The sequence below is a fragment of the Bacillus sp. SIMBA_074 genome, assembly GCF_046534555.1.
Classification (GTDB): domain Bacteria; phylum Bacillota; class Bacilli; order Bacillales; family Bacillaceae_G; genus Bacillus_A; species Bacillus_A mycoides.
In genome coordinates, this window is record NZ_JAWRYM010000005.1 from 1 (window position 1) to 57,671 (window position 57,671).

Annotated in this window: 61 protein-coding genes, 4 pseudogenes and 1 other annotated feature (1 of these 66 running past the window's edge); of the genes and pseudogenes, 37 read left to right on the forward strand and 28 right to left on the reverse strand. The window is 32.9% G+C overall.

The features are described 5' to 3' along the window. The 10 genes and pseudogenes from SB773_RS08195 to SB773_RS08240 all read left to right on the forward strand — a co-directional run. A partial coding sequence (locus SB773_RS08195; RefSeq protein WP_163056894.1) for an IS3 family transposase occupies positions 1-106 on the forward strand: 106 nt, incomplete at its 5' end. A 259-nt stretch (positions 107-365) separates the two neighbouring features. Continuing rightward, on the forward strand, positions 366-2,504 hold the full coding sequence (locus tag SB773_RS08200) for a penicillin-binding protein (protein WP_410589413.1): 2,139 nt from the start codon (positions 366-368) through the stop codon (positions 2,502-2,504). Between the two features lie 190 nt (positions 2,505-2,694). Next, positions 2,695-2,952 (forward strand) — a binding site (T-box leader). 65 nt (positions 2,953-3,017) lie between these two features. Then, on the forward strand, positions 3,018-4,256 hold the full coding sequence (locus tag SB773_RS08205) for an MFS transporter (RefSeq protein ID WP_410589415.1): 1,239 nt from the start codon (positions 3,018-3,020) through the stop codon (positions 4,254-4,256). Between the two features lie 111 nt (positions 4,257-4,367). Beyond that, positions 4,368-5,393, forward strand: coding sequence for a serine hydrolase domain-containing protein (locus SB773_RS08210; RefSeq protein WP_410589418.1), 1,026 nt, complete (start codon positions 4,368-4,370; stop codon positions 5,391-5,393). Positions 5,394-5,457: 64 nt separating this feature from the next. Then, positions 5,458-5,583 (forward strand): annotated as a pseudogene (locus SB773_RS08215) (GNAT family acetyltransferase); the annotation flags it as partial. A gap of 143 nt (positions 5,584-5,726) precedes the next feature. After that, positions 5,727-6,194: a CcdC protein domain-containing protein gene (locus tag SB773_RS08220; RefSeq protein ID WP_060751188.1), complete on the forward strand. Its 468-nt coding sequence runs from the start codon at positions 5,727-5,729 to the stop codon at positions 6,192-6,194. A 79-nt stretch (positions 6,195-6,273) separates the two neighbouring features. After that, positions 6,274-6,780, forward strand: coding sequence for a DUF3189 family protein (locus SB773_RS08225; RefSeq protein ID WP_044443053.1), 507 nt, complete (start codon positions 6,274-6,276; stop codon positions 6,778-6,780). A 197-nt stretch (positions 6,781-6,977) separates the two neighbouring features. Then, a complete protein-coding gene (locus tag SB773_RS08230) occupies positions 6,978-7,784 on the forward strand; it encodes a DegV family protein (protein WP_002141971.1) in 807 nt (268 codons plus the stop codon). A gap of 152 nt (positions 7,785-7,936) precedes the next feature. Further along, a complete protein-coding gene (locus SB773_RS08235; RefSeq protein WP_410589422.1) occupies positions 7,937-9,160 on the forward strand; it encodes a methyltransferase domain-containing protein in 1,224 nt (407 codons plus the stop codon). 112 nt (positions 9,161-9,272) lie between these two features. Next, positions 9,273-10,577: an MFS transporter gene (locus SB773_RS08240; RefSeq protein ID WP_060751186.1), complete on the forward strand. Its 1,305-nt coding sequence runs from the start codon at positions 9,273-9,275 to the stop codon at positions 10,575-10,577. Positions 10,578-10,784: 207 nt separating this feature from the next. On the opposite strand, the gene SB773_RS08245 is transcribed toward SB773_RS08240, so the two are convergent. Then, positions 10,785-11,408 carry an NmrA family NAD(P)-binding protein gene (locus SB773_RS08245; protein WP_410589424.1) on the reverse strand — a complete coding sequence of 208 codons (624 nt, stop codon included), beginning with the start codon at positions 11,406-11,408 and terminating at the stop codon, positions 10,785-10,787. Between the two features lie 143 nt (positions 11,409-11,551). Between SB773_RS08245 and SB773_RS08250 the strand changes: the two genes are divergently transcribed. Next, positions 11,552-11,935 (forward strand): winged helix-turn-helix transcriptional regulator, encoded by a 384-nt coding sequence (locus SB773_RS08250; protein WP_410589426.1) that lies wholly within the window; start codon positions 11,552-11,554, stop codon positions 11,933-11,935. Positions 11,936-12,026: 91 nt separating this feature from the next. Here SB773_RS08250 and SB773_RS08255 read toward each other — a convergent pair whose 3' ends face one another. Then, positions 12,027-12,725 (reverse strand): hypothetical protein, encoded by a 699-nt coding sequence (locus tag SB773_RS08255; protein ID WP_410589428.1) that lies wholly within the window; start codon positions 12,723-12,725, stop codon positions 12,027-12,029. 516 nt (positions 12,726-13,241) lie between these two features. On the opposite strand from SB773_RS08255, the gene SB773_RS08260 reads away from it, so the two are divergent. Both SB773_RS08260 and SB773_RS08265 read left to right on the forward strand, forming a co-directional pair. Continuing rightward, positions 13,242-14,042, forward strand: a complete 801-nt coding sequence (locus tag SB773_RS08260) for a GNAT family N-acetyltransferase (RefSeq protein ID WP_410589430.1) — start codon at positions 13,242-13,244, stop codon at positions 14,040-14,042. 46 nt (positions 14,043-14,088) lie between these two features. Then, the gene (locus SB773_RS08265) at positions 14,089-14,964 is read left to right on the forward strand and encodes a glycerophosphodiester phosphodiesterase (protein WP_060751182.1); all 876 of its coding nucleotides are present in this window, start codon (positions 14,089-14,091) and stop codon (positions 14,962-14,964) included. A 133-nt stretch (positions 14,965-15,097) separates the two neighbouring features. Here SB773_RS08265 and SB773_RS08270 read toward each other — a convergent pair whose 3' ends face one another. After that, positions 15,098-15,511 carry a magnetosome magnetite crystal formation protein family gene (locus tag SB773_RS08270; RefSeq protein WP_088291851.1) on the reverse strand — a complete coding sequence of 138 codons (414 nt, stop codon included), beginning with the start codon at positions 15,509-15,511 and terminating at the stop codon, positions 15,098-15,100. Positions 15,512-15,643: 132 nt separating this feature from the next. Further along, entirely contained in the window at positions 15,644-16,111 is a 468-nt protein-coding gene (locus SB773_RS08275; RefSeq protein ID WP_410589433.1) for a DUF2306 domain-containing protein, read from the reverse strand. Between the two features lie 175 nt (positions 16,112-16,286). Between SB773_RS08275 and SB773_RS08280 the strand changes: the two genes are divergently transcribed. Continuing rightward, positions 16,287-16,817 carry a DUF4269 domain-containing protein gene (locus SB773_RS08280; protein WP_044441603.1) on the forward strand — a complete coding sequence of 177 codons (531 nt, stop codon included), beginning with the start codon at positions 16,287-16,289 and terminating at the stop codon, positions 16,815-16,817. 45 nt (positions 16,818-16,862) lie between these two features. On the opposite strand, the gene pdxR is transcribed toward SB773_RS08280, so the two are convergent. Continuing rightward, positions 16,863-18,296 (reverse strand): MocR-like pyridoxine biosynthesis transcription factor PdxR, encoded by a 1,434-nt coding sequence (pdxR, locus tag SB773_RS08285; RefSeq protein ID WP_241875578.1) that lies wholly within the window; start codon positions 18,294-18,296, stop codon positions 16,863-16,865. A gap of 152 nt (positions 18,297-18,448) precedes the next feature. Here pdxR and SB773_RS08290 point away from each other — a divergent pair, with 152 nt between their 5' ends. The 14 genes from SB773_RS08290 (at position 18,449) to SB773_RS08355 (ending at position 29,173) form a co-directional block, all read left to right on the forward strand. Beyond that, entirely contained in the window at positions 18,449-19,360 is a 912-nt protein-coding gene (locus SB773_RS08290) for a DMT family transporter (protein WP_410589436.1), read from the forward strand. Positions 19,361-19,642: 282 nt separating this feature from the next. Then, entirely contained in the window at positions 19,643-20,566 is a 924-nt protein-coding gene (locus tag SB773_RS08295) for a nucleoside hydrolase (RefSeq protein ID WP_410589438.1), read from the forward strand. A 77-nt stretch (positions 20,567-20,643) separates the two neighbouring features. Continuing rightward, positions 20,644-21,108 (forward strand): GNAT family N-acetyltransferase, encoded by a 465-nt coding sequence (locus SB773_RS08300; protein ID WP_002032392.1) that lies wholly within the window; start codon positions 20,644-20,646, stop codon positions 21,106-21,108. A gap of 191 nt (positions 21,109-21,299) precedes the next feature. Further along, entirely contained in the window at positions 21,300-21,869 is a 570-nt protein-coding gene (locus SB773_RS08305; RefSeq protein ID WP_410589440.1) for a DUF4256 domain-containing protein, read from the forward strand. 372 nt (positions 21,870-22,241) lie between these two features. Then, a complete protein-coding gene (locus tag SB773_RS08310) occupies positions 22,242-22,688 on the forward strand; it encodes an NUDIX domain-containing protein (RefSeq protein WP_410589442.1) in 447 nt (148 codons plus the stop codon). A gap of 199 nt (positions 22,689-22,887) precedes the next feature. Continuing rightward, positions 22,888-23,163, forward strand: coding sequence for a heterocycloanthracin/sonorensin family bacteriocin (locus SB773_RS08315; RefSeq protein WP_001001869.1), 276 nt, complete (start codon positions 22,888-22,890; stop codon positions 23,161-23,163). A 113-nt stretch (positions 23,164-23,276) separates the two neighbouring features. Beyond that, positions 23,277-24,305 (forward strand): serine hydrolase domain-containing protein, encoded by a 1,029-nt coding sequence (locus SB773_RS08320; protein WP_410589445.1) that lies wholly within the window; start codon positions 23,277-23,279, stop codon positions 24,303-24,305. 31 nt (positions 24,306-24,336) lie between these two features. Beyond that, the gene (locus SB773_RS08325; RefSeq protein ID WP_410589447.1) at positions 24,337-24,480 is read left to right on the forward strand and encodes a hypothetical protein; all 144 of its coding nucleotides are present in this window, start codon (positions 24,337-24,339) and stop codon (positions 24,478-24,480) included. A gap of 278 nt (positions 24,481-24,758) precedes the next feature. Beyond that, the gene (locus tag SB773_RS08330) at positions 24,759-25,967 is read left to right on the forward strand and encodes an L-lactate MFS transporter (protein WP_002032385.1); all 1,209 of its coding nucleotides are present in this window, start codon (positions 24,759-24,761) and stop codon (positions 25,965-25,967) included. Between the two features lie 180 nt (positions 25,968-26,147). Next, complete coding sequence (locus tag SB773_RS08335; RefSeq protein WP_410589649.1) at positions 26,148-26,564, forward strand: GNAT family N-acetyltransferase; 417 nt, start codon at positions 26,148-26,150, stop codon at positions 26,562-26,564. A 184-nt stretch (positions 26,565-26,748) separates the two neighbouring features. Next, the gene (locus SB773_RS08340; protein WP_002085308.1) at positions 26,749-27,192 is read left to right on the forward strand and encodes an NUDIX hydrolase; all 444 of its coding nucleotides are present in this window, start codon (positions 26,749-26,751) and stop codon (positions 27,190-27,192) included. A gap of 30 nt (positions 27,193-27,222) precedes the next feature. After that, the gene (gene dnaN, locus SB773_RS08345) at positions 27,223-28,353 is read left to right on the forward strand and encodes a DNA polymerase III subunit beta (protein WP_410589450.1); all 1,131 of its coding nucleotides are present in this window, start codon (positions 27,223-27,225) and stop codon (positions 28,351-28,353) included. 64 nt (positions 28,354-28,417) lie between these two features. Further along, positions 28,418-28,873, forward strand: coding sequence for an NUDIX hydrolase (locus SB773_RS08350; protein ID WP_410589651.1), 456 nt, complete (start codon positions 28,418-28,420; stop codon positions 28,871-28,873). 39 nt (positions 28,874-28,912) lie between these two features. Continuing rightward, complete coding sequence (locus SB773_RS08355) at positions 28,913-29,173, forward strand: hypothetical protein (RefSeq protein ID WP_410589452.1); 261 nt, start codon at positions 28,913-28,915, stop codon at positions 29,171-29,173. Between the two features lie 43 nt (positions 29,174-29,216). Here SB773_RS08355 and SB773_RS08360 read toward each other — a convergent pair whose 3' ends face one another. Continuing rightward, positions 29,217-30,179: an MBL fold metallo-hydrolase gene (locus SB773_RS08360; RefSeq protein ID WP_410589454.1), complete on the reverse strand. Its 963-nt coding sequence runs from the start codon at positions 30,177-30,179 to the stop codon at positions 29,217-29,219. A gap of 296 nt (positions 30,180-30,475) precedes the next feature. Here SB773_RS08360 and SB773_RS08365 point away from each other — a divergent pair, with 296 nt between their 5' ends. From SB773_RS08365 to SB773_RS08380, 4 genes and pseudogenes are all read left to right on the forward strand, one after another. Continuing rightward, complete coding sequence (locus tag SB773_RS08365; protein ID WP_410589456.1) at positions 30,476-31,477, forward strand: LAGLIDADG family homing endonuclease; 1,002 nt, start codon at positions 30,476-30,478, stop codon at positions 31,475-31,477. 147 nt (positions 31,478-31,624) lie between these two features. Next, positions 31,625-32,536 (forward strand): annotated as a pseudogene (locus SB773_RS08370) (hypothetical protein). 47 nt (positions 32,537-32,583) lie between these two features. Further along, positions 32,584-32,974: pseudogene (locus tag SB773_RS08375) on the forward strand (histidine phosphatase family protein); the annotation flags it as partial. Further along, complete coding sequence (locus tag SB773_RS08380; RefSeq protein WP_410589458.1) at positions 32,974-33,339, forward strand: RidA family protein; 366 nt, start codon at positions 32,974-32,976, stop codon at positions 33,337-33,339. The pseudogene SB773_RS08375 and the gene SB773_RS08380, both read left to right, overlap by 1 nt. A 710-nt stretch (positions 33,340-34,049) precedes the next feature. On the opposite strand, the gene SB773_RS08385 is transcribed toward SB773_RS08380, so the two are convergent. From SB773_RS08385 to SB773_RS08410, 6 genes are all read right to left on the reverse strand, one after another. After that, on the reverse strand, positions 34,050-34,865 hold the full coding sequence (locus SB773_RS08385) for a YwqG family protein (RefSeq protein WP_410589460.1): 816 nt from the start codon (positions 34,863-34,865) through the stop codon (positions 34,050-34,052). Between the two features lie 78 nt (positions 34,866-34,943). Continuing rightward, positions 34,944-35,351, reverse strand: coding sequence for a DnaJ family domain-containing protein (locus tag SB773_RS08390; protein WP_002136558.1), 408 nt, complete (start codon positions 35,349-35,351; stop codon positions 34,944-34,946). Positions 35,352-35,372: 21 nt separating this feature from the next. After that, complete coding sequence (locus SB773_RS08395; protein WP_410589463.1) at positions 35,373-36,569, reverse strand: alpha/beta hydrolase-fold protein; 1,197 nt, start codon at positions 36,567-36,569, stop codon at positions 35,373-35,375. Between the two features lie 87 nt (positions 36,570-36,656). After that, positions 36,657-37,019, reverse strand: coding sequence for a hypothetical protein (locus tag SB773_RS08400; RefSeq protein WP_410589465.1), 363 nt, complete (start codon positions 37,017-37,019; stop codon positions 36,657-36,659). Between the two features lie 270 nt (positions 37,020-37,289). Beyond that, positions 37,290-37,661 (reverse strand): YxiJ-like family protein, encoded by a 372-nt coding sequence (locus tag SB773_RS08405; RefSeq protein ID WP_060751167.1) that lies wholly within the window; start codon positions 37,659-37,661, stop codon positions 37,290-37,292. Positions 37,662-37,673: 12 nt separating this feature from the next. Next, positions 37,674-38,525, reverse strand: coding sequence for a patatin-like phospholipase family protein (locus SB773_RS08410; protein WP_305927584.1), 852 nt, complete (start codon positions 38,523-38,525; stop codon positions 37,674-37,676). Positions 38,526-38,704: 179 nt separating this feature from the next. On the opposite strand from SB773_RS08410, the gene SB773_RS08415 reads away from it, so the two are divergent. After that, entirely contained in the window at positions 38,705-39,082 is a 378-nt protein-coding gene (locus tag SB773_RS08415; protein ID WP_002065713.1) for a PH domain-containing protein, read from the forward strand. A 121-nt stretch (positions 39,083-39,203) separates the two neighbouring features. Here the strand turns inward: SB773_RS08415 and SB773_RS08420 are convergent, their stop codons facing one another. From SB773_RS08420 to SB773_RS08440, 5 genes are all read right to left on the reverse strand, one after another. Further along, positions 39,204-39,728 carry a GNAT family N-acetyltransferase gene (locus SB773_RS08420; protein WP_002085328.1) on the reverse strand — a complete coding sequence of 175 codons (525 nt, stop codon included), beginning with the start codon at positions 39,726-39,728 and terminating at the stop codon, positions 39,204-39,206. Beyond that, positions 39,668-40,189 (reverse strand): YfiT family bacillithiol transferase, encoded by a 522-nt coding sequence (locus SB773_RS08425; RefSeq protein ID WP_088033757.1) that lies wholly within the window; start codon positions 40,187-40,189, stop codon positions 39,668-39,670. The genes SB773_RS08420 and SB773_RS08425 overlap by 61 nt, the downstream gene beginning before the upstream one ends. 23 nt (positions 40,190-40,212) lie before the next feature. After that, a complete protein-coding gene (locus SB773_RS08430) occupies positions 40,213-40,734 on the reverse strand; it encodes a GNAT family N-acetyltransferase (RefSeq protein WP_113734981.1) in 522 nt (173 codons plus the stop codon). Between the two features lie 63 nt (positions 40,735-40,797). After that, positions 40,798-42,120: an FAD-dependent monooxygenase gene (locus SB773_RS08435; protein WP_410589471.1), complete on the reverse strand. Its 1,323-nt coding sequence runs from the start codon at positions 42,118-42,120 to the stop codon at positions 40,798-40,800. A gap of 71 nt (positions 42,121-42,191) precedes the next feature. Continuing rightward, complete coding sequence (locus SB773_RS08440; RefSeq protein WP_002085334.1) at positions 42,192-42,971, reverse strand: undecaprenyl-diphosphate phosphatase; 780 nt, start codon at positions 42,969-42,971, stop codon at positions 42,192-42,194. Between the two features lie 132 nt (positions 42,972-43,103). On the opposite strand from SB773_RS08440, the gene SB773_RS08445 reads away from it, so the two are divergent. Next, positions 43,104-43,310: a hypothetical protein gene (locus SB773_RS08445; protein ID WP_002141925.1), complete on the forward strand. Its 207-nt coding sequence runs from the start codon at positions 43,104-43,106 to the stop codon at positions 43,308-43,310. A gap of 49 nt (positions 43,311-43,359) precedes the next feature. On the opposite strand, the gene SB773_RS08450 is transcribed toward SB773_RS08445, so the two are convergent. The 8 genes and pseudogenes from SB773_RS08450 to SB773_RS08485 all read right to left on the reverse strand — a co-directional run. Next, the gene (locus SB773_RS08450; protein WP_001048946.1) at positions 43,360-43,740 is read right to left on the reverse strand and encodes a nucleotide excision repair endonuclease; all 381 of its coding nucleotides are present in this window, start codon (positions 43,738-43,740) and stop codon (positions 43,360-43,362) included. A 77-nt stretch (positions 43,741-43,817) separates the two neighbouring features. After that, on the reverse strand, positions 43,818-44,381 hold the full coding sequence (locus SB773_RS08455) for a GNAT family N-acetyltransferase (protein WP_002141923.1): 564 nt from the start codon (positions 44,379-44,381) through the stop codon (positions 43,818-43,820). 68 nt (positions 44,382-44,449) lie between these two features. Continuing rightward, entirely contained in the window at positions 44,450-45,022 is a 573-nt protein-coding gene (locus SB773_RS08460) for a YybS family protein (protein WP_410589474.1), read from the reverse strand. Between the two features lie 198 nt (positions 45,023-45,220). Beyond that, positions 45,221-46,651, reverse strand: a complete 1,431-nt coding sequence (locus SB773_RS08465; RefSeq protein WP_410589476.1) for a PQQ-dependent sugar dehydrogenase — start codon at positions 46,649-46,651, stop codon at positions 45,221-45,223. Positions 46,652-46,742: 91 nt separating this feature from the next. Then, positions 46,743-48,461, reverse strand: coding sequence for an alpha-keto acid decarboxylase family protein (locus tag SB773_RS08470; RefSeq protein WP_215577125.1), 1,719 nt, complete (start codon positions 48,459-48,461; stop codon positions 46,743-46,745). A 379-nt stretch (positions 48,462-48,840) separates the two neighbouring features. Then, complete coding sequence (locus SB773_RS08475) at positions 48,841-50,709, reverse strand: ABC transporter ATP-binding protein (protein WP_410589479.1); 1,869 nt, start codon at positions 50,707-50,709, stop codon at positions 48,841-48,843. After that, entirely contained in the window at positions 50,706-52,952 is a 2,247-nt protein-coding gene (locus SB773_RS08480; RefSeq protein WP_410589481.1) for an ABC transporter ATP-binding protein, read from the reverse strand. The genes SB773_RS08475 and SB773_RS08480 overlap by 4 nt, the downstream gene beginning before the upstream one ends. 162 nt (positions 52,953-53,114) lie before the next feature. Next, positions 53,115-53,219 (reverse strand): annotated as a pseudogene (locus SB773_RS08485) (IS6 family transposase); the annotation flags it as partial. Positions 53,220-53,756: 537 nt separating this feature from the next. Between SB773_RS08485 and pssA the strand changes: the two are divergent. Both pssA and SB773_RS08495 read left to right on the forward strand, forming a co-directional pair. Continuing rightward, a complete protein-coding gene (pssA, locus tag SB773_RS08490; RefSeq protein ID WP_002085344.1) occupies positions 53,757-54,248 on the forward strand; it encodes a CDP-diacylglycerol--serine O-phosphatidyltransferase in 492 nt (163 codons plus the stop codon). Between the two features lie 32 nt (positions 54,249-54,280). Beyond that, positions 54,281-54,403, forward strand: a complete 123-nt coding sequence (locus SB773_RS08495) for a hypothetical protein (protein ID WP_002032342.1) — start codon at positions 54,281-54,283, stop codon at positions 54,401-54,403. A gap of 291 nt (positions 54,404-54,694) precedes the next feature. On the opposite strand, the gene SB773_RS08500 is transcribed toward SB773_RS08495, so the two are convergent. Together SB773_RS08500 and SB773_RS08505 are read right to left on the reverse strand one after the other, a co-directional pair. Next, positions 54,695-55,810: an NAD(P)/FAD-dependent oxidoreductase gene (locus SB773_RS08500; RefSeq protein ID WP_088033777.1), complete on the reverse strand. Its 1,116-nt coding sequence runs from the start codon at positions 55,808-55,810 to the stop codon at positions 54,695-54,697. A gap of 126 nt (positions 55,811-55,936) precedes the next feature. After that, entirely contained in the window at positions 55,937-56,590 is a 654-nt protein-coding gene (locus SB773_RS08505; RefSeq protein WP_215577124.1) for a YdeI/OmpD-associated family protein, read from the reverse strand. Between the two features lie 143 nt (positions 56,591-56,733). On the opposite strand from SB773_RS08505, the gene SB773_RS08510 reads away from it, so the two are divergent. Continuing rightward, positions 56,734-56,916: a hypothetical protein gene (locus SB773_RS08510; protein WP_002013279.1), complete on the forward strand. Its 183-nt coding sequence runs from the start codon at positions 56,734-56,736 to the stop codon at positions 56,914-56,916. 19 nt (positions 56,917-56,935) lie between these two features. On the opposite strand, the gene SB773_RS08515 is transcribed toward SB773_RS08510, so the two are convergent. Beyond that, positions 56,936-57,671, reverse strand: the 3' portion of a protein-coding gene (locus SB773_RS08515) for an arylamine N-acetyltransferase family protein (protein ID WP_060751159.1). The gene runs 32 nt beyond the window's last position; the window shows 736 of its 768 coding nt (coding positions 33-768); the start codon falls outside the window, past its right edge; the stop codon is at positions 56,936-56,938.

Here is a 57,671-nt window from a genome sequence, read left to right on the forward strand (position 1 = left end):
AGAGATTAAGAAATATATGACGTACTATAATCACTATAGATATCAATGGAATTTAAAAAAGATGACTCCTGTTGGATACAGAAATCATCTCCTTGATGTTGCCTAACTTTTTTCAAAATGTCCTTTACAAAGGGTACAGATTAAAAAGTAGGTTCTTTTTATTTGAAAATTCTTAAATTTCACTTACCGTATTTTATGTTAAAAAACATAGAATTAATAAAAAACAAATAGCAACAGAACTGGTTTTCTTATTGTTATAGAGGAATTAGTAAAAAAACTTCGAAAAATATAGTATCTACTATATTAAAGAACATATTTAGTAGCGCATCTTCGCATTAATGCATTGTAAAGGAAAGGAGATTAGTATGCATAAACTTCAAACGAATAAAGGCGCACGATATATGATGATTGCTTTTATTGTTTTGTTTCTTACTATGCTTTTACGTATATTTTATATTCAAGCAGTAGGAGTCGTGCATAATGTTAATGTAAAGGATCTTGCGAAGGAACAACAAAACAAAAATGGAGTTTTAGAGGCAAATCGCGGGACAATTTATGATCAAAACGGTAAAGTATTAGTCCAAGACTCAACGACATATCGCATCGTTGTAAACTTAAAAGGAAAAGATAAATTAAAAGATAAAGAAGATACTGCACAACGTTTAGCAGATGCGCTTGAAGTTGATAAAGAGGAGATCATGAAAAATTTTCATGAAGGACGTACGCAAGTTGAAATTGGTAAAATTGGACGTAACTTATCTAGAGAAGCGAAGGAAGAACTTAAAAATTTGAAAATACCAGGTGTATCGTTTACAACAGAAAAAGCCAGAGTATACCCAAATGAAGACTTCGCCTCGTATATACTTGGTTTTGCAAGACCAGATGATAAAGGTAATGCGGAGGGCAAGTTTGGGCTTGAAGAAAGTTTGGATAAATATTTACGCTCTACAAACGGAAATGTAAAATATGTAGGTTCACGAAATGGTATCCCACTTACAAATGATATAGGAAAAATAGAACCTGCTAAAAATGGAAATAACGTATACCTTACGCTTGATAAACAAATTAATAGTTTTTTAGAAGATGCAATGAACAAAGCGGAGCAACACTATGCCCCTTCTATGTTAGTAGGAATTATTGCAGATCCAAAAACAGGTAAGATTTTAGCAATGTCTAGTAAGCCTAGTTATAATCCTAACAAGGGAGACATTGAATATTTTTTAAACGATCCAATTGCGAATGCATTCGAACCAGGGTCTACAATGAAAGTTTTTACATTAGCTGCTGCAATTAATGAAGGTGTATATAACGGGAAAGAATATTTCCAATCAGGAAAATACGCAGTTGGTTCAGCAGAGATTAAAGATCATAATGGCGGCTATGGATGGGGTTCAATTACATTTGATGAAGGGTTTGAACGGTCATCGAACGTTGCTTTTTCTATTTTAGAAGATCAGTTACTGAAACCAAATAAATTCAAGCAATATATGAATAAATTTGGTTTCAATCAAAAAACAGGTATAGATTTGCCTGGAGAAAGTAAAAATACATTATTGCTAAATACTCAAATCCAACAAGTTACTACTTCTTTCGGTCAAGGCTCTACTGTAACCCCTATTCAAATCGTACAAGCGGCCACAGCTATAGCAAATGACGGGGAAATGATGCAACCTTATATTGTTGATAAGGTTGTAAATCCAACAAATAAACAAGTTATTATGGAAAATCAACCTAAAGAAATAGGGAATCCGATTAAAAAAGAAACTGCAGAAGAGGTAAGGAACTTAATGGAGCGAGTTATTACTTCATCAAAAGGAACGGGAACGATGTATAAAATTGATGGTTATCCGATTGGTGGTAAAACAGGGACAGCGCAAATTCCGAATCCTGAAAATGGAAGATATATGGAAGGGAAAGATAATTATATTTTTTCATTCTTAGGAATGGCTCCAATTGATGATCCGCAATTAGTCGTATATTTAGCCATTAAGCAACCTAAATTAAAGGGGAATGAATACGGTGCTCAGCCTCTTGCTGAAATTTTTAAACCAGTTATGAAAAATAGTCTAGAATATTTAAAAGTGAAACCATATACAGAAAAGAAAATGGCAGATGCAACAAAGCAATCTGAAATAAAAGTACAAAATTATGTAAATCAAACAATGGATACTGTAAAAAATATTGCAGAAAAAGAGAAACTTCAGCCGGTATTATTAGGAGAAGGAAAGATAATAAAACAATATCCAGAGACTGGCGAAGTAATGAGTGAAGGAGATCGCATACTTCTAGTAGGAAGTAATGTGAAAATGCCTAACCTAAAAGGTTGGTCAATGCGTGATGTTATGTATTTCTCCAAGCTATTAAAATTAGATTTAAAAACTTCAGGTATGGGCTATGTAACTAGTCAAAGTATTGAAAAAGGACAAGATTTACAAGAGGGTGATACTTTAAAACTAGATTTGGAACCGCCTCTAGAACCATTAGCAGAAGCGAGTACAAATTAATATCGAATTTTGTAAGAGTCTATAGTATAATAGGCTCTTTTTGTTAGAGTTACAAGCAATTTCACGCACCGTATTTTTTAATAAATAAAAAATCAAGTTACAAAATTATAAAGGATGCTCACTTTTAAAAAAACTGATTATTCTTTTTAATTATTTACAATATAAAACCTATGTGATAATATGGAAAAAACCAAATGCAGTGAAGAGAAGAGTAAATAAAATGAATTTTTCACAGAGAGCTCTATTTAGCTGAAAAGGAGCAAAAATTCTTTATTGAACCAAGCCTCTGAGCAGCACATCGGAACCTTTTAAAAGTGGATGGTGTGACGGGAGCTCCCGTTATAGAGATAAGGTATAAGCATGAAAATAGTGCAGTACCTGATAAGGTTAATATGGCGACATATTAACAAACTAGGGTGGCACCGCGATGATAAATCTCGTCCCTAAGACTAAAAGTCTTGGGGGTGGGATTTTTTTATTGTTTTAAAACAATTTAGAAAGCGGGTGCCTAAAGTGAAAAAATTACTTGAAGATTGGAAATATCCTTTATTACTATTGTCCGGAGTTGGTATTGCGAATTTAGGTGCATGGATTTATTTAATCGCACTGAATGTACTTGTCTATAATATGGGTGGCTCAGCCTTAGCTGTCGCTACTTTATATGTGATAAAACCATTAGCCACTTTATTTACAAACGCTTGGTCAGGAAGTATGATAGATCGTTTAAATAAACGAAAGTTAATGATTCACCTCGATATATATCGAGCAGTATTTATCGCTATTTTACCCTTGGTTCCATCCCTTTGGATTGTCTATCTCTTAGTATTTTTTATAAGCATGGCCAGTGCGATTTATGAACCAACTGCTATGACATATATGACGAAATTAATTCCAGTAGAGCAAAGACAACGTTTCAACTCACTACGTAGTTTAATAGGATCTGGTGCATTTTTAATTGGTCCAGCAGTGGCGGGGATATTATTAATAACTGGTACACCAGAGTTTGCTATATATATGAATGCTATAGCATTTCTGTTATCAGGGTTAATTACATTACTTTTAACTGATCTTGATAAAAAATACGATTCTAATACATCAAGTGATAAGTTATCTCTAACTGTACTAAAAAAAGATTGGAACATAGTTTTAAATTTCAGCAAAAAATCTGTGTATATAGTATGTGTTTATTTCCTATTCCAAGGAATGATGGTTTTAGCTACCGCTATAGATTCACTTGAACTATCGTTTGCAAAAGAAGTTTTATTGTTAACAGATAGTGAGTATGGCTTCCTAGTTAGTATCGCTGGAGCGGGTTTTATTTTAGGAGCCATAACAAATACAATTTTATCAAAAAAATTAGCACCTTCATTTCTAATTGGGATAGGATCATTATTCATTGCAATCGGATATTTGATTTATGCTTTTTCAAGTGAGTTTTTAATAGCTGCTATCGGATTCTTTGTTTTATCTTTCTCTATGGCATATGCAAATACGGGATTTTACACATTTTATCAAACTAACGTTCCGGTTCATATGATGGGACGAATCGGGAGTATATACGGGCTCGTTATAGCTGTTTTTACAATTTTTATAACGATTCTGTTCGGCGTTGCAACTCAATTCACTTCTATACAACTTGTAGTCATTGTAGGAGTATTGGTAATGCTACTTATTACTATCATATTGTGCGTGTTTACTTTATTACCATCGCGGTCTAAGGTATATTCCGCTGAATCAATAAATTCGAAATAGTTCCCTTGGTTTTTATTTGAAAATTAGGGGGTTGAATAGGAGGTTTCTTTCCCCTATATATGGAAAAGTAATAAGGGGAAAGAACAATACCAATAAACAAGGGTGGTTATTATGATAAAAACAAAAGATCAAATAGAGAAAATTGTAAAAGAAATACATCGGAATATAGATTTTTCTGGGGTAGTCTTAATAAAAAAAGATGATGATATTATTTATGAAAATTCATTTGGATATGCTAACCGAAGTGAATGTATAAACAATACACTACAAACAAGATTTGGAATTGCCTCAGGATGCAAATTATTTACTGCTATCAGTATCTGTCAACTTGTTGAAAGAGGTGTAATTACTTTTCATACAAAGTTAAAAGATTGTCTACGTATTAAATTCCCAAACTTTAATGAAGATATTACAGTACATCAACTTTTAACGCATAGTTCGGGTATTCCAGATTATTTTGATGAAAGTATCATGGATAACTTTGAAGACCTTTGGAAACAAACTCCTATGTATCTTTTAAAAAGTTTAAAAGACTTTTTACCATTATTCCAAAACAGTAATATGATGTTTACACCAGGAAGTAAGTTTTACTATAATAATGCAGGTTTTATTATACTTGGATTAATTATAGAACAGCAGACAGGACTTGAATTTACGGAATATATAGAAAGAAACATATTTGTTCCAGTTGGTATGAATGATTCAGGCTATTTCTCTTTAGATAATTTACCAAAACATACAGCTCTCGGATATATAAAGGATGTAAATAGTCAAAAATGGAGAACAAATGCATACTCTATACCCATAAAAGGAGGTTCTGATGGCGGTGCTTACATTACTGCACCAGACATGGTGAAATTTTGGGAAGCTCTATTTAACAACGAAATATTAAGCCGCGAATATACGAAGTTACTTTTAACTCCTCATATTTTGGTGAATAATAGCCAGTCTTACGGCTATGGAATATGGATTGAGAAAAGACAAGAAAATATTTTTAAATATCATGTAATGGGATATGATCCAGGCGTGAGTTTTCGCTCGGCCGTATACCCGGAATTAGGAATTACATTAGTTATTCCATCAAATAAAGGGGCAGGACCTGAAAAACTAATGGTGGAAATAGAAGGAGCTTTTTAATTACATGGATATAAAAATTAGAGCATATAAAAAAGAAAACGAAATAGGCTAGGTACGTTGCCGTGTGTTATCTTTTTTAGATACAGCATATTATGACAATGTACTTAAAGGGAAAGAAAAATATGAAAATCCCGCAATTGAACTAGTTACTATACATGAAGAACAAGTAGTAGGAGACGTACGAGTAAAAAGTACGTCTTTTTACTTTTATAAATAATGCTTAAGGCTGATGGGAAATCACATTCCATATTATACAAATTAAAGTAGCTATCGTATTTCAAACAGAGACGAATATAATTTTCAAAGGTAAACAAGTATATAGGAGGACTCTAAATGGATATTCTATTTGTTATTCTACTTGTTATTCTTATAATTGTATTAATGCAAGGTAAGGAATACAAAGTGAATATTAATCGTATTTGGCTCATCCCGGCTTTGCTGTACTTTGTAACAATCCAGTCCATTATTCATATGGGACAATTAAATATATTGCACGTACTGCTATTCGTTGCAATGTTTGGAATTGGATTGGCACTTGGAATTATTAGGGGGAAAGCTTTAACATTTCGGTTAGATAGTGAAACGGGTCATGTATTACGAAAAGGAAATTGGTTAAGTACAATTATTCTCCTTGTTATTTTAGGTGTGAAAATCGTGATTAAGCAAAGTATGTTTCCTGGCAGTACTCACCACACATTAATGGTTGTAACGAATGCCTTTTTATGTATCACATTAGGTACCGTAATTAGTAGACGCTATTATATTTGGAAAAAATATAATGAATTAACACAAAAAGCGTAAATACATTCGTCCCTTGTTTAACAACGCTGTGAACGGTAATACTAAATAATATTGAACTTTTACAAAAAGGGATGATAATATGATATTCATTTACACAGATTTCGGTGGAACGCATTCAACTGCACTCGCTGCAGCTTATCATTTAAATAAATTACCAACAGATCGTAAGTTAACGAAAGAAGAAATATTAAATGTAGATTACTTTAATAAATTGAAAACAGAAGATATGGGAAAGATTATTTTTCATGGACAAGATGAATATGGGAATCCTGTATATACAATTGGGTGCGGGGCATCCAAAATCGTTGTACCTGCGATGAAGCATTTAGGAGAGATTCTGCAAAAACATTATCAAAGCCATGAAAAGATTATTTTTTCTAATACATCACCAACAGTTCCTTTACCAATGACTTTCGGTGGTCTGTTTTCTAGAAGGTTCCACATCGACTTTATCGGCGTACCATTACTCGTATGGGGAGCAAAACTTAGCTGTGATAACATACAAAGGCTTGTGAATTATACGAAAGAAGCTGGCCGATTGACGAATGATTATGTTGTAATTTTAGATAACGAAACATTTAAGTAATGTAATGTTAAAAGAAGGCCGGAAAATTTTGTGGTTTTCTTTTTTTTTGATAAATAGACAAAAAACATTCACATTTATTATACATCTACTATAGCCAAAATAATAAAGTCCTGTTACTATTACAGGGGATATTCTCTTTTCGTAAGATAAATATATAGAAAAGTCAGAAAAGAGGAACAGAATAAGGGAGGAACAACATGAAGCGTGTTGCTTGGTTTACTGATAGTACAACTGCGAGTTTTACAACAGATGGTGATAACTTTGTTATCCCAATTGAAGTTATTATTGATGGAGTGTCTTATAAGGATTGTGAAGAAGGAGTTCATAAACGTCTTTATGAAGCGTTAAATGATGGAAGAACAGTTACTACTTCGCAACCTAACATAGGGGAAATGGTAGAATTATTTACTAAATGCAAAGAAGAATATGAAGAAGGCTTTGCAGTTGCTATTAGCGGAAAAGTAAGTGGGACCTATCAAAATATGAAGCTAGCTGCTGATATGGCAGGTTTCCCTTTAACTGTATTAGATAGTGAAACGACAAGTTATCCAATGGATGAACTTTTGAGAAAAGCTAAAACGTTATACAATGATGGTATGACTTTACAAGATATACATAAAACATTAGTAGATGAAAAAAGAAGGCCTTTTTATGTATTTCCAAAAAGCTTAAAAGGTTTATATGCAAGTGGTCGAGTAAAGGGAGTTCAATTTTTACTTGGAAGTTTATTAAGTGTCAACTTAATCTTAGAAGTAAAAGGCGGAGAACTTTTACTTGAAAAGAAAGTGCGTAAAATCCAAAAATGTAGAGAATACATTAAAAATGAGCTTGAAAAAGAATTACCAAAAGTACTTCATATGTTCTATGCTAACGATAAAGATGGAGCTGAAGAATGGATTTTAGATATTAAACAAGCATTCCCTGAAATGGATTTCAAGCTTTATCCATTGCCGATTTCATTTGCTGTTCATGCAGGTGAAGGAACAATAGCAATTAGTTATTAAGAGGAAAACCCGTGAATAATTCGCGGGTTTTTTTATTATATAAAAGCTTCATTACATCATTCCCGTATCACAAATAATAATGTATAGATAAAAGGATTTTCTACTAAAAAAAAGAAGTATGTATAAACAAATATTATAATGGTAGTGATATTATGAAAATCGGAAAGTTTGGAGAAAAAAATAATATAAGCATAGATACAATTAGACATTATATGGATCTCGGACTAATTATTCCTGAAAAGAAGGGTAGCCATTATTTTTTTGATGAGTATTGTCAAAAAGATATAGAGCTTATATTAGAGTACAAATGGCTAGGTTTTAGTTTGAATGAAATTAAAGAACTTTTTCTTTATCAAAATTTAGCGAAATCTATGAATTACGAAAAAGATACTCTTTACCAATCTTTATTTAAATCGAAATACGAAATGTTTGAACAAGAAATACAAATTTTAGAGGAGAGAAGGGATAAATTAAAAGAAGTGTTAAATGATTTATCGCTAACAAATGAAACTCCGAATTCTATTATTGGGATAGATTTAAGCGTACTTCATTTACTTACATGTTCTAAGTGTAGCAAAAACCTAATTCTTCAAAATGGAATTATTAATTGCAATCAAATTACAGAGGGAAAGTTAATTTGTAACTGTGGGGAAGAATACATTATTACTTCAGGTATTCTAACAGCTGGCAATTTATTTAAAGCATATGAGCGATCTTCACTTGAAAGTTCTATTTCAGATTATATTCATGAAACTGATACTGCATATTTGGAAAATGTGCATAGAGAAGGAGAATGGGCGAAAAAGAAACTAATGCAGCTAGATTTAAATGAAAAAATACTACTTGATTTAGGGTCTGGTATTGGGTTCTTTTTACGAAATATTTATGAAGAACTACCAGAAAATTGCCTATATATTGCTGTTGATCGAGATTTGAATAAACTTATATTTTTAAAAGATGTAATTGAAAAAAGAAACCCTAAAAGAAACATTATATTTATCTGTGCCGATTTTTTAAACATACCTATTCAAAATTATTCTACTGATATTGTAATTGATCAATCAGGTACAAGTAATTATAGTTTTGAACATGAGAATTTTTTACTCCACAAATTAAATCCTCTTTTAAAACCTGATTGTTATTTATTAAGTTTATTTATTTTATTTAAAAATTTTAGCATAAACAGCCAAATTGAAACTAGGTTTCGAGAAAATTTTACACTTTCAAAAGTAACGAAAGAAATCCAAAATCTAAAGTTTCAATCCATTGATGAAAGAACTTCAAATTATTTGGAACGGGGCGGCAAATACGAGGATTTCTTTGTTCAAGGAGAAGAAATTTATACATATTCATTTTTCGGAAAAAGATGGGGTTAACCCCATCTTTTATTTATTTCCCCTTAAAAATTTTCAAATTGTACATATTGCTATTGGGTTGGCCCAAGAACTTACAATGTACGTAATACAAAGTTAAGTAGGGGGAAAAGTTATGGGGAGTTTACGATTACATTTAGAAAATAAAAAAAGCAAACACGAATTTAGAAATATTTGTTTCTATGCAATTGGGAAAACAGTATCAACATTTGGTAGTTCTATTTATAGTTTCGCATTAGGATTGTATGTTTTACAAATAACTGGATCAGCGTTAAATTTCGCGATTACGCTCATTTTAGGAACGATTCCAATGATTGTTATGAATCCATTTGCCGGTGTAATTGCAGATAAAGTTGATAAAAAGAAACTGGTCGTTTGCATGGATTTACTAAGTGGAAGTTTATTAATTGTTACTTATATAGTAAGCAGCAATTATGGATTAAACTTATTCATCATTTATGCTACTACCTTTCTTATAACGGTATTTACAACATTTTTTGGAATAGGGTTAGAATCCGCAAAACCCAATATCGTCTCAAGTGAGAAGTTAATGAGTATTAATTCTATAAGTAAAATTATTGATTCTGTATCTTTGATTCTCGGTCCTATGTTAGGTGGTATCGTTTTTGCTGTATTAGATATTAAAACTTTTATAATTATAAACGGTATTTCATTTATTCTTTCGGGCATATCCATATTGTTTATTCACTTTAAATTGTTCGAGCACAACATCAATGAGGAATGTTCAATAAGAAAAATTGATTTTCTTAAAGATATAAAGGAGGGATTTTCTTATTTAATTGAGAAGGAAAGTTTAAAGAATACGTTTAGTATTTTAGTTGCACTTAATTTCTTCTTAGGATTTTCTATAATCGTTCCATTACCATACATAATAAATACAGTTCTTAATCTGAATTCAAAGCAATTTGGTATGATTCAAGGGACTTTTCCAATAGGAATGATTGTTGGTGCAATATTAGTAAAAAAAATAACTGATCGTTTTTCGTATTCCCATCTTTTGAAAAAAACAAGTATTATGTTGGCAATTTTTATGATAGTTTCAGGAATTCCTGTTTTATTCAAAAGTATTGAAGTAGATAATTTTGTATACGTTACTATGTATTGTATTATTTTGTTCTTTTTAGGGCTAATGATGGCGCTAATTGATATTCCTTTAATGTATTTCATGCAAAAAGAGGTTCCCGACGAATATAGGGGAAGAGTGCTCAGTATTGGATTAAGTATAGGTAAAATGATGCAGCCAATAGCATTGGCATTATCAGGATTATTATTAAATTATATCCCTGCTTACACGCTTCCAATTACAGGAGGGATAGTATTTCTTATTTTGAATAAGGCTTACTCAAATAAATTAAATTTAGAAATTCATTCAAAAGATTATAGTGTTTTGCGTAGCTAAGTGAACTTGTTAAGTAACAAAAAAGATGTTTATTTTGCAATAAAGTCCTTTGAAAAATAATAATGTTGTTTAAAAATCCTTCTTTAACTAAAGTGATAGGTGGTCGAAGTAAAGGCAGTAATAAAAAAAGTGCCAGTCCTAATGTGGACTGGCACTTTTTTAAATACAAAATTTATTATTTGATTTCGGCTGTGGAATTTGATTTATCTATTTTGTATTTACTAATAAATGTGTTAATGCTTGCTTTAATCGTGTAGCCTGATGTTCTAATAAGAAATTCAAATGGGTATGTGTTGATTCTAATCCTCCTTCACGAATCCCTTTTTGAGTCATTACTAACATTGGAAGGTAGGCTTCAGGTACTCCAGCACCTTTTAACATTTCTTCATAAGAAGAGTCATCTACTTCTAATAAAGGAATTTCTTTTCCTAATACTTCACTTAATGTATCAACAAATTGCTGTTGTTTTAAATTTTCACCAGAAAGTTCATAACTTTCTGCTCTTGTAACACTTGGATAAATAATTTGTTTTACACCTGTTGCTTTGGCAGCTTCTACTGCATTTGTATGCTGACGTATAACTGTATCAAAGTCACCAAATGTTGACATGATGAATAAACGATCAACATCTTTGAATGCTGAAAACAAGGTTTCTTGATTTTCAAAATCCGTTACACGTACTTCTAAGCCTTGTTCCTTATAGCTAAGTGCTTTTTCAGACTTGTCATCACGTACCCCAACAATTATTTCTTCAATTGATAATCTGGTAAGTAAATACTCAACAATTTTAGAACCTAAATTTCCGTTTGCACCCGTTACTAAAACTTTCATACAATCTCCTCCGTTACATACAGCGTTATTTTTGATTTTTGTATACATTACATATACTATTTCTTAAGAAGGATTTATGTAAGTAGGCACAATTTAATAACATAGTCATAAAAATAGTACTTAGAGAAAAAGGAGATTTTATTATGGCACGTTTTAGTTATCAAGATGAATCGGTTTCTGTAGAAACACAGCAAGAAATTTGTCCATTAACAGTTACCCAAAATGCAATTGCAGGAAGATGGAAAATCGTGATTTTGTGGCATTTAAGCAAAAATGAAATTATTAGGTTTAATGAATTATTGAGGATGTTACCTGGTATCTCAAAAGGAATCTTAACTAGACAATTAAGAGAGCTTGAAGAGGACGAGCTAGTACACAGAGAAGTTTATAAAGTTGTTCCACCAAAGGTAGAATATTCTTTAACAGAGCAGGGGAAAAAGTTTATACCTGTATTAGAAGCAATGCAAGTCTGGGGTAAAGATTTACTAAATAAAAAAATAGAGATGTATGAAAAGCATAAGGGCTAATAAATTATTAATACCTTCCTATTGGCAATAGGAAGGTATTAAGTTTAAATTAAATACTGAACAATTTATTAATGTGAGTTGTACTGGAAAACTATCGTAATTCAGCCGTCTTTCTAATAACAATCTTATCAATATCATCCTCTTCATCACCAATAAATAATCCTCGTTCTTTTAAGTATGTTTCAAAGTATAAATCTGCTTCAGCGCGTTCATCGTACGGCTTTACAGATAGAACGAAACCTAATTTGTTTTGTTCCTCTAAATGAGAAGTAGAGATGTATGCTGGTACATTGTGGCGTAAAAAGAGCTCTTTAACCGGAATAATCATATCTTTCATTAATTTCGTTAACATACCCATTTCAAACTCAAAATTAAAGCGATCTATACTAGATAAATCCGCGAATACTACACCAATAAAACCTGTATTAAACACTTCTTGATATTCTACTTCCTCGTCACCGTAAAAATTCTTTTCAATTAAATAATTTATAAAGTAAGCAACGCCATCACTTTGTTCAAATGGTTTTGTTGAAAGAACGAAGCCGATTTTCTTTTGTTTATGTAAATACACACATGACATGTATGCAGCGATATTATGTTCTTTAAATAATGCACTCGTTGCTCCAGATAGACCATCTAGTACGTGATGTACAATTTGAAGTTTTTTACGAGCGAAATAATAGGATTTCTTTTGTAACTCCAATGTATCAATAAAGACAGAGCCGATAAAGCCTGTATTTGAAATAATAGGTGTTTGCTTTTTTCTTCCTCTGCGCTTCGCTGGAGCCATTGATAAAATCATCCCTTCATGTACGATTAAAATAAAAAGAACGTTTGTTCGTATATTTATATTTTACTATTAAAACGCACTAAAGTAAAGGGTTTTTGACGAAAAAACAACAAAAAAGACACCTGTAAAAGGTGCCTTAAACATTGCAGGGAAGAGGTTTCATCCCATTATTTATATTAAGATACAGATACAATCTCTTCTGTATCCTCTACATCTAAATGACAGTCCATAGTACGAACATCTTGATCTTCATGACTTCCGAAATAAATAGTAATTTTCATATGTATCGCTCCTTTATTCTAGGAATACCTAAAATAATTACTAGTAATGTTAATATTTATTATATACCACTTTTTTCATTCCGACAATATTATATCATTTTTAATTCTTATTATGCTACATTGTGTGATATAAAGGGGTTAAAAAGAGGGATTTCATTGATTAAGTGAAATTTCTTATATGTTATATTTAATATAGGTGTTATTTAATTACTATTTTTTAAAAGGAGCATAATTGATGAATTATCAAAAGTTACTTATAGATAATTTTATATACAAAACTTCATATGTTGCTCGTCATGTGCGAGGGATGAGTTTAAAGAAAACGAAGGATTATATTGCCGTTAACTGTGGTTTACCTACAGATACATTTAATATTATTACTTTATTAAACAACAACTTAACGGAAGGAAACGAAGAATTATGTGCGGAGATAGAACACTTTAATCAAAAAGGGTTCCCCATGAGTGTTTGGTGTTGGGATGCAAAGCGAGAGAATACACTTAAGAACGATTTACTAAAACTTAGATTAAAAGAAGCAGAAAATAATATTGCAATGGTTGCAGATTTACAAACAATTCTTCCTACAATAGACATACCAGTAGGTTTTACAATACAAAACGCAACATCGCCAGAACAAATACAACAATTTGGTGAAACGTTAGCAGCTTTATTCGGTACATCAGCAGAAGCTACTCACGTTCAAGCATACTATAATCAAATTTCTTCTTTAAATTTATGGAATAGCGATAACATGAAACTATACTTAGGTCTTTATAAAGGTGAGGTAGTATCTGTTGGCTCTTTAGTATGTACGAAAGATAGTGTCGGTATTTATGATATAGCGACTAAGGAAGAAATGAGAGGACAAGGATTCGGCTCTACTATGTTTAATTTCTTGCTGCAAGAAGCTAAACAACTAAAAAATACGTATTGTGTATTACAAGCTTCACCTGATGGAATAAATATTTATAAAAAATCCGGCTTTCAAGTTGTAGGACAAATGACTGTTTTTGAAAATCGGCATTTATTTGAGTAAATCATCCAAGTCAAATTGTTTTAAATATAGGAGTTAACATATCGTTATGAAAAAAACATCTATAATTACAATCATTTGTTTCTTCACAGTAATAAGCATCTTTGTTTTTCAACAAGTAAATGAACATAATTATATAAAAGCTACTAATCAATCAAATCATATAAAAAACATTGCGCATAGAGGTGCTTCTGCATATGCACCAGAACATACAATAGTGGCTTATACATTAGGACAACAATTAAAAGGTGACTATATAGAAATAGATCTCCAAATGACAAAAGATGGGCATTTAATAGCTATGCATGATGAAACATTAAACCGTACAACAAACGGTGTGGGATTAGTTAAAGAACATACATTAGAAGAAATAAAGAAACTAAATGCAGGATCTTTTTTCAATAAAAAGCATTCCAATTTAGCAAAGAAAGAATTTGAAGATGCTACAGTTCCAACACTAGAAGAAATTATTGAAACGTTTGGACATAATCCTAACTATTATATCGAAACAAAATCACCAGATGAATATCCTGGAATGGAAGAAAAACTATTATCATTTATTAATCACTACCAAATAAATGATAAAGTTATTATTCAATCATTCAGTGAAGAAAGTCTGCGAAAGATTCATAGTTTAAATGCTAATATACCGCTAGTACAATTATTATCATATAAAAAAGCAGTTCAATTAACAGAATCAGAAATAGAAAAGTATAAAACATACTGCATAGGTCTTGGTATGAATTACAAATATATTGATGCAGCCTACGTAAAAAAAATAAAGAATTATGGATTAGAAGTTCATCCATTTACAGTAGATAATGAAAAAGATATGAAAAAGTTACTAGTATGGGGTGTAGACGGCATGTTTACTAATTATCCGGATCGTTTACATTCAATATTGGATTTGAAAAATCATAAATAAAAAGAATTACCCGATAGGAAATGATGTACGGCTGTTTTCCTGATGGTAACATAATTGAATACATTGAGCCGAAGTTTAAATAACTATGCAAAAGAGAAAATAAAAAGAATCCAATAAAAATATTGGATTCTTTTTATTTAGTTCTATGCACCCATCGTGAAACAATAGGATAATGAAATTCTTTATTTTGTAATTCATATAAAATCCCTTTAAGTGGTCCTAAAATTACGGCGGCTAAAAGTATTGTATATAATGGAATTGTTCCAAAAATAACAAATAAGGAATTTGTACTCAAGTCAATGTGTAATAAGGAAAGCATGATCGTACGGATTATTACGAAGTTCCAAAGAAATACAGCGAGCCATACTCCAAATTGGAAAAGGGCTGATTCTAGATTCATCTCTTTTATACTTTGTGATTTGAAAACGAAATAAAGTATGAGCGGTATAAAGAAAAGTGTATTACCAAAGAGGAAAAAGGCCAAGAAAGATAATAAAGTAATTGCATGTATCACTAGTTTAATGTTTTTATCTTGTGATAGTATCATTAAAATCCTCCTATATTTAATTTAGATGGTAACCTATTATATCATAGGTTATATGGAATCGAAATAATCATACTATTTGCTGTATTAAGCATAATTTTTCATAAGATTACTCAGAAATTAATCAAAATGCAACTAATTTTTCCTCTGTTTTTTATATTTTTTTGATACACTGGCTACGAGAGGAATGCCAATTAAGGTAGGTAAAAACCAAAACCATATAGGTGGCAGTACATTAATAATTGGAATATGAATTCCGACGTTTACTAAAAGTGCGGTTACGGCACCGATATAGGAGCCTAACATACCTCTAATATGGTGGCGAATCCAATTTTTCCAACGCTTTTTTCTTGCAAGGTAGCCATAAATCGCAAATGAATAAGAGAAAATTGCTACATAAAATAAATATGCGATTTCATCCCACTTTATAATGGCCAATATAATTGCCGTCAGGGTTATGACAACATAAGATGCATGATATATTTCGCCCCATTCCGTATGTTTTCCTTTCTTTTTTTGAGCAACCATCGCTACAATACCAGTAATTAAACATATGGTTCCAAATAATATGTGTATGGTCAAAAGAATGTTGAAAATGCTCATAAAAGTTCCTCCTTTTTTATTTTTATAGTATTGCAGTATAGGAGAAAAGTTGAAAAATATAGTTAGTTCGCCTTAATATATTGAAATAAAGGTACTCCTAGAACAAAATGAAATGATTAAATTTTTTCTCAAATTTAGTGAGATGAGTATTACGTTAAATGAAGGAGAGACTTCTATGTTTACATCTATTACATATTTACAATCTGGGAATGATAAGCAACAAAAAGTTTACGAAGTTATTAATAAACTAAACATAATGGAGGATTTAGCTTTATATAGCCCTGTACTTTGCGGGACAATCCCTATTAGAGTTGATACCCTTCATTCTGACTTAGACATTGTAATGGAAGTACATAATTATGATTTTTTTGAACAGGAAATTAGATCATTGTATGGCTCATACGAAGGATTTGAAATGAAAAAGAAAATCATTAAAAATATCTTAACAATAAAGGTGAATTTTCAATTTGAAGGTTTTGAATTTGAATTATTTGCTCAACCGCGGCCAGTACGTAACCAAAATGCATATAAACATATGATAGTGGAGCACATGCTATTAATGCAGCACCCACACATTAGAGAAGAAGTAATTGAATTAAAAGAACAAGGCGTAAAAACAGAACCGGCTTTTGCGCAAGTATTAAAAATTGATGGTGATCCCTATAAAGAACTTATTTTATTAGGACAGGAAATGAGATTATGGTAGAAAAGGTACACAAAAGACCCTCTTTATACAAAGAGGATCTTTTTATTATGCCATTAACTTACGAATCAAATTACTTAATATAATAATACCTTGAGTAATTTGTTCAGGGGAAGAATACCCATAAGATAAACGTATAAACTGATCTGATTCTTCCTCATAAATACGTCCCGGATTTAAAAGAATTCCATTTGATAATGCTTCTGAAAACAGTTTTTTCATCGGAATGTTAGGTATCACTCTTAGCCATATAAAAAATCCGCCGCTAGGAATATCCCACGTGGCAATATCTGCACAATACTTATTTAAGGCTTGTATCATTATTCGTCTCCGCTCTTTTAGGTGAATCCTTACATTCGCTACGTGCTCCTCATAAAAAGCTTTACTTAACCATTCCGTCGCAACTCTTTGAGATAAAGAACTTGACCCATAGTCAGTTTGCATTTTTATGTCTGATAATCTCTCAATAACAGGCTCTGGTCCGATAATCCAACCAATCCTAAGTCCTGGGCTAAGTGTTTTAGATAGACTACCGATATATAAAACATGTCCATATTTATCCATCGACTTTAAAGGAGGGGGCGGTAGTTCATCCATCCATAACTCACGGTAAATATCATCTTCAATGATAGGCAATTGTTCTTTTTCGCATATTCTTAGTATTTCTTTTCGTCGATCCTTGGACATTAATACACCCGTCGGATTTTGAAAACAAGGAATCGAATATAAAATATTTTTCTTTTGACTATAATTAATTCTTCTTAACAAATCATTAGGGATAATTCCATGTTGATCCATCTGTATTCCAGAAAGGTGAATATTAGCCGATTGAAATACGTGAAGAGAATATAAGTAAGAAGGTCGTTCAAGTAAAACAGTTGACTCTCTATGTAAAAGACCGATTGATATTAATTGTAATGCCTGTAATGCACCAGAGACTATTAATATAGAGCTTGGTGATGTATTTATTCCAAATGATTTTACATAATTACTTATTGCTTCACGTAAAGGGAGATATCCTTTTTGTTCTTCATATCCGAAATAATCTAGTTCCTCACATACGTTACGCATAATGAATTGCATAGTTTCTAACGGGAAAAGATGAGGTGCAAGTTCTCCCTTACTAAGATGAATCAATTTTTTATTTGCTTCTGCTTCATTTATTTCTCGTACCATTAACTTGCTTGGTTTATGAATACCAGCCTTTACATATTCACTCCAATCGGGCGGGGGATTGGTGGCTAATAATGACCATGTATTATTCGTTACAATTGTTCCTGACCCGATTTGCCCTTGAATTAAGCCATCTGCCATAAGTTCTTCTAGTGCAGTTATTACAGTACTACGATTTACATGAAATAATTTCGCTAACTGCCGCTGGCTAGGAACCTTACTTCCAATCGGCCATTCTCCGTATTCAATTTTTTCTTTCATATAGTCTATTATCTGCCGATATTTAGGCAGTTTTTTATCAGTAGACATATTAAAAACTCCCTCATTCATTTTAAAAATGCAAAGTGGTTGGTTTTTTCGAGGATTAACTGGTTGAAGACATTGTATCAACTATTAAATATGATGAAAAGAAATAATTGGTAATTAGAAAATGGCTGGTTTATTGGAGAGGGAGAGAAAATATGCATAATAAAAAATGGGATTTTCGTATTGTATGTGCTCACGCTTTTACGATTCTTATATGGGGAACAGCTTTTCCAGGAATTCGGATGGGGCTTGAAGCTTACACCCCTGAACACCTTACTTTGCTACGATTATTAATCGCTTCTTTGATTCTTTTTCTGTTTTCACTTATATACAAATTACGTTTACCTGATTTGAAAGATATTCCAGTAATTTTTATATTTGGTGCTCTTGGATTTACAATTTATCATATTGCACTGAACTACGGTGAAAAGAGTGTGAATGCTGGACCTGCTAGTTTAATTGTATCAGTAACACCTATATTAACGGCAATTCTTGCTTCTATTTTTTTGAATGAAAAAATGAAATTAAATGGTTGGATCGGTGGTGTAATTAGTTTTGTAGGAATTGCTTTTTTATCGTTAAGTCAAGGAGATTCCATTCAATTGAATAGTGGGGGATTACTAATATTATTGGCGGCAATTTCAGAAAGTCTATTTTTTGTTTTTCAAAGGCCATACTTAAAAAAGTACGGTTTCTTGCCATTTACAATATATACAATTTGGTCTGGTACTGTATTTATGCTTATTTTTTTGCCAGGGATTTATGAAGAAATTGTAGCAGCTCCTATAGAAGTTACTTTGAGTGTTATATATTTAGGTTTGTTCCCGACAGTACTGCCGTATATTGCATTAGCATATATTACATCCCATGCCAGTGCTTCTGAGGCAACAAGTTCTCTATATTTAACACCAGTAACTGCATGTTTTATCGCTTGGATATGGTTAGGTGAGGTGCCAACCTTTGTTTCGATAATTGGAGGGGGAATTACTATACTTGGAGTTGTGATTGCTCATTTAACATTTAATAAAGATGATTATAAGCAAATTGAGAGTGAAAAAGTATGGTAAGACATCCCTGCGAGTATTTGCAATTTAAATGCAAAATTTCGGATTAATAAAAGACCTTCAATTCTATAAATATAGTGAAAAAATCTATATTAAAATCAGCTAGTCCAATATTTGTACGAGATTTAATTAAACTGGTAGATTATTTATCTGCAAAAGAACTAGCATAATGCTAGTTCTTTTTTATCAATACATTACTCACCATTAATATTTGCTTAGAACTGTATAGATTTAAATTATTTCCACATATACATAATTATCTTACCTGTGAAAGGAGTGCATTTCTTGGAGAAGGTTTTATTTTTTGGAGACCCAGGTATTGATGATTCGTTTGCAATTATGTATGGCTTACTGCATCCTGAAATTGAAATCGTTGGTATCGTAACTGGATATGGAAATGTTGAACATATACATGCCGCTCATAATGCCGCATATATTTTACAGTTAGCAAACAGACAAGATATTCCTGTAATTAGCGGTGCAACAGGCCCACTTACAAATGAAATTACAACGTATTACCCTGAAATTCATGGACCAGAAGGATTAGGGCCCATCCATGTACCGGAAAGTGTGTTATCTATTCCTATATACAATTTTGGTAGTATTGCTGCGATTCTTGTAAAGTATGGAGAAGATTTAACAATTGTCGATGTAGGAAGATCTACCTCGTTAGCGATTGCTTTTAATTTATGGAACGACTTGATGTTAAATATAAAAGGAATTTATCTTATGGGTGGTGTCTTTTTAGAAGCAGGGAATGTTACTCCATTAGCAGAGGCAAACGTGTACGGAGATCCTATAGCAAGTCAAATTGTATTTCAGCAAGCGAAAAATATAACGTTATTCCCTTTAAATGTAACAAATAAAACGGTTTTAACCCCAAGTGTATTTACTTACATTTTAGTTAATACACAAAATCCATTTAAGTCGATTATGAAACCCCTGTACGATTATTATTTATCAGCATACCAAAAACTCAATCCATCTATTGAAGGGCCATTATTACACGATGTACTTGCTATAAGCGGTTTAGTGAATCCTACATTTTTAAATTATACATCTCGAAAAGTGACTGTAGACATATGTGGCGAAACGAAGGGACAAACTTTTGCTGACTTTCGCCCACACTCTAAATCTGAAGGGGCGCGTATAGCGTTACAATTAGATGAGGAAAAATTTATTCAGGATTTTATGAAAATCATGTTATAAGTTGATGTCGAAAAAGGGAATCATTTCACTCCGTTGAATATAAAAGATAAATTCTCTTTTTAAAGGAGCTTAAAATAGTGAACGTCCAATTAAAAATTGTTACGAGAGAAAATTGGGAAGACGCATTAAAGTTACAAGTTAAAGAAAACCAAATACACTTTGTTCCGGCAGTGGCAGTATCACTTGCTAAAGTATACATAAAACCAGATGGTGAAAATGTCGAATATATTCCATTCGCTATATATGATGGTGACCTTATAGTTGGTTTTATTATGCATGCTTTTGTACGAGAGTCAACAGATATGTATTGGATTAACGGATTTATCATTGATGAAAAAGAGCAAGGAAAAGGATATGGAAAAGCAGCATTACAGGAAATCATTAACTTAATAAAAAATAACTTTAAAGAGTGTGAGGAAATTAGATTAACTGTCCATAAAGATAATATTTCTGCAAAGAAACTATATGAATGTTATGATTTTAAACCATTAGGAAATGTATATGACGGTGAGGAAGTATATCGCTTATTGTTGTTGAAATAAAGATGTACTGTTTTGAAACAATAAGTTGTTCCGTTAAAGGGTCATATTGCGGAGATGCGGAGAATTGGTTGTACTAATTCATATAAATTATCGCAAACTCAATTCACGCAATTATTTAAACATTTTATTATAAAACAGTATTTATATATACTTAAACTATCATTAATAAAAACATCAATGGAGGAACTAATATGAAAGAAAGCAATAAAAAAGAGTTGTCACTAGAGCAACGTGAAGAATTACTACAAACATTGAAAGATCGTTTTGATAATAATATGAACCGTCATAAAGGTTTAGAATGGGCTAATGTTCAAGAAAGGCTGGATGCTAATACTGAAAAGTTGTGGTCGCTCAACGAAATGGAACGAACTGGTGGCGAACCTGATGTTGTTGATTTTGATAAAGAAAAAGGCGAATATATTTTTTATGATTGTTCAGCAGAAAGTCCTAAAGGTCGTAGAAGTGTTTGTTACGATCTTGAAGCACTAGAATCAAGAAAGAAACATAAACCAGAAAATAACGCTATTGATATGGCAACTGCCATGGGTATTGAACTATTAACGGAAGAAGAATATCGTACATTACATAATCTTGAAAATTTCGATATGAAGACGTCGAGTTGGGTGCAAACACCTTCTGATATTAGAGAACTTGGCGGTGCCCTTTTTTGCGATTATCGCTTTGGACACGTCTTTGTGTATCACAATGGGGCAGAATCTTACTATGCCGCAAGAGGCTTTCGTTGTTCGTTAAGAGTCTAAAATTTGTACAGGCAGGTAAATTTGAAGTAGAGAATAGATTTGCTTAGAGAATAGTAGTGATTGCATACTTTAGCTACGGCTTCGATTTTGAGGCCGCAAAGAATAGGGCTAATCAAACCTTATTGTAAAAGAATGAATCAACTAAAAATATTAAGAGTATGTTTTGATAATTTTCTTCATAAACATACTCTTTTTTAGAATCATTTATCAAAATTATTAGTTTTAATTAACGTATAAACGAGAACTTGTAAAAGGTACTCTTGCAATTATCAATGAAATTCACCCATATGAAACACCTATGATTTATATTATCCCGCTTTTAAATGAAAATTTCCGAGCAAGTATAAAGTGAATGATTAGGAGGAATACAAAATGAAAAGTAAATTCCATCATATTGTACGAGCTATCATGATAAAAGATGAAAAATTACTAGTTGCTGAATACATAGGACATCACTATTTTTTACCCGGTGGCCATGTTGAAATTGGGGAATCAGCAGAGAATGCACTAATAAGAGAGTTACGAGAAGAACTCGGAGTAACTTGCAGTATAAAACAATTTTTAGGCGTCATAGAAAATCAATGGCAAGCCAAAGAAACCCTCCACTATGAAATTAACCACATTTTTGAAATAGATTCAAATGAGTTAAAATCCGATTTCACTCCAATATCTAAAGAGTCCCATTTAGCATTTCACTGGATTGATTTTAATAAAGAAAATATAAATTCCTATACAATAATGCCGACACCTTCAGTAAAAGAATTACTAGAAAGAAAATTAAGTGATGAACTATTAACTTGCTGGATTAGCAACTTTTAATTGTCTCTATTTATATTAATTCCGTTCACTAAAAGAATATAAAGAAAATAGGCTCATAAACAAGGTACATCACCTAGTGTAAAGTCATATTTTGTTGATGTACGCATTTAGTCTATAGCCTTATTTCTACTTTATTTTTAAAAGTAAATAAACTCGAAAATTTGGACGGAATTTACATTTGTAAATGGAGGGTTTCATAATGAATGAATTTCAACAAGAACTACAAGCGTTAAACCTTAATGCTTATCAACCTGGTAATGTTGTGTATTGGGATCAGCAACAAAATCAATATCCATATTACTACATTCAAGACGATGCACGTCGTTGTGGCGGATGCGGTGGTGGCGGACGTTGTGGCGGTTGTGGTGGTCGCTGTGGTGGTTGTGGCGGCGGACGTTGCGGCGGTTGTGTAGGCTGTGTAGGCTGTGTTGGTTGTTTCAGCTGTTCTAATTGCTGGAACTGGTGGTTTATTTAAGTATTATAGATCTATAATATTTCACATGAAAGAAAAGTGCAGATGCAAAGTTATAATGTATTGAAACTTTTCTTTCATGCTGTTATTTTTATATGTTTTAGGGGGATATTTATTTGTACAAATATGAAAAATTAATTTCATGGGTAGAAAACATTAAAGAGACAAATCAAAGTTCTACGGCAGCACTTTGTATTATTAAAGATAATAAGATTGTGCTAGAGCATTATAGTGGAACGCATTCAAATACTCCTACTAGTAAAAAAGTAACCATATCTTCACAGTTCAATGTCGCTTCCGCAAGAAAAAGCTATTTAGGATTAATGGTAGCTTATGCTGTTTATGAGGGGAAAATAAAATCTCTTGATGACGAGGCAGTAAATTATTTTGAAAAACATGATCCTTCATTACTCGGTAAGACAACGATAAGACATCTAGTAACTCATTCACACGGTTTAAATGAAACCGATGATGGGACAGCTTTTCGTGAATTTGAGCCGGGACAAGCTTGGGCGTACAGAGATATTAATGTAAGAATGGTGACGCAGCTTATTGATCACTTGTATAACAAAAGTTTTCCTGAACTATTAAAGGAGCGTGTATTCATACCTGCTGATTTCAAGGAAACTGGATGGAGAATAAAACAAGATGATAATTTAGTTAAGGTTGTTGTAAATCCAGATGAAGATGCAATAAATAGTGTTGGTGCAGTAGATGACGGCTCCGAGAAAAATCTTTTTGTCTCTACGAGAGAATTTGCATACTGGGGGAACCTGCATTTAAATAACGGGTTCTTAAATGGTAAACAAATTGTGCCAAAAGAAGTTATAGCACTTGCTACGAGCTTACAAAGTCCAGAGTATACAAATAAAGAACTACCTCAAAACGGGTTGTTTTGGTTCGTTCAAAATGAACCTGCTTTATTTAGCGAACTTGGTGAGCGAGTTCCTAAAGGTTCCTATCAAATATTAGGAATTACAGGACCAACGATATTAGTCATTCCAGAATATAATGTCGTCGTTGCTAAAATGTACAATAAAAGATACAACTATGGTGGGGATAATTATTTATATTATTTACGTGAATTTAGCAATTTAGTCGCTGATACATTTAGTAGCAGTAAAAATACTATGGTTAGGGTATAACTACTCCTATAATAAAAAGGAGTGAACTTTAATGAAAAAAGAAGTGACTAAAAATAAAAAGCAAAATATAAAGGATGTAAACACAGAACAAAACGCGATTTATAGCGATCCGAAAGATGCAGCTAATATGCAAACTGTACCGCAGCCGAAAGACTTTGAGGAAATTGAATATTAATTTTCTCTCCGACTTATTTATGAAAGAAAAATACGTCTTAAGTCTCATCACTTTCAGCAAATTATTTGATAACATATATACATAAGCATTCGAAAATGTCTTATCTTAACAAAGCTTTCTTTAAATGCTGTATATAACCTACAAAAAGGCACTTCTTGATGAAGTGTCTTTTTGTGTAAGCTAACTCAATTTCCATTTTCCTTACAGTATCTTGCAATTTATCATGGATATACTAACTGTGAAAATTCATGTCATGATAAAAGAAGGGGACAGTTAGCATGAAACAAACATCTATAAATCCATTGCTAATTGTTCTAGGCACAATCATTGTTCAAATTGGCCTAGGAACAATTTACACATGGAGTTTATTTAATCAACCCCTTGTAAGTAAGTTTGGATGGAACCTCAATTCAGTCGCGATCACGTTTTCAATTACGAGTTTTTCTTTATCATTCTCAACTCTATTTGCAGGAAAGCTACAACAAAAATTTGGACTTCGTAAACTTATCGCTACTGCAGGAATTGTTTTAGGACTCGGTTTAATACTTAGTTCACAAGTTTCCTCATTACCATTACTTTATCTATTAGCCGGTGTTGTCGTTGGATACGCTGATGGAACAGCATATATTACATCACTATCTAATTTAATTAAATGGTTTCCAAACCGTAAAGGACTTATTTCTGGTATATCTGTTTCGGCATATGGAATGGGCAGCTTAATCTTTAGATATATAAACGGAAATCTTATCAACAGTCTTGGAGTATCACAAGCATTTTTATATTGGGGTATTATCGTCTTACTATTAGTGTTGATAGGATCATTCTTCTTACGTGAAGCAATTGTAAGTAACACTGCAACTGAAACGTTACACAATGATTATACGCCGCGTGAAATGATGAAAACAAAACAAGTATATCTCTTATTTTTCATGTTATTCACATCATGTATGGGCGGACTGTATTTAATCGGTATGGTAAAAGACATCGGGGTGCAGCTCGTTGGTCTTAGTGCAGCGACTGCCGCTAATGCCGTCGCAATGATCGCAATCTTTAATACAATAGGTAGAATTATTCTTGGAACGTTATCAGATAAAATAGGTCGATTAAAAATCGTCTCTGCTACATTTATTATTATTGGATTGTCCGTCTTCACTTTAAGTTTTATTCCACTAAATTACGGGATTTATTTTGCTTGTGTAGCAAGTGTTGCCTTTTGCTTTGGTGGTAACATCACTATCTTCCCAGCAATTGTGGGAGACTTCTTCGGATTAAAAAACCATAGTACAAACTATGGGATTGTTTACCAAGGTTTCGGATTTGGTGCACTTGCAGGATCATTCATTGGAGCACTACTTGGCGGATTTCAGCCAACCTTCATTACAATCGGTGTTCTATGTGTTATATCTTTCGTTATCTCTATAGTAATCCGCCCTCCAAATGCAGAAAAGAAGAAGGAAATCAAATCGTTAAATCGAAAAATAGCTTAATGCTAAGAAAGAGTCCTTATACTAGGGCTCTTTTGCTTTACAAAAAAATGTATAAACAATGGATAACATTCAAAAAATCTAATTTTTTCCCTGTACTTATTTCATAATCTAACATTAAAGAAGATAGGACATTCCGATTATTAAATTGAACAAATAATGTAAAGGGGCGTGATAGTTAAAATACAAATAGTAAAGCAATGGGTACAAGAAGATAGTGATTACATAAGAGAAAAAGTAATTGAATATAACCAAAAACAACTTTCAAATGAAGAAAAAACACCTTCAGAAAAGATTAGTTTTATAGTGAAAAATGAAAAAGAAGACATAGTAGGAGGGATAACGGCAATCACATTTTGGTACCATGTACATGTTGACTTCCTATGGGTTTCAGAAGAATACAGGCACGAAGGTTACGGAAGCAATTTAATGAATCTTATTGAAGAATTTGCAATTAAAAAAGAATGTAGGCTAATCAAATTAGATACTTTTAGTTTCCAAGCCCCTAATTTTTATAAGAAACATGGGTATAAAGTGATAGGGGTAAGTGAAGATCATCCTAAAGGGCATAATCATTACTATTTAGAAAAAAGGTTATAAATGAATCATTAAAGAGTGTATTATGATTAATCTTTTTCAAAATATGCTCTTTTCTTTTGTGTGTCTATGAACACGATATCGTTTCGTATTAGTTATTTATTCAAATTACTTTTTATGAATCCAAACAATTTAATGATAGAATGAAATAAAGACAGAAAATTTTTACCATTCAAGGGGGTTACATATGAAAAAAGTAAATGTTACATACGCACTTCTATATGATGAAACTCATGAAAAGCTATTAATGGTTAAAAACAAAGGGGAAAATGGTTCTTATTACACTTTACCAGGTGGAGCAGTTAAATTCGGGGAAACGTTAGAAGAGGCAGCAATTCGTGAAGTGAAAGAAGAAACAGGGCTAGACATATCTGTAAAAGGGGTTTGTTCCATTAGTGAAGCCTTTTTTGAGGAGAGAGGACATCATGCAATCTTCTTTAATTTTTTAGGAGAAATAACCGGAGGGGAAATCTGTATATCACGGCCAAAAGAGATTGAGGAGATTACCTGGATGGAATTAGATTCAGCAGAACCTTATTTACGTATACCAGAACACTTAAAAAGCCTTTTACAAAAGAAAGAAACAGTTCCTTATATTTTTAATGGAACTATTATTCATCAATCTTCATAAAGATAGTATTTCATTTAAGGCGGGGGAAAAATGGAGTTTATCGTTAATCACAAACAATTTACACAAGCTCTTTCAGAAGTAAGTAAAGCTATCTCAACAAAAACTTTAATTCCTATATTATCCGGAATAAAGATAACAGCAGATCAATCTGGAATTACTTTAATCGCAAGTAATTCGAATATTTTCATTGAAAAATTTATACCTATTTCAATTGAAGACGAACAAATTACAACTATTTTAAAAGCAGGGAGTATTGTTGTACCAGCAAAATATTTCATTGAAATTATTAAGAAAATGCCAAGTGATATTTTAATAAAAAGCATGAATGAGCAGTTGATTACAATTCAATCTGATGAAATTACTTTAAACTTAAATGGAATCTCGGCAAATGAATTTCCTAATGTACCATTTTTAGACGCACATACAGAAATACAAGTAGAGACGGAACAATTAATTGAAGTCTTTAAACAAACTGTCTTTGCAACTGCTAAAAATGAATCTAGACGAGTTCTTACTGGCATACATTTCGTTATTGATCATAACAAATTAATTTGTGCTGCTACTGATTCGCACAGACTGGCTTTACGTGAAATACCCATTTCTTCACATGCGAAATTAAATTGCATTGTACCAAGTTCCACTATTAGTGAACTACTAAAATTAATGAACAGTAATTCAAATTTAGTATACATATATCTTTCAGAGAGTCACATTATTTTTAAATTCGGTACAATTACGTTGTATTCAAGGCTAATTGAAGGGAAATATCCTAATATATCCGGCCTAATTCCAAATGAATCCCAAACTATTATTAATATAGATAGAAAAAAGATTTTACAAGGTGTAGATCGGTCAAGTTTATTGGCTAGTGAATGGGCAAACAACAACGTTAACTTAGAAATCATCGACGAATGCACAATACAAATTTCTTCCAACGCTTCTCAAATTGGTAAAATATCCGAGACACAACAAATAGATGCGATTCACGGTGAAAAGCAATTAAATATATCTTTCGACGGACGATATATGGTCGATACTTTAAAAGCAATAAAAGAAGATAGAGTTACTTTAAGTTTTGGCGGTTCCATGAGACCGATATTAATTGAAGCAGGTGAACAATCTGCAGCAGTATATTTAATATCACCTGTTAGAACTTATTGAGAACAAAGGAAGGAATTAAATTATGTACAAGCACACTTTATGTTTTATATAAAGAAATGAAGAAATACTTATGCTAAATAGAGAATATGATCCTGTAAAAGGATTATGGAATGGTGTAGGAGGGAAGATAGAAAAAGGAGAAACACCGTTAGAAAATGCAATTCGTGAAATAAAAGAAGAAACAAATATAGATGTTGAACAAAATCAAATTCAATTTAAAGGCATTATTAAATGGGAGGATTCCTCATATTCTGGTGGCATGTATGTCTATTTAGTAAAGCTACTTAATGAATTTACATATCACACTCCAAAAAAAGTCTCAGAAGGAATTCTAGATTGGAAAGAGGTATCTTGGATTCTAAGTGACTATAATTACGGCGTAGGAGAGATGATACCTAAATTTTTAACTGAAGTACTTTATAATGAATTAATATTAGAGCACTCTTGCGTTTTATCAAATCATAAATTAGTAGAGTATAAGAATAAAGAATTAGCTAAGCAGACCAGCATAGTAAAGTAGTAATTAGGGGAGATTAGTATGTAATAGAAGGAGGAGCTCATGAAAAAAGGAAATCACTTATTTTGGATATATATAACTAGTATTACTATTATAATACCCTTAATTATTTACTTAGCATTGGCAACCTCTAGCGAAAAAGATACTCTTACTCAACTAAAAAAAGCCCCCGGTATCCCATCTGCTATTCAAGATTCAAACGATATAGAAGACCCTACAGGATATTGGACAACAGAAAAGATGAAAACCGCAATTCCAGTAGATAAAACAGAGAATTTTAATAGATCAGTCATAAATGAATAAAAAGCGAACCATCAATATTAAATCGGTTCGCTTTTTATTATAATCACACTTCTCGCCACCAAGCTGACGTAGGATATTCTCTAGATTGTAACGCAATAGCTTCACCGATTTGTGGCGTTGAAATATTAACCCCTAAACGATTTGCTTCTTTCGTAACACGTTCAATAGGATCACTCCATTCATGTAATGCTAACGTAAAAGCACCCCAATGAATAGGAACGAGCAATTCTCCTTTAACGTCAATATGAGCTTGTACTGTTTCTTCTGGCAACATATGAATTGCAGACCATCTCGTATCGTACTGCCCGCATTCCATTAAAGTAAGATCGAATGGACCATATTTATTACCAATCTCCTTAAAGTGCGGAGCATAGCCACTATCACCGCTAAAGAAAACTTTCGTTTCTTGACCAATAATAAGCCATGAACACCATAAAGAACGATCTTTATCTGTCATACTTCGTCCAGAGAAATGCCTTGCAGGAGCGCAAACTAACTTAATATTATCAAACGTAATTTCATCCCACCAATTATGTTCACTAATTTTACTAGGTGAAACACCCCATTTAATAAGATAACGCGCAACTCCAATCGGGACATAAAAATGCTTCGCACGATCTTTTAACCGCATAATACTTTTGTAATTTAAATGATCATAGTGATTATGAGAAATGATAATCGCATCAATTTCCTTGAAATCTTCACGTTCTAAAGAAAAAGCACCACTATAACGTTTACTATTAAAAACAGGGAACGGGGAAGAGGCATCGCCAAACATAGGATCTAACAACAGCTTTTTACCTTCTATTTTCAAAAGAGAAGCAGAGTGACCAAACCATGTAACATTCTCTAAAGACCCATTATCTTTATTCGGTAAAACGATAGGTAAGTCTTTTATAGGACGTAGCTTTGTTTTCATTTTAAAGTAATCAGTCATTAAACCGATAATATCTTTCGGATTAAAACTTACATCAGTCGGAATTTGATTCATATATTTCTTTTTCATTAGTTCTCCTTTTTACGTTTAACAATATACGTATGTTGTTATTGTAGCTAATTGTAGTTTAAACGAAATCATTTTACCTTTCATCTTAAATGCAGTACATTTCATAAATTCTTCAAATTTATTATTTACATATAAAAAATAGAATTCATTTAGCAGCAGCTAAAACTAATATTATGTATTTGTAAATTGTTTTGTTTAAGTAAATTCTTTCTCATAAACAACAAAGAACGTACGTTTCGTTATATGTTATAGAAGCAGGTAGGTAACTAATTATCCAAAGGAAGGAGAGTCTATAAATGCTTGAAGAAAGAAAAAAGAAGTCAAAATGTAAACTATCAAAATCTGAAATGATTCAGCTTTATACAAAAGGGAAGAGCACCTCAGAAATAGCTGTACTTGCCAATGTGTCTGCTGGATATATTCGTATGGTTTTAAAAGAAAAAAACGTGCCCAGACGAGCTATAGGTAGTTGGAAGAGAAAGTATGATTTAATAGAAGATTATTTTAAAACTTGGTCAAATAACATGGCTTATATTTTAGGATTTATAACAGCAGACGGTGTTATACCAAAAGAAAATCAATGTGTCAGTATCTCGCAAAAAGAAAGTGACATTCTAAACGATATAAAAAAAGAATTAAACACAAACCAGCCGCTTTATCAAAACAAAAAAACAGGCGTATATATGTTAAACCTCAATAGTAAAACAATTAAAAAAGATCTTATGAATATTCACGGAATCAAGCCTTGTAAATCATTTACTGTAGAATTTCCATTCGTACCAGATGAATATCTGCATCATTTTATTCGAGGGTATTTTGACGGAGATGGTTATGTCAATTATGAAGCATATACAGTAAGTTTTGTAGGAGGATCATATAATTTTATGAACTCTCTAAACCAAGTTCTGCAAAATTACAACTTAAATTCTAACCTTTTAAATCAAAATACACATTATCGTGTCATGCTAACTGGGAGAAAATCAATTCAGCTTTTTGCAAATTGGATTTATAAAGACAAAGATATATATTTGCATAGAAAATATGAAACATTTCATAAAGAACATGTAAGTTTAGAACAATTACAAGATCGAAAATTAAAAAGAACTCAAGCTGCAGTTATGCAAAGAAAAGAAAACTTCCTTAAAGATTATGAGAAAAACAAATGTATTACTACCGCATGTTCAAATATAAATATTAATGAATTAACATTTAAACGTTGGATAAAAAATGATAATCAATTTAAAAAAGAATATGAACAAATTAATTTGATATATACAAATAGCAATAATACAATATAAAATTCTAGATAACCTTAGTATAGGTATTAACATAGCTATACTAAGGTTTTTTATTTGAAATCATTAAAGGATACTTATTTTTATTTATAGAACATAGTAAATACATAGATTTTACAATGAAATTACTAAAAAAGAAGGGATTTTAAAATGCATGCTAATTATTCTCCGGAGAAAATACTTAAAACAACTTATGAGACAAAAATGATTTCATCAGGTGACAATTATCCAACTCTAAAAATAAGCGGAACAAACCTTCAATATTTACTTGTAATGCTCCATCTGGGCATAGAATCAAATACTATAAAAACGAAGCTAAATTGGACTAACGAGGAATTCGAAAAACAAATGCACGCATTAGAACTAGAAGGTTTATTGAATGAGACAGAAGGGAGTTACTATCCAACATGTATGGTTATAACAGCTAATGAAGGAGAAAAACTGTATAACCTATGTGAGCCTCTAATTAAAACTGCACTTAACATAATTGAAAAGTATTCTAATCAAATTGATGCTATGTCTAAAAGAATCGAGACATTTAATCATTTATCTAAAGAATCGTATAGTCTTTTACTATATAGTGGTTGTGTTATTAGATTTTGGACAAATAATTAACATTGAAGAAAACTATTTAGAAACAGAATGGCCTTTGAGAAACAATAAAAGATATTATTATGCGATTCTAGAACAAGAACAAACAGACAAAGAGTCCTTTGGAATGTATGGTAATACGTATTTAGATTTAGGAGAAGTTCAAATTGGCCTTTATAGAAACACACGATATACAACTTTGAATTTAATAACTGCGAATAAGGAAATACTTGAAGAATATTTTGCGGAATCGCTAACACAATTAGTGAAGAATTAATCTTATTGTTAAAGGAAAATGATCAACCTCTTAAAGAATATTATGTAAGCAGCAGATACTCAATGGAAATAACCTATGAAGAATTTTTTATATGGTGGTATCACTTTTTCTATACAAAAGTAACTAATGAATTAATAAAACAAGACGTAATTAGAAGCAGTTCTCGAGGAAATCAAACATATATAATTCTTTAAACTGCATGTTAGAATTTAACTTCATATTGTAGCAGGAGGATACGTGTATGACTGTTATATGCTTAGTTAGGAACGGGGAAACTGAGTGGAATACTATTGGAAAGCTCCAAGATCGTGAGAACATTAAGCTAAATAAAAATGGTATACAACAAGCTGAAAAATGCGGTTTGTATTTACGTGAAAAACAATGGGACATTATTATTTCTAGTCCTTTATCAAGAGCAAAGCACACAGCTGAAATCATAAATACATACATGTTAATACCAGTAGATCTTATTGAAATGGATAATTTTATAGAACGCGATTATGGTATGGCTTCAGGATTAACGACAGAAGAGCGAAACGAAAATGTTTCCAAATCGTAATTATATAAATCAAGAACCAAGAAGATTTCTAAAAACAAGAATTATAACCGGTTTAAATATAATCCAGAAACAATGCCAGCAACTTTTGGATACTCACATGTAGTTGAAGTTAGTAACGCTAAACGAACCATTTACATATCTGGACAAGTAGCGATTAATGCTGATGGTCAAATAGTTGGCATTGATGATTTAGCTACACAAACGCGCCAAGTATTTGAAAATATTAAAAGCGCATTAGAAGCTTCAGACTTAAATTTTAATGATGTAGTAAAATTAACATTTTTCTTAACAGACATTTCTCAAATGGCCATTGTTAGAGATATTCGAGATCAATACATCAACACAAACAATCCACCAGCAAGTTCAGCTGTAGAAGTTAACAAATTGATTAACAATAAATTATTAATCGAAATCGAAGCAATTGCTGTAGCAAACTAATTTTAAAAACTTATTCTTAATCATATCAACGCAATTCGTTTAAAGTGAACGAATTGCGTTTTTTATTAACTAAAATATAAATTATACACGGAAACATTCTTATCAATAACACAACATAAATAACTTAAAAAACAAATAACCACACAATCTACAACACATTATGAACCCAATTAAAAAGGGGAGCCTAACAACCATAACTAACATATAATAAGTTTATTACTTTTTACTAGTTAACATAATATATATTATACGAAGTTGTATAGAGTAAGTGTTTATCTGTATCAAAAACCAAGTAAACTATACTTAATGAGACGAAACAGGGATTTTTAATGAGATTCACATAAAATCTTATCTAAATGAATTTCTACAGTTTTTATCGTTTATTTTGCTATAAATTAATCACAACAAATCTTAATCGATTAATTATCGTTTAACGAGTCAAAAATAATTTTGATTCGCACGGAATTTTTTTATGCGAAATAAATTTTTCTATACAAATGATAAATTTCATTTTATGTTTTGCTTTATAGATTTATTGCTAATTACATATGTTTTATTATTTTATATTTTTGTTGTTATTTCTTTTATTTACGCTTGACTTTCATTGTATTCTTCATTCTAGTTAACATAACGTTTATTTTTAACGTAAAAAAATCCTCCTCACCTTCAGGAAGATTTCTTTTGCTAGCTAGTAATCCATTTATCTATTTTTAGTAACAATCCCAATTGTAAATAACATTGGAAAAATCTAGATTTAATAAATCGTCTTTCTTTATAAAGAAATTAGCAACACCAGAATCTCCCCACATAATATTTAATGAATCATCTGTATCGATTTGCAGCAATAATATATCATGTTGCTGGTATTTTTCTTCCCATTCCCTTGGATCTGTCTGTGTGAAAAATGGATAACCACCAATTTTATGCCCTTGATCTTTACATAAATCATCATACAGTTCGCCTAATTCTGTATTATTTTTTTCATCAACAATTTCTTCCCAATCAATTTCCTCACTAAACATCTTTTCAAATCGATAATCCCTTGATGTTACGGGCTGATAACCCAATTCAAACTTTAATTTCGCTGCTTCAGGTATGATAAAGTCCTCTAATTCTGAAGTGTTTAAATAACTAAAATCAGTAATAACCTTATTTAAATCTTCTATAATTGTAGAATGATAAATAATTCGAAAGTCTTTTTGGATTGTTGGATGATCAAAATCTGCTCCGTAAAGCTCATCTTCAGCACTTACGAAAAACTGTAGCATACCCTTTTGAGGCATATATTCAACATGCGGCATTTCTTCAAAGTTTAGCTGCGCAAGTAACATCATAGGTTGTCCATTTGAATCTTTAGGATGCTCTTGATCTATAGGTAAATACGGATAACCACCAAATTTACTCTCAAAAAGCGTTGTCTCTGCTAATGTTCCAGACGCTTTAATATAAGGTTTCACACTTTCTTCTAAAATACTACGATACTGCTCTAGTTCTTTCGGAATTTGAAGTTGATACGTATTCTTCATTACATTTGCCTCCCCTTAATAATGAATTGAAAATGCCTTACTTAATTATATAGCAACAGATAACTTCATTGAAAATCGTTAAATATCCGTTTTAACCCTCATTTTTTGCGCACTTGGCGGACAAAGTAAATTATGTTCTGAGACCTTTTTATTAATAGTTGTAATTAACATAGCTGCTTCTACATTATCCGTTAGTTCTTTTAAATTTTCTTTTAGATGATCTATTTCCTTTGAAAGTTCAATCCACCTAGGCAAAACATGATTATTTTTCAAAGTTCTATAAAGTTGCTTGTCAGGATTATACGAAAGATCTTTATCAAGATTAAGAGGTTTCCCTTTCCCAGGTAAATCATTAAACGCTCCTGTCTTTTCTGCCTGTTTAACGATAGAGCTAATATGATCCTCATACGTGAACGACCAAACTTTTTCATCTTTAACTAAAATTTCTTGTTTTTTAAGTTTTTTATCTAGCTCATCTTGATTCATAGATTCTCTCTCCTTTTTATTTTATAGTGTGGTTTTTGTATGTTTTAATGCTTTCAACCCATCAAATAACTTTTCTCGCCACCAAACACCGTCATGACCGCCTTGAAACTCTTCATAAGTAATTTGGTATCCTTTTTCTTTTAAAGCTTTATACAGGCGTCTATTAGCCGTTAAAAGAGGTTTGTTTTCGAGTTCTCCTGCTGCTATGTAAAAATGAGGTTGACTCGTATTAGAATCTATAGATGAAATTTGATTTTCAATCCAAGGAATTTGATTTTCATAACCATCCTTTTTCCAATGCACGGATCCAGACATTGACAACACGTTTCCGAAAACATGTGGATTTTGAAGCGCTGCATAAAAAGCTGCTAAGCCACCAAGACTGAAACCAGCAATTGTTGTATGATTCTTTTCTTGATATACGTGATACCTAGCTTGAATCCATGGAAGTAGTTCCTCCGTTAAAAATGTATTCATTTTATCGTTATAAGTTAGCTCTTCTAGTCGATCAACGGGTTCTATTGCAACAGCAATACAAGATGGGATTTCTTTTTCGTATATTAAATAATTGAGTGTTCTTGCGATTGAAAGGTTATTAATGAATGAATTCCCATCAAACACAATGAGAAGTTCTTGAAGATGTGAAGTGTGAGAATAGTCATGAGGCGTATAAATATAAATTTTACGTGTGTCATTTAAAATCGTACTATGAAAAGAATATGTTTCAATTTTTCCAGATGGATAATGATCTGAAGGAAAACGACTGCTATACTGTACTTCCATTCCTATGTTTAACACAGACGCTTTATTGGCATCTTCTCCAAATGTATTTTTATTAAATCGATCTAGTTGGTACTTTTCACTGCGCTTTATCCAATCATTTTCGAAAAAATCGTTTACTGAAAAATAGTACGTTGAAATAAAACTCTCATCCGTCCTAAACGTTACATACCAAATATCTGTCTGTAACAACCGTTGTAGTTGATTTACAGACAGATCCCAACCAGGAAAACTACCGAATACATAAACGTTTTCAGTTGTTTGATCCCCTAACCATATATACGTTATAAGCTTATACTGATTTTCTACAGGACATTGTTCTATTAGTGGCGTATTATTTGACTTTATTTCATGCAAAAAAGTATAAATTGCTTTCTCGTTTCCTTTTTTTAATTGATTATTAAGCTCCTCTAACTTAGGACTAATTATTGAAGTCACCCATCTGCCTCCTTTGTATTTCTTTCTTTTCACTAGATTGCTTTTATAAAATTTAGGATTAGTATGTTATGTATTTAGATGAGTTATTTATTTAGAAGGTTTATCAATTGCCTGAATAGAAAGTTCCAACGCTTTTATTCTTCTTTCTAAAAGTGTTCTTTGAGGACTACCAGCCTTAGACTTATCATAGGCTCTCTCAATTGATGGAAGCAAACCAGCAAGGATATTACGAGCTTCTGCTAACTCTTCTTGGCTATACCGATGACTTTCTTGATTCCACACGTTCTCTAACACTGCTAGCCCTATACAAACGGCTTTAAGCCTTTTTTTCACTAAGGTAGTATTTGCTCCTTTTTGAGTCATCTGTGAAAAAGCATTTTCAAGTTTACGAATAGTCGATTGTAAAGATTTTATTGATTCCGATTTATCTATATTTGATACGTTTTCCATGTTACTGTTGTTCCTCCTGGCTTAACTTATTTAATACTGGATATAATAAGTACTTGATTTCACTCGAAATATTTTATCATAAATAACTAACTATATTCGAATTGGATAATGAATTAAAGGAAAACGGTATCTAAACACCTCTCCCTCCTTTACATCATTCTATATGTACTTCTTTCTTCGTATTAGAATCCCTATATAAACAAGGTATTAAAATTGTATTTTTTATGAACAAAAAAACGCACAAGCAGCATAACTTGTACGTTTTTATTTTTATTCAGTAAGGTAATATAGTAGTAGTTTCCTGGTCTTCTCAAAATTCATGAAATCTCTATACAAAATGGGATACTTCACAATTTCTATTTCTAGAAAGTGATATTGCGGAAACCATTCAAAAAACGATTTCTTTAGCCACTTTATTTGATCAAACACAATCTCCTTTTCGTTGTTATTAAGTATGTAACTTAAAGTACCTGCTGTATGCATCCAATAATAATTTAAATCAGCATTTATACAGTCAGCATCTGTAAACATATTATTAAAATCTTTTCGTATTTTTCGAAGGTCACAATTCGGAAACGGTTTAAGCAGCGGACTATGCATTTTCTGCAATTCATTAAAAATAACCTTTTTACCTAATAGCAATTTTCCACCCCTTTATTTCCTTACCCAACTTAATAATTTTTCATAATGATGTTGAGCATCTGTATAGCCAAGATTATATAGGTTAACAAGTTTCTCTTTATTTCTTTCTATTCCGCTTATAGGAAGCTGTACGCTAGGCTGAATGATATAAAAATTGTCTTTTTGTTCTATTTGATTCATATAAGTTATCGTCTCATTATAAAAACGATAATGTTCTACTAAAGATTGTGCGATATTCGGATATTTTCTATATAACATTTTAGCCAGGCCTGAAAATTTGTTTCGCTGCTTCTCATACCCTTCTGGCTTTGTCATTATAACAACGTTTTTTAAATAACCATCATTTTGCGCTTTAAAAACTGGAATAGGATCTATAATCCCTCCATCTAACAATTTTCGATTATCATATTCTACAGCAGGTGCTATAAACGGCACAGAGCTTGATGCACGAATAATTTTTAAAATATCATTTCCGTGTTCTATTTTATTATAATAAACTGCTTGTCCTGATTCGCAATCAGTCGTTCCGATTACAAACTGTTCATTTGAATTTAGGAAAGTTTGAAAATCAAACGGTACAATTTTGTTTGGTACTTCATCAAATAAAAAATCCATTCCAAATAATTCACGTTTTCTAATTAAGTTTCGATAAGATATATACCTGTGATCTGCTACTAGCTCTGTATTCACTTTCTTATTTCTTCCTTTTTGACGTGACAAATATGTTGCTCCCATACACGCTCCGGCGGATACACCGACTACATACGGAAAGAATAAGTCCCTTTCCATAAAATATTCGAGTACTCCTGCAGTATATAATCCTTTCATTCCGCCGCCTTCTAATACTAAACCGATATTTTTCATGCTATATCCCTCTACTTCTGTTTTCTTAATTATATGTTAGCACAAGATTTTAGGATGAGGTTATATAAATTGGTTGCAATAATAACAAAAAACTATTGAAGCAATGTCATAATCTATTAGCCATTCGCATGGTACAATATAAGAAACTCATTCCACATATTATAAAGGAGGAATTTCATATGGGTTTATTTAGTGGTATTTTAGGAAATGCATCAAGTGCGAGTACAGAAAGCGTTGAACGTGATTTAGAAAAAATTATGCTAGACGATGAGAAAGTTGAGCATGCTTATAAATTAATTCGTGATTTAATCGTATTTACAAATCGTCGTCTTATTTTAGTAGATAAACAAGGAATATCAGGTAAAAAAACAGAGTATCATTCTATTCCTTATAAAAGCATTACACAATTTAGCATTGAAACAGCTGGGCATTTTGATTTAGATGCAGAGCTTAAAATTTGGGTATCTAGTATGGATGATCCAATTACGAAAGAATTTAAAGGTGACGATAGTATTTTAAGCATTCAAAAAGCGTTAGTAACATATACGACGAAATAACGTCTTTCTGTATTTTTATTCATTATCGAAATTACTAACCCGAGTATTTTGGAAGAATATGCATTATTTTTGTATATTTAATCTAAAATAACATAAAAAGGTAAAGCGTATTTCAAATGCTTTACCTTTCTTTTTTGTAATAAATAAGTGTAGTTTTATCATTTAATTTCTTTATTACTTCTGTTCTTTTATACCCCATTTTTTCGTATAGAAAACAATTTCTTTCTTCTTCTAAAATCGTAGCAAGTTCAAAACTCCGTGCTTCTGGAAACATCTCTTCAATTAAAATAAGTACCTTCTTAGCGATTCCTTTCCCTTGATAGATTGGATGAATGAACATTGGACTGATCCAAAATTTATAAGGTCTTTCTTTTTGGGATATACATATCGCTCCAACAAGGTTCGAATCTATTATCATCTTATAAAAGTTGTTGCTCGGATTATTTATTCTTAAAATAGTTTTTTCAATAGATTCATTTGCTGGATTTGTTTCATAGTCTTTATATTTATTTAATAAAGGACTAAATGAGTCTATTTGCATTTGAAATAAAACTGCTGCATCAATTTCTGTCGCCTTCTCTAATGTTACCAATTTAAACGCTCTCTTAAAGAAGTAATATGAGCTGTATGATGACGACCGTGCCATGCATATAGTCCAATTGCAGCAGCAAGTTTTGTTTCTCCTGATTCAGGATGATTAAATGTCTTTTCTAAATCTGCCGGTTCTAAAGAATATAATAAGTTAATCCATCTTTTATGTAATGAATCTAGCATTACAAGTGAAACATCTACTGGTAATTTCGAGTCAGGTAGCTCTGCCCATTTTTCTTCTTTGTACGGTTTAATAGTTGGATTCTTTTCTGTCAGTGCTAATTTAAAGCGTATGTAGCTATTCATATGACTATCAACAACATGATGAACAACTTGGCGAACAGTCCATCCACCGACGCGATACGGTGTATCTAACTGCTTCTGATCTAAATCTTTTATCGCTCTTGCTAGTTCATTAGGTAAATCCTCTATTTCTTGAATCCATTTATCAATTATTTCTTCTGTAATAGTTCCTACGTAAGTAAATCGACCTATTGGATAACGTAAATCCTTCATGTACATGTCCCTCCCTATTATTTTTAACCCTTAGTAGTCCTCCAAATATAATGTACGAAATTTACGTTTTCCCCGTTTAAATCTACAGTAGTTGTCTCCGCTTCCTTTTCACGAGAAAATCCGTTCTTTTCTAATACAATTTGTGAAGCTATGTTATTTGTTGTTGTCATAGCATGTATTTCATTAATTTCATAGACTCTTGCTTGAGCCAAAATCAATTTTACAGATGATGCTGCAACTCCTTTTTTTGTAAAATCCTCTCCAACTCGGTAGCCTAACGACCCAATTCGTTTTTTCTTATCTACATCAACTAAATTGATACGTCCTACAATTTCTTTTTCTGTATTACGTATGAGATGAAAATAAGAAATCCCCTCAGTTTGTTCTTTTAATAGTTCGTCAAGTTGCTTTTGAAAGTATTCATACACGTAATAATTAGAGCCACGACTTGGTACCATTGTTTCAAAAAATGATTTGTTCGTGAGTTCAAAGTTAAATAAATCTTCAGCGTCTTGTTTCTTTAATTGTTCTATGTATATTTTCATCTCGCTTACTCCTTCTATATCTACTAACTGTTATATATTCTTTTTTAACCGATTATTTTCCTGCTATTTCTTTCGCATCAGTAATACAGCGAGTAGCACTTTCGGATGAAATAGGTGAAATGGACTACGAATTAAATTCATCACTCTTACTAATCGAATATAAACGTCAGAGTCACTTGCAGATAGTTGATATATTTGTTTCGTATACCATAGCTGAAATTTTTGCTTTATCGTTAATTTTCTTTTTAGCTGAGGATGACGTGATATTTCCGTTGTAGTCATTTCCCAAGGAGTTTGTATGATATTAGCAGTTTCTTTATAAAACTGCTGTGTAAATGCTTTATCAAGCCTTTGTCTCCGTTGTAAAAGCAACTGCAATTGGTGAGCTTCCATAGCCGCAACTGAAACTCCTTGCCCAAAAACGGGATCAAAACGACATTGTGCATCTCCGACTACTAACAAGCCTTCTGGTAAATGATTAACTAAATCAAATCGCCGACGTACTTGATAAGGAATTTTGTATGTTTTGATATCTGAAATTTCCTCCGCTTTGTTTAGAAAATCTGTCACGTTAGGGATTGATAGATTTTCAGCGAAATCATAAAACTCATCATCTGTTTGTGGTGCTTTCTCATTTGTGTATCCGCTGAAAGTAACAAAATAACGATTATCCTCAATCGTTTGAATAAGTACACCATACGGATTGTCCGGGAAACTTGGAGACATTAGCATATTACAGCAGTCTAATTTCTCATTTTCTTTGAGTTTAAACATTTTAGTTGCGTAGAATAAATCGATACGCACTTTCTCTTCTTGCACTTCGATATTGTATTCACGTAACCACGCTATACTTTTTGAACCGAATCCACTCGCATCAACAACAATATCTGCTTGAATTTCTTCTTGCGTGCCAGTCTCTAAACATTTAGCTTTTACTCCACATACTTTGTTAAGCTTTCCATCTACTAATAACCCTTCAACCAATGTTCCAAATTTAATGATTACATTTGAAATTTGATCAATTCTTTTTTGGATATGCCATTCAAGCAAAAGCCTACTTTGTTGAATCATATGCACTTCTCCTATGAATGGTTGTTTCCATAAACCAAATTGATGCCATTTTATATCACGAGTAAAGTTATTTACGATGCTGCCTGCTTCTATTAATTCATTAGTAATAGTAGGAAACAATTCCTCGATTGCATTTTCTCCACCTTTTAATAACACATGAGGATGATTACTTTGTGAAACTCTTTTTCTCAAAGCTTTTCCATCCCATCTTTCGCTGACTTCTATAATGATTACTTCTTTAAAAGAAGTTGATAATGCTTTTGCTGCGAGTTTTCCTGCTATACTTCCGCCAATAACGATAGCCTTATTAAACATATTTACCCCCTTAATGAAAAAAGATCCTGCCTTGTATGAATGAAACAGGATCTAAACGAAGAATTACTAAATTAAAACACATGAGTAAATTGCAACGTTAAAATTAAAATACCTAATCCCCATACGTAATACGCGAATACTTTTAAGGAGTGACGTTTTAAATATTGAATCATCCATGAAACAGCTATGTAACCAAAAAACGCTGCTGATAACGTGCCGACAATTAAAGATGTACTAGAAATAGATTCTGCTTTCCCTTGATAAACATCTGCAAATTGCAAGATGATTGCTCCGACTATTGCTGGCGTAGATAATAAAAACGAAAAATATGCTGCTGTTTCACGGTCTAGTTTTCTCCATAAAGCAGCGACGATTGTCATACCAGAGCGAGAAATTGCTGGGAAAATAGCAGCCGCTTGAAATGAACCGATGATAAATGCATCTTTATATGTAATGTCATCCATTTTTTTACGACCGTTTTTTTGTTTATCGGCCATGTAGAGAAAGAAACCTGTCACTAAAAACTCCCATCCAATCGTAATACCTGTTTTTGAAATATCTTCAAAGAAGTCTTTAAATAACAATCCGATTACAACTGCAGGTATCGTCCCAACAATAAGCAATAACATTAGTTTTGAAAATGGATTTTTAATTAAGTATATAAATTCTTTTTTGTAATAAATAAACACTGCAAGCAAAGTCCCGATATGCAGCATCGTATCTAAAAACAATCCAGCTTCATCTAATTGAAACAAATGCCTTCCTAAATAAAGATGTCCTGTACTACTAATCGGCAAAAACTCTGTTAAACCTTGTATTATCCCTAATATAAAAGCTTCTAACCAATTCATGATGGTCCCCTTTCTCGTTTGCTTGTACCAATATATGAAGGTTCAATTTTCGATATGAAAAAAACTATTTTTCTCTATGAATTTACTTTCATTTTATGGATATATATGTAAAAAGTAGTGAGGAGGGTTACTATGTGGCAACATACAAAATTCGGCAATATATTACTTTGGGCAGGACCTATCCTTGTGTTTATTGGGTTATGTATGACAAATGTTATTTCGGATATTCCTTTTTTTGAAGGGAAACATAAAACGCTTGGAATAATAACTTTATTTATAGGGCTTTTCTGTTTAATTGCTGCTAATCATTTTAAAAAAGGAGAAAGAAATGAGGAATGAAACACAAAAAAACAATCCCAGTATATGTGCTAGGATTGTTTTTTGTTACTTATTTATAGAACACTTTATCAACGTTATATTTTGCTTTATATTCATTAATAATGTAAGTTTCGTAAATTTCTCTTTCTGTTGGATCTTCTACGATACAGGCATCAATGCGGTATACTTCATCACGGTGATTTTTAATTGGTGAAACATTATCTTCAAAATGCTTTTTAATACGTTGTCTAATTTTACGAGCTTTACCTACGAAAAGAAGTTCGTCATTAATATTGTAAAACATAAAAATGCCGCCTTTATCTCTAGGGAACAAGTGGAAATCGATAAAACCGTTAATTGGAGTAATTAATGGCTCGTCTCCTTTAATAACTTGGTTACGTTCAGTAATGGAAACATCAGCTTCAGGAATATTAATTTTAATCAAGTTCATTCACGTCCTCTTTTATTATAAAGATAAATAATAGCATAAGTATGTAAGAAAAGCTATGTTAAGAGAGATATTTTATTTTATAATTCAAATATTATAGGTATATCATGTAAACTTTTTTTCCAAATCATATGATCGTTTGATTCGCCCCAATAATCCTTCAGCACATAACTAGGTTTTCCAAACTTTTTTGTCCATATACTTTGTGCTTTTTTGTATCCACTATCTAAACAGCATTCGGTTATTCCTCTGCTAAGTAATGTAAGATACATTGTATTTAGTAGTAAACTCCCTATACCTTTTCTTTGATACTCCGGAAGTATAAATACAGTTCCTATTTCATACAAATCCTTAAGTACACCGTCTGTACAACTATTAATCAATGCACTTGCTGGACCGATTTCAATCGTTCCAATGATTTTATCGTTACTTGTATCTATCGCTAATAAAAAGTAACGATTTTCTCCATTACTATCAAAATCATTTTTTAAATATTTCTTTTTCGAGTTAATTTCATTTTCTATGTCATCTAATAGATGTGATAAGCCTTCGTTTTTAAATGTATTAGTAATAACAAGACGAAAAAACAAATGTAATTCATCTAAATCATTCGAATTCGGCCTTCTAATTTCAATGTTATACATGGCTTACATCTCCAATTTTTAAAAATATATGAGAAAGTGTATTTGTTCAAAAAGATTTTATGCAATTGTTAAGACCATACTTTATATACTCTATTCATTATTATTCTACACAACTCTGCATAGATCCAGCAGTATAAAAAACTCAGTATAAATATTAATGTAATAACTTTTATATCCATAGTCGTATGAATAGTAGGACCAAGTACAGGAAAACGGAAGATATCGAGAATGATCATAATTCCTATAAGTAGACATATCGCTGAAAAGGAAATTACCCAAATCCTCCTCTTGAATTGTAAAAAGGATACTCCTAACGCTATACCTAATAAGCCTGTAGTAAAGGGAAAGACACTTAGTTCACTTGGCTCAATAATGAATAATAGGAAAATAGTAAGAATATAAGAAAGTACTCCCTCACGAATAGAATAACAAATAGCCAGAAAAATCGGTAGCGTCGCGAAAGGACTAATAAATAACCCAATTCCAGGGATTAAGTTCCCCGCAGATTGAAAAATAGCAGCAAATGAACCGAGTAATGCTGTAATGACTAACCTACTTGCAGGCGTCACCTTTTTTTTATGAACAAAATTCGCATCCTGCTCTATCATCCATTGATACCAATAGCTTCTAAAGCGATTCATCAAATTCCCCCCTAAAGAGACCTAATTCACCACTTTCTATTTTCATTCAAATACTTATTGGTTATGTTTTACTTTCTGCTTGTTAGGAATCACTATACAATAGATGTTTATCCATAGAAGGTTTTTTAAGAGGCGCTAAGTCGTGCGTTTGAAAAAGTATGAATTCCATATATTTTTAGACTAAGAGTTTATACCGTATCATGGAACAATTTCAAAAATAGTACCTTTGTTAAAATCCGTTACTTTCATAGATCCATAAACCCCTAAATATAATCTAGTTTGATCTCCATTTGTTCCCAAGCTCATATAATAAGCTGCTTGAGAATCAAAATCATAATTGGTTTCAATAACATGAAAATCATTACGTTTATCGTCTATACTTGCCCTAGTATATGCTAAAACACCTTTAACTGGAGACTGAGATTCTTCTTTCTTAGCAAGATCAGTAAACACGATACTACCAGTTAAACTAGGAATTGTAGTTCCCATATATGGTTGTACTCCTGTAAGTGAGGTTCCTCCAAACTTATCTGCTCTGGAATCTTTATGAAAATAACTAATTAGGGGCTGTATGCGCCTCACTGATGTTTCTATTGTTTCATTATAATAAGCCATTGTTCTCTCATCCGAAGTAGGATTCTCAGAACAGTGCCTTATAAAAGAAGTAGGAAATTCTCCTTCCCATCCTCGCCAACCAAAATTAATAAATCCATCTTGATTGGGAGTGGATCTCATTAAATGCATTTGAACAAGTTCGGTAACCGATATGGGTTTATAATGAACAAACGAAAAAATAGACTCTACAATATCCTGCCCGACATTTCCAGCATATTTGATATATTGATTATAAAACCTTTGGAATGAAATACCTGTTATATTCCGAACTCCTTTCGCAATTACTGTAAGTGTTTCTTGTATAGATACAGGAAACTCATTAAAGCGTGTAACTACTGGAGGGTTATTTATGAATGTATTTTTACTTACATCAATTTCAATTATTTTACCCGCTATTTCTAAATCATCCTGGCTTAAATTAAATGGATCATAACCCGATCCACCATCTCCATTTGTAAAAACAAGTTTTCCAGTCTCAGGTGAAAAGTTTAAACTATTGACTCCGTTATGATTAAAAAAGGGCCTTCTTATGTTAAGTAATGTCCGTCGTTTTTGAGGTTGACTATGTGATTGTAAAATCCATTCCTCAACCGTATCAATATGATCATATTGAGTATCTCTATTTACCCACTTTAAGTTTAAAGTTTTCGGATCACACGGATTAGGTTTAAAAGGTTCAGAAAGGGCACCCGGACCTTGAGTGCCAGCTACTGAATAATGAAGGTAAAATAAACCGTTTTGATAAAATTGTGGATGAAACGCTAGTCCTAGCAATCCGCGTTCATCATAACCGCTACTAGAGACACCTTCTTCAAACGTGCCTAATTTGATAATTCGCGGGCGAATATCTAAAAAAGTCCTTATAACTCCGTCTCCTATGTAAAAGATTTCTCCTATCTGGGTTGCAATAAATAACCTTTCAATTAAGTCACCTGGTAGTATAGTTGTTTTCAACACAGTAGGTAAATTGAACTTACTTGCAATGGGTCGTAAACTAACCTTAACTTTTGTCAACTTACTTTACACCCCTTTAATTGCGTTTTATTAAAAGAATATGATTAGAACTGTTCAATTAGTATCCAAGTAGGGACTAGAGAATTGGATATTATTTCTGGCTGCGCTGCTTTTCCTGCTTCTCCATATAACTACGCATCCGTCGCATATATTCAGGTGCGTCCATTGGATTCCCTGCGATCATTTCAATTATACAGAGTCTTTTGGCGCTTTCCTTTTCAACATGGATTATAGCCTGATCAAGCTCTCCATAGGTCTGGACCGTAACGGTAAACGCGTTACCTCCAAAAGCTTCGGCCAGCTTGGTGTAAGACCATCGAGGGATTTGGTTGTACTTTTGATCCTCTGTTTTGACATTTAAATATCTCTCGATTGTATAACCATCGTTGTTCAAAATAAAGATTATAGGCTTGCAGCCGTAATAGAGCATAGAACTGATTTCCTGTGCCGTTAGCTGCAGGGCACCGTCACCTGTAAACACCAATACTCGGCGTTCCGGCGCGGCCATAATAGCACCAAACGCCGAAGGGATTGCGTAACCGATGGACTGCCATCCACCTTGTCCAATATATGTTACATTGCCCGGCAGTCTTACCTCTCCCATTCCATAATAGAACGTTCCGGTCTCGGCGATTACAATATCACCCTCTTTCAGCATACGCTGAAAACGCGGATAATAGCCGTCAGCCATTAGAGGTCCGTCGGCAGTAGTTGTGAATTGCTCATAAGGGAATGACAATTTTTTTGTCAAACCTTTGCCCTTATAATTCACCTTCTGAACGGCAAGTAGCATGTCGGCTGCAAGAACATTCGGATATTCCGCCTCAGCGATTTTAACTATATCTGGTTGAATATTGACAGTTATCAGCGGGTTCAGCTTTGCGGTAAAACTTGCGGTGTTTGTGTCCGCCCATACCATGCCAATCGCAATGATACAATCTGCATTCTCCACCGTACTTTGGACTTCAGTCCTCCCGAAAGAGCCTAGATACATTCCGATATAATTTGGATGGGTCTCATCGAATCCTCCCTTCCCGTACATCATCGTTACAACAGGCACATTCATTGCATCGGCCAGTTGCCGAGTTGCTGTCTGAAGGCCGAATCGCATCGTTTTCACATCCACCAAGATAACTGGTCGGTGGGAACGTTCCAAAAGCGGACGGACATGATTCACTGCAGCCTGAAGGGTATTCGGATTGGATGTTGGACGTGGTGGTACCGGTTCTGCCCAGACTTTAATTGGCTTGGTCACTAAATCATTAGCCACAACCAGGTATACCGGCTTTTTCTTTTCCTTAGCAATGCGAATCGCAGTCTGAATTTCAATCTTGGCATTTTCCGGCGTAAGCACCGCGGTATATGCCGTAATCTGCTCATACACCTCGCGAAAAACGTCAAAATTCCCATCCATTAAGGTGTGATGCATAAGCTTATGCTCTTTTTGATCCTTCTCAGGAGGCGCACCCACAATGTGTATAATGGGCACATGCTCGCTGTTGGCTCCCGCTATCGCATTGCATGCACTGAGCTCCCCGACCCCAAATGTCGTAATAAGAGCCGATATTCCTTTGATTCTTGCATAGCCATCTGCAGCGTAGCCCGAGTTTAGTTCATTTCGTCCTTCTATAAAACGGATGCCGTTATAACACTCCAAAGTATCAAGAAGTGTAAAATTATAGTCCCCTGCGACACCAAAAATTTCGGTAATGCCCTCGAGTTTCAGGCAATCGAACAAATACTGGCCAACCGTTTTTTGATCAGGTCCCCTTTGTAAACCAAAGCTGCCCGTATTAATCATGTTGTCCATCGCTTGCTCACTCCTTATCTATTTCTTGGGCTTGTTCTATTTTATAGTACCCTTTTTGATAATTCCCTTTAATTAAACCGGTTATCCGTTGTGCAACAATTAATCAGGAAGAAATGCTCCTTATCTTTGGAGATATTCATAAAACAAGAGAAGGAGGAGAAACACTAAAACATTACAAAAATGTATTAATTAATCTTCTAATATTCTTTTTAAATTGTTTCCCTTTAAAACATCCCATTTATCATGCTCCTCACTCTGTTTTGCAAAAGTCTAGCTTACTTTTTAAAATTTTGTAACAGAACCTTAAAAATAATAAAAACCCACGAAGAAAATGCATTTTCTTCGTGGGTTTAGTTATTTAAATGGACTTTCACCTGACTCAAGAAGCATCCGCACCTTCAAACTGACTATTATAAAGCGAAGCATAGAAACCATCAGCTTTCAATAACTCTTCATGATTACCTTGTTCTACAATATCTCCGTCTTTCATGACAAGGATTAAATCTGCATCACGTATTGTTGATAATCTATGAGCGATAATGAAGCTTGTTCTACCTTCCATAAGGTTTTCCATCGCTTTTTGAATCAGTACTTCTGTACGAGTGTCAATGGAGCTTGTTGCTTCATCGAGTATTAATATTTTCGGATCCGCTATAAGGGCACGTGCAATTGTTAGTAGTTGCTTTTGTCCTTGGGATACGTTGCTTGCTTCTTCGTTTAGTTCCATTTGATATTTATTTGGTAATGTTTTTACGAAGTTGTGAACGTGAGCTGCTTTCGCTGCTTCAATTACTTCTTCGTCTGTAGCATCGAGTCTACCGTAACGTATATTTTCGATGATGGAGCCGTTAAATAGCCAAGTGTCTTGAAGTACCATACCAAACATGTTGCGCAGGTCTTCTCGCGTGAAGTCTTTTATATCGTGACCGTCGATACATATTGCACCGCTGTTTATGTCATAGAAACGCATTAACAGTTTTACAATCGTTGTTTTACCAGCTCCGGTTGGTCCGACGATTGCTACCTTTTGTCCAGGTTTAATATTAGATGAGAAATTATTGATGATGATCTTATCTGGATTGTATCCAAATTGAACATCTTGGAAGGTAACTTCTCCTTGAACTTTTTGCAGCTTCACTGGATTTTCTGCTTCTGGCACTTCCTCTTCTTCTTCTAAAAATTCGAAGACTCTTTCTGCAGCAGCTGCAGTAGATTGAAGTACGTTCGCGATTTGTGCTACTTGAGCGATTGGTTGCGTAAAGCTTCTAACATATTGCACAAAGGCTAAAATGTCTCCAACTGCGATGGTTCTCTTTACCGCAAGCCATCCACCTAAAATAGATACAGCGACGTAACCGATATTACCGATAAATGTCATAATCGGCATCATCATTCCAGATAAAAATTGAGATTTCCATGCGGAATGGTAAAGGGTATCATTTACCTTTTCGAATTTTTTCACTTCTTCTTCTTCTTTGTTGAAGGCTTTTACGATATTGTGACCACTATAAATTTCTTCGACCTGACCGTTTACGTGTCCTAAATATTCTTGCTGGGATTTGAAGTATTTTTGTGATCGTTTTACCACTGCCATGATGAGAATCATCGATACTGGCAATATTAAAAGCGCCACTAATGTCATTTGCCAGCTGATTGATAACATCATGATAAGTACACCGATGATTGTAATAACGGATGTGATGATTTGCGACATACTTTGGTTTAAAGTTTGGCTCACCGTATCTACGTCATTTGTAATTCTCGATAATACTTCGCCGTGCGTTGTTTTATCAAAGTATTTCAGCGGCATACGGTTAATTTTTTCATCGATTTCTTTTCTGAAGTTATAAGATACTTTTTGAGCTACTCCAGAAATAATGTACCCCTGGATAATACCAAACACAGTGCTCAGTATATATAATCCAAGGAGTAAAATGACAATGTTTCCGATATAGGTAAAGTCAATGGCCGCACCGGGTGCTCCTGATACTTTGCTTACGAGTCCTTCGAAAAGTTTTGTTGTCGCGTTTCCTAAAATTTTTGGACCAACGATTGTAAAGGCTGCACTGCCGATTGCGAAAAGGATAACGATTAAGATTGATAATTTATAGGGATTCAAGTATTGAAGGAGTTTATTCATCGTTCCTTTGAAGTTTTTTGCTTTCTCAATCTTTCTCATGCCGCCGCCCATATGACCGCCACCGCCAGGGCCGCTTTGTTTTCTATTTTCTATTTTTCTATCACTCATGATGACAACTCCTCTCTTGAAAGTTGTGATAAAGCAATTTGCTTATAAACTTCACAGTTTTCCATAAGCTCTTCATGAGTACCAGTTCCAATTATTTTTCCTTCGTCAAGTACAATAATCTTATCGGCATTCATGATTGTACTGATTCTTTGGGCAATAAGTAAAATAGTACTTCCTGTAATCTCATTGTTTAAAGCTCTGCGCAATGCTGCGTCTGTCTTAAAGTCAAGAGCTGAGAAACTATCATCGAATATGAAGATTTTCGATTTTTTCGTAAGAGCACGCGCAATAGAAAGTCTTTGTTTTTGACCACCGGAAACGTTCGTACCACCTTGTGATATTTCTGTGCGGAAGCTTTCAGGTTTCGCGTTAATAAACTCCATAGCTTGCGCGATTTCCGCCGCTTTTTCGAGTTCTTCTTCAGTCGCTTCTTTTTTACCGTATTTCAAATTACTCTCGATTGTACCTGAGAAAAGAACTCCTTTTTGCGGTACATAACCAATTTTCTCTCTTAATTCCTTCTGAGATACTTCTCTAATATCCGTGCCATCTATTAATATTTGGCCGCTTGTGACATCGTAAAAGCGTGGAATTAAGTTGATTAATGTTGATTTACCACTACCTGTACTTCCGATGAAAGCTGTCGTTTCACCAGGTTTTGCAGTAAAGGTGATATTGGAAAGCACATCTTCTTCTGCACCTGGGTATCTAAAGCCAACATTTTTAAATTCAACGTAACCTTTCTTGTCTGAAGCAAATGTTTTCGGCTCTTTTACATCACTAATGGTAATGTCAGTATCTAAAACTTCTGCGATACGTTGTGCGGAAACTGAAGCACGTGGAACCATAATAGATACCATTGAAATCATTAAGAAGGCCATGATGATTTGCATTGTATATTGCATAAATGCCATCAAATCACCAACTTGCATATGTCCCATATCCACTTGGTGTGATCCAACCCAAATAATAAGTACAGTAACGGCATTCATTATAAACATCATCATTGGCATCATAAATGACATTAAACGGCTTACAAATAAATTTGTTTTTGTTAAATCTTGATTTCCTTTTTCAAATTTCTTTTCTTCATGTTTTTGAGTATTAAAAGCACGAATAACGAGCATACCGGTTAAAGATTCACGAGTGATTAAGTTAATTTTATCTACTAACTTTTGGATACGCTTAAACTTAGGAATCGCGATGCTAAATAAACCAATGACTAGGCTTAAAATCGCAATTACCGCAACTGCGATAATCCATCCCATTGAAAGGTCTGTAGTAAGTACTTTAATAATGCCGCCGATACCTAAAATTGGTGCATAGAATACAATGCGAAGCATCATAACCATAAGTGTTTGAACTTGTTGGATATCATTTGTACTTCTTATGATTAGAGATGCAGTGGAAAACTTATCAAACTCCGCATTCGAGAAGTTTGTAACTTTCCGGAATACTTTCTTTCTAAGGTCTCTGCCGAGTCCTGCAGCTACTTTTGCAGCAAGTAAACTCACGATAACGGTAGCTGCCATACTTACTAAGGATAAAAGTAGCATTTTCCCGCCGGAAGTAAGGATGAAATTAGATTGAAGCTTATCTATATTGATACCGATCTTTTTATACTCATTCTCAATGAATGAAACGGCTGATTGCGTTACCATGCTACCTGGCATATTCTTAAACTTTTCATCTGCCTTTTCTTTCATTGCATTGATTTGATCTTGAGGAAGTTTCGCAATGATTGCAAAAGGATCTGAATTTGGCGGAAGTTTCGCTGGTGTGTTGTTGTCACCTGTCGCAGCAGGAGAGAAAGCAGATGAGCCACCTTTTTCAATTCCTTGTGTAATTAACATTGGTTTCCCAAAGATATCGTTAAGTTCGTTAATTATTTTTTTATCTTCTGTATGTAACTTATAAAGTGGCTCTTTATCAAGCTGCGGATAATCTTTTAAGTCATTTTTTAGTTCGCTTTGAGAGAGGTTGTTCTTATCTAAAAGCACATAGTTATCAGCAACTTTTTTCTTCTCATTTTCATTCATAAAGAGCGTAAGTTTATCCATTTCACTTTTACGAATAACCTCAGGTACTGCATTTTCTACACCTTTTTGTTGAATCCCTACATTGACAATGTTAGACATGTAGTCTGGCAGTGATAGATCGCATACTGCCTGTACAGTTAAAAGACATACAACTGCAATGATGGAAGCAATAAATGGTTTTAAATGCTTCATGATCTTTAACATTTAGTTCATCTCTCCATTTTCTTTGTCTAATTTTTTTAGTTTTTACTCCGCTTCTCTCCTTTATTCTTCGTATTCTAAGTAATTCATTCTAGCAGCTCTTTACGTATTTTCGACTACAAATTAATTTTATGACTATATGAAGATATGATGCATCTTTTAGTGTGTAGATGTTGTTTTATAGGACTTAAATCCAAAAATAGAACGCACATGTTTCTTAATAAAACGATGATCTTGTTCCACTATATAATTAATATATCTAACTAATCTTTTCTGGCGGAAAACCAGAATTTCGTAAACTACCTGAATTGATTGATGAATATCGGATTAATATGTTTCCTGTAGTCTTAGGCAGTGGACTACCTTTATTAAAGAAATTACGGACAAAATTAATCTTAAACTTATAAAAAACAATACATTTAAAACCGGAGCGGTTGGTCTTATCCACCAACCGGAGGAAAATGCTTGACTACTCGGCACTTCAACTATCGGGTGCTAATGTTCAACAACGCGTACCGAAAATAATCAAACATATTTTATAAAAAGTGATTCTATAAAATATGTTTAGAGCCTATTTTGATAACTCTTTTTTTTTCAAAAACAGGCTTTTTATATTAGGTAAATCAGCAGTAATAGACTTACCTTTGATCAAACATGTTTATAAACCAACATAACGTACAGGAAATCGGTTTTTCTCTTGCCGAAATTTACTTAGCATACAGTGGTCATATTTTTTCAAGAATAACGGAAGAATATATAGAAAATGCTACATAAACGTGAAGTTTGATCAACTTAGGGGGGACAACCTTGTTCAATCAAATAGTAAAAGCTGTACCCAATTTATTTACGATTGGAAATTTATTGTGCGGTGTTTTTTCAATTACCATGAATATGAGTGACTATTTGGAAGTGGCCTCCATTTTTATTTTCTTTTCAGCTGTTTTAGATCTCCTTGATGGAAGAATTGCGAGGAAATTAAAAGTGAACAGTGAGTTTGGTGTACAATTGGATTCCTTAGCTGATATTGTTAGTTTCGGAGTTGCTCCTGCACTTTTATTTCATTCGATAGCAACACCTTCTATTTTAACTTCTTTGGCATTTATCCTTTTCCCAACGATGGGTGCTTTAAGATTAGCTAAATTTAGTGTAAAACCAACCATTGGATATTTTAAGGGATTACCTATTCCAGCTGCTGGATTACCATTGGCCGGTATGGGATTGTTTTCATATAGCAATGCATGGATTACATTAATCCTCGCTCTCTTAATGGTAAGTCCAATTAGGTTTAAAAAACTTTAATTGGGATCCCGTCTATCGCTTTAATTTCATTTGTGGAACGGTTCGCTAATATCCATCAAGTTGAGGGTTTTGATGTTATTCATCATTTTACGAATGCAGCGATGGGACAGACTTTAAAGAGCTTACCTATTGTAATTGCTCATAATAGATTGTGAAATTGAATAGCCTCCAGTTTTTGAGGCTATTGTTTATATTTCTGATATGTATTTTCGCCTCTATATTGAACGAATCCCCCTTTCTTCTCTAATACCTCAAACGATAAAAATGCACTTCGTTGCTATAAAGGGCAAAAAATTTTCGTTTTGTGGATTATTTATTTTTTTAGCTTGATAGCGATGTGGTGATCCCACTTGTTTAAAAGAACTCCTACCTCTCAAAATACTTAGTTACGCCCAAATAACATAACAAAAAGATTAGGAAATCACTCCTAATCTTTTTGTTTATTACTATTCCATTGCCCCAGCAACATCATAATCATTTAAATCTAATTCAATCGGTTGCCCTAACGCAAGTTTCGCAAGTTCTGATCCTAAGTATGGACCTGCTGTTAATCCTGAAGCACCTAATCCGTTTGCAATGAGTATGCCTTCAAAATTAGGGAGTGGGCCAATAACAGGTAAGAATCCTGGCGTAAATGGCCTGAAGCCAACTCTAGTTTCAAGCATTGTACCATCTTCTAAACCAGGCGCTACTGTTAACGCTTTATGGAATACTTCATGTAAACCACCAGCTGTTACACGGTGATCGAAACCAGTATCATTCTCATGCGTTGCACCAATTACGACATGGCCATTGTCAAATGTTAAAATATATTGATCGTTCGGCGGCATAACAACTGGCATATTTTCTGTTGCTGTATTTTCAATTTGCAAATGAACAATTTGTCCTTTTTGGAATGTAACTAAGAAATTAATTCCTAACGGATTCAAGATTTCATTCGCCCATGCGCCTGCAGTTACAATTACCTTTTCTGCTAAAATTATTTCATCGTTTACTGTAACTCCAGTAATACGATTACCTTCACGAACTAATACAGCATCTCCTTTTATAAAAGTAGCACCATGTTTTTTCGCAGCACTTATTAATGCGTTACGTAATGATCTTCCATTTACTCGTGCAGCGCCACTAATATGAACAGAACTGTATTCTTCTGATAATGCTGGGAATAATTTTTTCGTTTCTTCAGCTGATAAGCGAGTGATTTCACCGATCTCTGGTGCATCTTCACGTCGTTTATAAGCTCGTTCTTCCATTTGATCTAGTTTTTTCTCGTCAGTATGTAAACTAATTGCACCTACACGGTTGTAACCTGTATCCGTTTCACCGTCTTCTTCTAATTGTTGGATTAACGAAGAATAGTAACGTGCACCGCCCTTAACGATTTTATACCACGCTTTATTACGACGCTGCGAAAGCCAAGGACAGACGATACCTGCTGCTGCATCAGTGGCTTGACCTAAATCTTGACGATCTACAATAGTAACCTTCGCACCAGCCTTAGCAAGATGATAGGCAGTAGATGCCCCTAAAATCCCAGATCCAACTACAATATACGATTTCATTTCAAACACCTTTTCTCTTTTGCTAATTATTTAAATATAAGAACATACTTTAGTATACTGAAAGGAATCCTTTTTTCAATGTGCTCAACGTAATTAATTGTTGCATCATTGTGACGTTCCTAATCATTATTTTTTCTTCTTACGGAATAATTCAATTGTTTTATAGCCTTGTGAAAGGATTTCAATCATTTTCTCAAGACGTTTATCGCGTGTTTTTTCTTGTTTCACTGAAAATAAATTACGTGCCCAATCTTTTTGATAACCAGGAGTTAAACTTTGATAAAAATTAAGTTCAGCTGGATGATTAGCCAATAATGCTTCAACATCTTGAATACGATCTGCATAATCAGCAACACATTGACTCGCTGCAGGTGTTTTCTTCGCTTTTTTCTTTTCACGTTTTAAACCTACAACTGTAAAGACATCATCCATACTTACCATTCGCGCAAATTTAATTTCGCTTTCCCCAACATATCCATCATCTCCAACGTTTAATACCGGAAACATCTCATCACGGTGAATAAACGTACTGTAACGAGCATTACCTTTTTTCGGATATGCGAAAAACACGTAACCTTTTTCAATTAGTAATTCTTCATTACTAATAATAAAATTCGTTTGTTTCACCATTTCATCAAGTGTTTCAACAAAAATAAAAATAGCATCATGTTCTTTTGAAAATGAGGTTTCTTTACCTGTGAAAATGTCATAATCACTTGGTTCGTTAATTACGACCATATTTGTATACTTATTTAGTTTCAATTTATCAATAACTGACATTATAATCTTCCTTTGCATCCAATATTCATTTTATATACTTCTTTATACTGTTCTAGTGTATTATATCTATTAAGAAAATTAAACTTGAAATCGTATCATTCTGTTTCAATAGACCATAATTTTTTACTATAAGGAGTGGTTTTATGCCATATGTAATCCGAGATGAAGGGCTAGTTTTGCAAGGAGATAATGGAAAAGAGCCAGTTTTTCATACATATGAAGAAGCTGAGGAAACGTTAAAAACGTTAACTATACCGCAGTTTCCGAAACATATTAGACGAAAACCATTTAAACCAAAAATAATAAAAATAGCCGATTCTGAATAAGAACCGGCTATTTTTATATTCACAACTCAATAGCAAATAAAGTATATAAAAGCTCTTTATATTGATTTTCTGTAATTTCACGCTTCGTTTTTTCTCCATAAATAATTTCAGTTAAACTAGTATTCGTTAATGAGATATGGCCAAAGTTCGTCAATTTTACTGCAATGGGTCCTTTATTGAAAATAGATTTCTCATCTTCTATCACTCTTCTTTGAACATCGTTTACTACTGTCTCATCAATAATATGTTTATAAAAAGCATGACAAACTTTCCATTCTCCATCAACATCTATTCTTTCTAGAACATAGTTTCCTTTACTCGTATCTTTTTGTCTTACTCGATACGAACCGTTTTTAGAAGAAACAAGTTCGCCAGTAAACGGTACTGGCACAAGAGGTACTAATGAAGCAATACCTACATCAATTAAGTACCTTACGTTTTCGTAATTTAAAATAATTGTTATATGCCCATCTTCAAGTGCCCAATCGTTTATATCATTTTTATATACGGTACCTAGTGCGAGTTGTACATCATAACCACTATCTTTTAAAAAATAGTAAAAAAGAGTATTTAATTCATAACAAAGCCCACCTCGAGAACTAGTTAAAATTTTCTCTTGTAAGTTTTTCATAGAAATTGTATTCGCATTACTTGCTATTACATTTAAATTCTCAAACGGGATTGTGTGGGCAAATGCAAAGAGTATTGTACTTAATTCTTCAAATTTTATTTCAGTACGTTTTTCAAGGTTTAAT

Bases quoted from the DNA above. Each gene is read 5' to 3' on its own strand.
- SB773_RS08210 (WP_410589418.1), top strand. From the start codon at position 4,368: ATGATAAAAACAAAAGATCAAATAGAGAAAATTGTAAAAGAAATACAT.
- SB773_RS08445 (WP_002141925.1), top strand. From the start codon at position 43,104: ATGTGGCAACATACAAAATTCGGCAATATATTACTTTGGGCAGGACCT.
- SB773_RS08380 (WP_410589458.1), top strand. From the start codon at position 32,974: ATGCCAGCAACTTTTGGATACTCACATGTAGTTGAAGTTAGTAACGCT.
- SB773_RS08225 (WP_044443053.1), top strand. From the start codon at position 6,274: ATGATATTCATTTACACAGATTTCGGTGGAACGCATTCAACTGCACTC.
- SB773_RS08340 (WP_002085308.1), top strand. From the start codon at position 26,749: ATGAAAAAAGTAAATGTTACATACGCACTTCTATATGATGAAACTCAT.
- SB773_RS08200 (WP_410589413.1), top strand. From the start codon at position 366: ATGCATAAACTTCAAACGAATAAAGGCGCACGATATATGATGATTGCT.
- SB773_RS08305 (WP_410589440.1), top strand. From the start codon at position 21,300: ATGAAAGAAAGCAATAAAAAAGAGTTGTCACTAGAGCAACGTGAAGAA.
- SB773_RS08325 (WP_410589447.1), top strand. From the start codon at position 24,337: ATGAAAAAAGAAGTGACTAAAAATAAAAAGCAAAATATAAAGGATGTA.
- SB773_RS08290 (WP_410589436.1), top strand. From the start codon at position 18,449: ATGCATAATAAAAAATGGGATTTTCGTATTGTATGTGCTCACGCTTTT.
- SB773_RS08240 (WP_060751186.1), top strand. From the start codon at position 9,273: ATGGGGAGTTTACGATTACATTTAGAAAATAAAAAAAGCAAACACGAA.
- SB773_RS08480 (WP_410589481.1), bottom strand. From the start codon at position 52,952: ATGTTAAAGATCATGAAGCATTTAAAACCATTTATTGCTTCCATCATT.
- SB773_RS08455 (WP_002141923.1), bottom strand. From the start codon at position 44,381: ATGTATAACATTGAAATTAGAAGGCCGAATTCGAATGATTTAGATGAA.
- SB773_RS08355 (WP_410589452.1), top strand. From the start codon at position 28,913: ATGAAAAAAGGAAATCACTTATTTTGGATATATATAACTAGTATTACT.
- SB773_RS08275 (WP_410589433.1), bottom strand. From the start codon at position 16,111: ATGAGCATTTTCAACATTCTTTTGACCATACACATATTATTTGGAACC.
- SB773_RS08270 (WP_088291851.1), bottom strand. From the start codon at position 15,511: ATGATACTATCACAAGATAAAAACATTAAACTAGTGATACATGCAATT.
- SB773_RS08385 (WP_410589460.1), bottom strand. From the start codon at position 34,865: ATGAAGAATACGTATCAACTTCAAATTCCGAAAGAACTAGAGCAGTAT.
- SB773_RS08500 (WP_088033777.1), bottom strand. From the start codon at position 55,810: ATGAAATCGTATATTGTAGTTGGATCTGGGATTTTAGGGGCATCTACT.
- dnaN (WP_410589450.1), top strand. From the start codon at position 27,223: ATGGAGTTTATCGTTAATCACAAACAATTTACACAAGCTCTTTCAGAA.
- SB773_RS08250 (WP_410589426.1), top strand. From the start codon at position 11,552: ATGGCACGTTTTAGTTATCAAGATGAATCGGTTTCTGTAGAAACACAG.
- SB773_RS08435 (WP_410589471.1), bottom strand. From the start codon at position 42,120: ATGTTTAATAAGGCTATCGTTATTGGCGGAAGTATAGCAGGAAAACTC.
- SB773_RS08235 (WP_410589422.1), top strand. From the start codon at position 7,937: ATGAAAATCGGAAAGTTTGGAGAAAAAAATAATATAAGCATAGATACA.
- SB773_RS08430 (WP_113734981.1), bottom strand. From the start codon at position 40,734: ATGAAAATATACATAGAACAATTAAAGAAACAAGACGCTGAAGATTTA.
- SB773_RS08315 (WP_001001869.1), top strand. From the start codon at position 22,888: ATGAATGAATTTCAACAAGAACTACAAGCGTTAAACCTTAATGCTTAT.
- SB773_RS08505 (WP_215577124.1), bottom strand. From the start codon at position 56,590: ATGTCAGTTATTGATAAATTGAAACTAAATAAGTATACAAATATGGTC.
- SB773_RS08415 (WP_002065713.1), top strand. From the start codon at position 38,705: ATGGGTTTATTTAGTGGTATTTTAGGAAATGCATCAAGTGCGAGTACA.
- SB773_RS08255 (WP_410589428.1), bottom strand. From the start codon at position 12,725: ATGGCTCCAGCGAAGCGCAGAGGAAGAAAAAAGCAAACACCTATTATT.
- SB773_RS08265 (WP_060751182.1), top strand. From the start codon at position 14,089: ATGAAAAAAACATCTATAATTACAATCATTTGTTTCTTCACAGTAATA.
- SB773_RS08400 (WP_410589465.1), bottom strand. From the start codon at position 37,019: ATGGAAAACGTATCAAATATAGATAAATCGGAATCAATAAAATCTTTA.
- SB773_RS08410 (WP_305927584.1), bottom strand. From the start codon at position 38,525: ATGAAAAATATCGGTTTAGTATTAGAAGGCGGCGGAATGAAAGGATTA.
- SB773_RS08440 (WP_002085334.1), bottom strand. From the start codon at position 42,971: ATGAATTGGTTAGAAGCTTTTATATTAGGGATAATACAAGGTTTAACA.
- SB773_RS08425 (WP_088033757.1), bottom strand. From the start codon at position 40,189: ATGAAGGATTTACGTTATCCAATAGGTCGATTTACTTACGTAGGAACT.
- SB773_RS08390 (WP_002136558.1), bottom strand. From the start codon at position 35,351: ATGAATCAAGATGAGCTAGATAAAAAACTTAAAAAACAAGAAATTTTA.
- SB773_RS08365 (WP_410589456.1), top strand. From the start codon at position 30,476: ATGCTTGAAGAAAGAAAAAAGAAGTCAAAATGTAAACTATCAAAATCT.
- SB773_RS08450 (WP_001048946.1), bottom strand. From the start codon at position 43,740: ATGAACTTGATTAAAATTAATATTCCTGAAGCTGATGTTTCCATTACT.
- SB773_RS08470 (WP_215577125.1), bottom strand. From the start codon at position 48,461: ATGGACAACATGATTAATACGGGCAGCTTTGGTTTACAAAGGGGACCT.
- SB773_RS08310 (WP_410589442.1), top strand. From the start codon at position 22,242: ATGAAAAGTAAATTCCATCATATTGTACGAGCTATCATGATAAAAGAT.
- SB773_RS08420 (WP_002085328.1), bottom strand. From the start codon at position 39,728: ATGGCACGGTCGTCATCATACAGCTCATATTACTTCTTTAAGAGAGCG.
- SB773_RS08230 (WP_002141971.1), top strand. From the start codon at position 6,978: ATGAAGCGTGTTGCTTGGTTTACTGATAGTACAACTGCGAGTTTTACA.
- SB773_RS08220 (WP_060751188.1), top strand. From the start codon at position 5,727: ATGGATATTCTATTTGTTATTCTACTTGTTATTCTTATAATTGTATTA.
- SB773_RS08280 (WP_044441603.1), top strand. From the start codon at position 16,287: ATGTTTACATCTATTACATATTTACAATCTGGGAATGATAAGCAACAA.
- SB773_RS08360 (WP_410589454.1), bottom strand. From the start codon at position 30,179: ATGAAAAAGAAATATATGAATCAAATTCCGACTGATGTAAGTTTTAAT.
- SB773_RS08475 (WP_410589479.1), bottom strand. From the start codon at position 50,709: ATGAGTGATAGAAAAATAGAAAATAGAAAACAAAGCGGCCCTGGCGGT.
- SB773_RS08245 (WP_410589424.1), bottom strand. From the start codon at position 11,408: ATGAAAGTTTTAGTAACGGGTGCAAACGGAAATTTAGGTTCTAAAATT.
- SB773_RS08510 (WP_002013279.1), top strand. From the start codon at position 56,734: ATGCCATATGTAATCCGAGATGAAGGGCTAGTTTTGCAAGGAGATAAT.
- pdxR (WP_241875578.1), bottom strand. From the start codon at position 18,296: ATGTCTACTGATAAAAAACTGCCTAAATATCGGCAGATAATAGACTAT.
- SB773_RS08330 (WP_002032385.1), top strand. From the start codon at position 24,759: ATGAAACAAACATCTATAAATCCATTGCTAATTGTTCTAGGCACAATC.
- SB773_RS08260 (WP_410589430.1), top strand. From the start codon at position 13,242: ATGAATTATCAAAAGTTACTTATAGATAATTTTATATACAAAACTTCA.
- SB773_RS08460 (WP_410589474.1), bottom strand. From the start codon at position 45,022: ATGAATCGCTTTAGAAGCTATTGGTATCAATGGATGATAGAGCAGGAT.